General features: G+C 64.5%; 54 protein-coding genes (2 of these 54 only partly in view). 31 read left to right on the top strand and 23 right to left on the bottom strand.

Going from position 1 to position 56,381, the window contains the following annotated elements:
- The 3 genes from lon to C7449_RS02635 all read right to left on the bottom strand — a co-directional run.
- Positions 1–314: the beginning of an endopeptidase La gene (lon, locus tag C7449_RS02645; protein ID WP_108001198.1), read on the bottom strand. It extends 2,113 nt beyond the left edge of the window; the window shows 314 of its 2,427 coding nt (coding positions 1–314); the start codon lies at positions 312–314; its stop codon lies off the left edge, out of view.
- A gap of 230 nt (positions 315–544) precedes the next feature.
- The gene (gene clpX, locus C7449_RS02640; protein WP_108001197.1) at positions 545–1,822 is read right to left on the bottom strand and encodes an ATP-dependent Clp protease ATP-binding subunit ClpX; all 1,278 of its coding nucleotides are present in this window, start codon (positions 1,820–1,822) and stop codon (positions 545–547) included.
- A 283-nt stretch (positions 1,823–2,105) separates the two neighbouring features.
- Entirely contained in the window at positions 2,106–2,738 is a 633-nt protein-coding gene (locus C7449_RS02635) for an ATP-dependent Clp protease proteolytic subunit (RefSeq protein ID WP_108001196.1), read from the bottom strand.
- Between the two features lie 313 nt (positions 2,739–3,051).
- Between C7449_RS02635 and ggt the strand changes: the two genes are divergently transcribed.
- From ggt to C7449_RS02620, 3 genes are all read left to right on the top strand, one after another.
- Entirely contained in the window at positions 3,052–4,803 is a 1,752-nt protein-coding gene (ggt, locus tag C7449_RS02630) for a gamma-glutamyltransferase (protein WP_245414280.1), read from the top strand.
- Between the two features lie 468 nt (positions 4,804–5,271).
- Entirely contained in the window at positions 5,272–5,697 is a 426-nt protein-coding gene (locus C7449_RS02625; protein ID WP_108001194.1) for a TIGR02594 family protein, read from the top strand.
- 91 nt (positions 5,698–5,788) lie between these two features.
- Complete coding sequence (locus C7449_RS02620; protein WP_108001193.1) at positions 5,789–7,036, top strand: cytochrome P450; 1,248 nt, start codon at positions 5,789–5,791, stop codon at positions 7,034–7,036.
- Between the two features lie 78 nt (positions 7,037–7,114).
- Here C7449_RS02620 and C7449_RS02615 read toward each other — a convergent pair whose 3' ends face one another.
- From C7449_RS02615 to C7449_RS02595, 5 genes are all read right to left on the bottom strand, one after another.
- On the bottom strand, positions 7,115–7,459 hold the full coding sequence (locus C7449_RS02615; protein WP_108001192.1) for a cupin domain-containing protein: 345 nt from the start codon (positions 7,457–7,459) through the stop codon (positions 7,115–7,117).
- 96 nt (positions 7,460–7,555) lie between these two features.
- Positions 7,556–8,263, bottom strand: coding sequence for an NYN domain-containing protein (locus tag C7449_RS02610; protein ID WP_108001191.1), 708 nt, complete (start codon positions 8,261–8,263; stop codon positions 7,556–7,558).
- A gap of 12 nt (positions 8,264–8,275) precedes the next feature.
- Positions 8,276–9,559, bottom strand: a complete 1,284-nt coding sequence (locus C7449_RS02605; protein WP_108001190.1) for an O-acetylhomoserine aminocarboxypropyltransferase — start codon at positions 9,557–9,559, stop codon at positions 8,276–8,278.
- Between the two features lie 207 nt (positions 9,560–9,766).
- A complete protein-coding gene (locus C7449_RS02600; RefSeq protein WP_108001189.1) occupies positions 9,767–10,195 on the bottom strand; it encodes a CoA-binding protein in 429 nt (142 codons plus the stop codon).
- Between the two features lie 94 nt (positions 10,196–10,289).
- On the bottom strand, positions 10,290–10,727 hold the full coding sequence (locus C7449_RS02595) for a CoA-binding protein (RefSeq protein ID WP_108001188.1): 438 nt from the start codon (positions 10,725–10,727) through the stop codon (positions 10,290–10,292).
- A 262-nt stretch (positions 10,728–10,989) separates the two neighbouring features.
- Between C7449_RS02595 and C7449_RS02590 the strand changes: the two genes are divergently transcribed.
- Positions 10,990–11,826, top strand: a complete 837-nt coding sequence (locus C7449_RS02590; protein WP_170115773.1) for an EamA family transporter — start codon at positions 10,990–10,992, stop codon at positions 11,824–11,826.
- Positions 11,827–11,987: 161 nt separating this feature from the next.
- Positions 11,988–12,566 (top strand): carboxymuconolactone decarboxylase family protein, encoded by a 579-nt coding sequence (locus C7449_RS02585; protein ID WP_108001186.1) that lies wholly within the window; start codon positions 11,988–11,990, stop codon positions 12,564–12,566.
- A 193-nt stretch (positions 12,567–12,759) separates the two neighbouring features.
- Here C7449_RS02585 and C7449_RS02580 read toward each other — a convergent pair whose 3' ends face one another.
- Positions 12,760–13,581, bottom strand: coding sequence for an enoyl-CoA hydratase (locus C7449_RS02580; protein ID WP_108001185.1), 822 nt, complete (start codon positions 13,579–13,581; stop codon positions 12,760–12,762).
- 164 nt (positions 13,582–13,745) lie between these two features.
- Between C7449_RS02580 and C7449_RS02575 the strand changes: the two genes are divergently transcribed.
- From C7449_RS02575 to rpsI, 3 genes are all read left to right on the top strand, one after another.
- Complete coding sequence (locus C7449_RS02575) at positions 13,746–14,183, top strand: PaaI family thioesterase (protein WP_108001430.1); 438 nt, start codon at positions 13,746–13,748, stop codon at positions 14,181–14,183.
- Between the two features lie 229 nt (positions 14,184–14,412).
- Positions 14,413–14,877: a 50S ribosomal protein L13 gene (gene rplM / locus C7449_RS02570; RefSeq protein WP_108001184.1), complete on the top strand. Its 465-nt coding sequence runs from the start codon at positions 14,413–14,415 to the stop codon at positions 14,875–14,877.
- A gap of 2 nt (positions 14,878–14,879) precedes the next feature.
- Positions 14,880–15,353, top strand: coding sequence for a 30S ribosomal protein S9 (gene rpsI / locus C7449_RS02565; RefSeq protein ID WP_108001183.1), 474 nt, complete (start codon positions 14,880–14,882; stop codon positions 15,351–15,353).
- 172 nt (positions 15,354–15,525) lie between these two features.
- On the opposite strand, the gene C7449_RS02560 is transcribed toward rpsI, so the two are convergent.
- Complete coding sequence (locus C7449_RS02560) at positions 15,526–17,508, bottom strand: acyltransferase family protein (protein WP_108001182.1); 1,983 nt, start codon at positions 17,506–17,508, stop codon at positions 15,526–15,528.
- A gap of 267 nt (positions 17,509–17,775) precedes the next feature.
- Between C7449_RS02560 and speB the strand changes: the two genes are divergently transcribed.
- Together speB and argC are read left to right on the top strand one after the other, a co-directional pair.
- Positions 17,776–18,729 (top strand): agmatinase, encoded by a 954-nt coding sequence (speB, locus tag C7449_RS02555; protein WP_108001429.1) that lies wholly within the window; start codon positions 17,776–17,778, stop codon positions 18,727–18,729.
- A 136-nt stretch (positions 18,730–18,865) separates the two neighbouring features.
- Positions 18,866–19,798: an N-acetyl-gamma-glutamyl-phosphate reductase gene (gene argC / locus C7449_RS02550; RefSeq protein ID WP_108001181.1), complete on the top strand. Its 933-nt coding sequence runs from the start codon at positions 18,866–18,868 to the stop codon at positions 19,796–19,798.
- A gap of 123 nt (positions 19,799–19,921) precedes the next feature.
- Here the strand turns inward: argC and C7449_RS02545 are convergent, their stop codons facing one another.
- Entirely contained in the window at positions 19,922–21,025 is a 1,104-nt protein-coding gene (locus tag C7449_RS02545) for a COX15/CtaA family protein (protein WP_108001180.1), read from the bottom strand.
- Positions 21,026–21,144: 119 nt separating this feature from the next.
- Here C7449_RS02545 and C7449_RS02540 point away from each other — a divergent pair, with 119 nt between their 5' ends.
- Together C7449_RS02540 and C7449_RS02535 are read left to right on the top strand one after the other, a co-directional pair.
- The gene (locus tag C7449_RS02540; RefSeq protein ID WP_108001179.1) at positions 21,145–21,360 is read left to right on the top strand and encodes a DUF2842 domain-containing protein; all 216 of its coding nucleotides are present in this window, start codon (positions 21,145–21,147) and stop codon (positions 21,358–21,360) included.
- Positions 21,361–21,514: 154 nt separating this feature from the next.
- Complete coding sequence (locus C7449_RS02535) at positions 21,515–22,774, top strand: GNAT family N-acetyltransferase (RefSeq protein ID WP_108001178.1); 1,260 nt, start codon at positions 21,515–21,517, stop codon at positions 22,772–22,774.
- 18 nt (positions 22,775–22,792) lie between these two features.
- Here the strand turns inward: C7449_RS02535 and C7449_RS02530 are convergent, their stop codons facing one another.
- Entirely contained in the window at positions 22,793–25,015 is a 2,223-nt protein-coding gene (locus tag C7449_RS02530) for a Wzz/FepE/Etk N-terminal domain-containing protein (protein WP_108001177.1), read from the bottom strand.
- A 212-nt stretch (positions 25,016–25,227) separates the two neighbouring features.
- Between C7449_RS02530 and C7449_RS02525 the strand changes: the two genes are divergently transcribed.
- The 7 genes from C7449_RS02525 (at position 25,228) to C7449_RS02495 (ending at position 33,024) form a co-directional block, all read left to right on the top strand.
- Positions 25,228–25,806 (top strand): polysaccharide biosynthesis/export family protein, encoded by a 579-nt coding sequence (locus C7449_RS02525; protein ID WP_108001176.1) that lies wholly within the window; start codon positions 25,228–25,230, stop codon positions 25,804–25,806.
- A gap of 4 nt (positions 25,807–25,810) precedes the next feature.
- The gene (locus C7449_RS02520) at positions 25,811–26,992 is read left to right on the top strand and encodes a glycosyltransferase family 4 protein (RefSeq protein WP_108001175.1); all 1,182 of its coding nucleotides are present in this window, start codon (positions 25,811–25,813) and stop codon (positions 26,990–26,992) included.
- Between the two features lie 51 nt (positions 26,993–27,043).
- The gene (locus tag C7449_RS02515) at positions 27,044–28,615 is read left to right on the top strand and encodes an undecaprenyl-phosphate glucose phosphotransferase (RefSeq protein WP_108001174.1); all 1,572 of its coding nucleotides are present in this window, start codon (positions 27,044–27,046) and stop codon (positions 28,613–28,615) included.
- 53 nt (positions 28,616–28,668) lie between these two features.
- On the top strand, positions 28,669–29,856 hold the full coding sequence (locus C7449_RS02510) for an O-antigen ligase family protein (protein WP_108001428.1): 1,188 nt from the start codon (positions 28,669–28,671) through the stop codon (positions 29,854–29,856).
- Entirely contained in the window at positions 29,853–31,007 is a 1,155-nt protein-coding gene (locus C7449_RS02505; protein WP_108001173.1) for a glycosyltransferase, read from the top strand. The genes C7449_RS02510 and C7449_RS02505 overlap by 4 nt, the downstream gene beginning before the upstream one ends.
- 16 nt (positions 31,008–31,023) lie before the next feature.
- On the top strand, positions 31,024–31,521 hold the full coding sequence (locus C7449_RS02500; RefSeq protein WP_108001172.1) for a phosphatase domain-containing protein: 498 nt from the start codon (positions 31,024–31,026) through the stop codon (positions 31,519–31,521).
- 144 nt (positions 31,522–31,665) lie between these two features.
- Positions 31,666–33,024, top strand: coding sequence for an esterase-like activity of phytase family protein (locus C7449_RS02495; protein WP_108001171.1), 1,359 nt, complete (start codon positions 31,666–31,668; stop codon positions 33,022–33,024).
- Positions 33,025–33,131: 107 nt separating this feature from the next.
- Here the strand turns inward: C7449_RS02495 and ppx are convergent, their stop codons facing one another.
- From ppx to C7449_RS02470, 5 genes are all read right to left on the bottom strand, one after another.
- Positions 33,132–34,652 (bottom strand): exopolyphosphatase, encoded by a 1,521-nt coding sequence (gene ppx, locus C7449_RS02490; protein WP_108001170.1) that lies wholly within the window; start codon positions 34,650–34,652, stop codon positions 33,132–33,134.
- A gap of 10 nt (positions 34,653–34,662) precedes the next feature.
- Positions 34,663–36,864: an RNA degradosome polyphosphate kinase gene (locus C7449_RS02485; RefSeq protein WP_170115772.1), complete on the bottom strand. Its 2,202-nt coding sequence runs from the start codon at positions 36,862–36,864 to the stop codon at positions 34,663–34,665.
- Positions 36,865–36,928: 64 nt separating this feature from the next.
- Complete coding sequence (gene hdaA / locus C7449_RS02480; RefSeq protein ID WP_108001426.1) at positions 36,929–37,630, bottom strand: DnaA regulatory inactivator HdaA; 702 nt, start codon at positions 37,628–37,630, stop codon at positions 36,929–36,931.
- Between the two features lie 11 nt (positions 37,631–37,641).
- On the bottom strand, positions 37,642–38,772 hold the full coding sequence (locus tag C7449_RS02475) for an AI-2E family transporter (protein WP_108001169.1): 1,131 nt from the start codon (positions 38,770–38,772) through the stop codon (positions 37,642–37,644).
- Between the two features lie 32 nt (positions 38,773–38,804).
- Positions 38,805–39,347, bottom strand: coding sequence for a CDP-alcohol phosphatidyltransferase family protein (locus C7449_RS02470; RefSeq protein ID WP_108001168.1), 543 nt, complete (start codon positions 39,345–39,347; stop codon positions 38,805–38,807).
- Between the two features lie 210 nt (positions 39,348–39,557).
- Here C7449_RS02470 and purM point away from each other — a divergent pair, with 210 nt between their 5' ends.
- Together purM and purN are read left to right on the top strand one after the other, a co-directional pair.
- A complete protein-coding gene (gene purM, locus C7449_RS02465; protein WP_108001167.1) occupies positions 39,558–40,631 on the top strand; it encodes a phosphoribosylformylglycinamidine cyclo-ligase in 1,074 nt (357 codons plus the stop codon).
- A complete protein-coding gene (gene purN / locus C7449_RS02460; protein WP_108001166.1) occupies positions 40,628–41,296 on the top strand; it encodes a phosphoribosylglycinamide formyltransferase in 669 nt (222 codons plus the stop codon). Before purM ends, purN begins: the two co-directional genes overlap by 4 nt.
- A gap of 168 nt (positions 41,297–41,464) precedes the next feature.
- On the opposite strand, the gene C7449_RS02455 is transcribed toward purN, so the two are convergent.
- Both C7449_RS02455 and C7449_RS02450 read right to left on the bottom strand, forming a co-directional pair.
- A complete protein-coding gene (locus C7449_RS02455) occupies positions 41,465–42,049 on the bottom strand; it encodes an NUDIX domain-containing protein (protein WP_108001165.1) in 585 nt (194 codons plus the stop codon).
- The gene (locus C7449_RS02450) at positions 42,046–44,166 is read right to left on the bottom strand and encodes a molybdopterin-containing oxidoreductase family protein (RefSeq protein ID WP_170115771.1); all 2,121 of its coding nucleotides are present in this window, start codon (positions 44,164–44,166) and stop codon (positions 42,046–42,048) included. The genes C7449_RS02455 and C7449_RS02450 overlap by 4 nt, the downstream gene beginning before the upstream one ends.
- An 87-nt stretch (positions 44,167–44,253) precedes the next feature.
- On the opposite strand from C7449_RS02450, the gene C7449_RS02445 reads away from it, so the two are divergent.
- The 4 genes from C7449_RS02445 to C7449_RS02430 all read left to right on the top strand — a co-directional run bounded on the left by C7449_RS02445 (position 44,254) and on the right by C7449_RS02430 (position 47,153).
- A complete protein-coding gene (locus tag C7449_RS02445; RefSeq protein WP_108001164.1) occupies positions 44,254–45,117 on the top strand; it encodes a 23S rRNA (adenine(2030)-N(6))-methyltransferase RlmJ in 864 nt (287 codons plus the stop codon).
- A gap of 116 nt (positions 45,118–45,233) precedes the next feature.
- Positions 45,234–45,692, top strand: coding sequence for a hypothetical protein (locus C7449_RS02440; RefSeq protein WP_108001163.1), 459 nt, complete (start codon positions 45,234–45,236; stop codon positions 45,690–45,692).
- Positions 45,693–45,695: 3 nt separating this feature from the next.
- Positions 45,696–46,442 (top strand): ribonuclease T2 family protein, encoded by a 747-nt coding sequence (locus C7449_RS02435; protein ID WP_374828246.1) that lies wholly within the window; start codon positions 45,696–45,698, stop codon positions 46,440–46,442.
- A 120-nt stretch (positions 46,443–46,562) separates the two neighbouring features.
- Complete coding sequence (locus C7449_RS02430) at positions 46,563–47,153, top strand: glutathione S-transferase (RefSeq protein ID WP_108001424.1); 591 nt, start codon at positions 46,563–46,565, stop codon at positions 47,151–47,153.
- A 103-nt stretch (positions 47,154–47,256) separates the two neighbouring features.
- Here C7449_RS02430 and C7449_RS02425 read toward each other — a convergent pair whose 3' ends face one another.
- Positions 47,257–48,153, bottom strand: coding sequence for a branched-chain amino acid ABC transporter permease (locus C7449_RS02425; RefSeq protein ID WP_108001161.1), 897 nt, complete (start codon positions 48,151–48,153; stop codon positions 47,257–47,259).
- Between the two features lie 68 nt (positions 48,154–48,221).
- Here C7449_RS02425 and C7449_RS02420 point away from each other — a divergent pair, with 68 nt between their 5' ends.
- Positions 48,222–48,776, top strand: a complete 555-nt coding sequence (locus C7449_RS02420; protein ID WP_108001160.1) for a CGNR zinc finger domain-containing protein — start codon at positions 48,222–48,224, stop codon at positions 48,774–48,776.
- Positions 48,773–49,282 (top strand): hypothetical protein, encoded by a 510-nt coding sequence (locus C7449_RS02415; RefSeq protein ID WP_170115770.1) that lies wholly within the window; start codon positions 48,773–48,775, stop codon positions 49,280–49,282. Before C7449_RS02420 ends, C7449_RS02415 begins: the two co-directional genes overlap by 4 nt.
- An 87-nt stretch (positions 49,283–49,369) precedes the next feature.
- Here the strand turns inward: C7449_RS02415 and ndk are convergent, their stop codons facing one another.
- On the bottom strand, positions 49,370–49,792 hold the full coding sequence (gene ndk, locus C7449_RS02410; protein WP_011974973.1) for a nucleoside-diphosphate kinase: 423 nt from the start codon (positions 49,790–49,792) through the stop codon (positions 49,370–49,372).
- A gap of 303 nt (positions 49,793–50,095) precedes the next feature.
- Here ndk and C7449_RS02405 point away from each other — a divergent pair, with 303 nt between their 5' ends.
- From C7449_RS02405 to C7449_RS02390, 4 genes are all read left to right on the top strand, one after another.
- Complete coding sequence (locus tag C7449_RS02405; protein WP_108001159.1) at positions 50,096–50,611, top strand: DinB family protein; 516 nt, start codon at positions 50,096–50,098, stop codon at positions 50,609–50,611.
- A gap of 261 nt (positions 50,612–50,872) precedes the next feature.
- Positions 50,873–51,889 carry a GGDEF domain-containing protein gene (locus C7449_RS02400; RefSeq protein WP_170115769.1) on the top strand — a complete coding sequence of 339 codons (1,017 nt, stop codon included), beginning with the start codon at positions 50,873–50,875 and terminating at the stop codon, positions 51,887–51,889.
- Positions 51,890–51,944: 55 nt separating this feature from the next.
- On the top strand, positions 51,945–53,834 hold the full coding sequence (locus C7449_RS02395; protein WP_108001157.1) for an ABC-F family ATP-binding cassette domain-containing protein: 1,890 nt from the start codon (positions 51,945–51,947) through the stop codon (positions 53,832–53,834).
- Between the two features lie 312 nt (positions 53,835–54,146).
- Positions 54,147–55,253: a TRAP transporter substrate-binding protein gene (locus C7449_RS02390; protein ID WP_108001156.1), complete on the top strand. Its 1,107-nt coding sequence runs from the start codon at positions 54,147–54,149 to the stop codon at positions 55,251–55,253.
- 96 nt (positions 55,254–55,349) lie between these two features.
- Here C7449_RS02390 and C7449_RS02385 read toward each other — a convergent pair whose 3' ends face one another.
- The gene (locus C7449_RS02385) at positions 55,350–56,006 is read right to left on the bottom strand and encodes an O-methyltransferase (RefSeq protein WP_108001155.1); all 657 of its coding nucleotides are present in this window, start codon (positions 56,004–56,006) and stop codon (positions 55,350–55,352) included.
- Positions 56,007–56,102: 96 nt separating this feature from the next.
- On the bottom strand, positions 56,103–56,381 hold the 3' end of the coding sequence (locus tag C7449_RS02380; protein WP_108001154.1) for an ArnT family glycosyltransferase. It continues 1,119 nt past the right edge of the window; only the last 279 of its 1,398 coding nucleotides appear in the window; the start codon falls outside the window, past its right edge; the stop codon is at positions 56,103–56,105.

Genomic DNA, 56,381 nt, shown 5'->3' with positions numbered 1-56,381 from the left:
TTCTCGATCTCGGCGCGTGCGCGGCCCTCCACCAGCACCTTCACAGTACCGTCGGGGAGCTTGAGAAGCTGCAATACGTTCGCAACCGTGCCGACCTTGTAGATTGCATCGGGCTCCGGATCATCGTCGGAGGCATTGATCTGGGTGGCAAGCATGATCTGCTTGTCCGTTCCCATCACTTCCTCCAGCGCGCGGATGGATTTCTCGCGGCCAACGAACAGCGGCACGATCATGTGCGGGAACACCACAATGTCGCGCAGCGGCAGAACCGGGAAGGCCATGTTTTCGTTCGCGCCGGACGTTTTATTCGTCATGTCTTGTCCTTTCCAACATCCCGTCGCCGGGAGCTGATAGCCGGGCGCATCTGCGCTTGTCCGGCCCTATCGTCCACCCACAAGTGGCGCTCTGTTAACCAGTTTTCAAGCCCGCAGAAAAGCTGCCCCCGAACACGCGGCATCAAGCGCTGCATGCCTCATGGCCGCGAAAGCCCACGTATGCCTGCGCACGTAGACCCGCCAGGGGCGGGTCTATCGAGCCGGTCGCATCAAGCGGATACGTTGGTCTTTTCCTCCGAGCGCTCCGAGTAGATGTAGAGCGGGCGCGCGGATCCCTTGACGACCTCGTCGGAGATGACGACCTCGCGGACACCCTCGAGCGTCGGCAGCTCGAACATCGTGTCGAGCAGGATCTTCTCCATGATCGAGCGCAGGCCGCGAGCGCCGGTCTTGCGGACGATCGCCTTGCGGGCGATCTCGCGCAGCGCATCTTCGTGGAAGGTCAGCTCGACGTCTTCCATCTCGAACAGGCGCTGGTACTGCTTGACGAGCGCATTCTTCGGCTCCGACAGGATCTGGATCAGCGCATCCTCGTCGAGGTCTTCCAGCGTCGCCAGCACCGGCAGACGGCCGATGAATTCCGGAATGAGGCCGAACTTCACCAGGTCTTCCGGCTCCAGCTCGCGCAGCACTTCGCCGACACGACGGTCTTCCGGTGCGCGCACCGTCGCCCCGAAGCCGATCGAGGTCTTTTCACCGCGGGCGGAGATGATCTTGTCGAGGCCGGCAAAGGCGCCGCCGCAGATGAACAGGATGTTGGTCGTGTCAACCTGCAGGAACTCCTGCTGCGGATGCTTGCGGCCGCCCTGCGGGGGAACAGACGCCACCGTGCCTTCCATGATCTTCAAGAGCGCCTGCTGCACGCCCTCGCCCGACACGTCGCGGGTTATCGAGGGATTGTCCGACTTGCGCGAGATCTTGTCGACCTCGTCGATGTAGACGATGCCGCGCTGGGCACGCTCGACATTGTAGTCGGCGGCCTGCAGCAGCTTCAGGATGATGTTCTCGACATCCTCCCCGACGTAGCCGGCTTCGGTGAGCGTCGTCGCGTCGGCCATCGTGAAGGGCACGTCGATGATGCGGGCCAGCGTCTGGGCGAGGTAGGTCTTGCCGCAGCCGGTCGGACCGACGAGCATGATGTTCGACTTCGCCAATTCCACATCGGAGCCCTTGGCGGCATGCGCCAGGCGCTTGTAGTGGTTGTGCACCGCCACCGACAGGATGCGCTTGGCCTGCTGCTGGCCGATGACATATTCGTCGAGGACCTTGATGATATCCTGGGGCGTGGGGACGCCGTCGCGGGACTTCACCATCGAGGTCTTGTTCTCCTCGCGGATGATGTCCATGCACAGCTCGACGCACTCGTCGCAGATGAACACCGTCGGTCCGGCAATGAGCTTGCGGACTTCGTGCTGGCTCTTGCCGCAGAACGAACAATAGAGAGTGTTCTTGGAGTCGCCGCCGTTGCCGCCGCTGACCTTACTCATATCACTTTCCTTCCGGCACGCCGCATAGCCGTTCGGCTAAGCGGTCAACTCAACCCACCCTGCGGTCCGGCGCCAGGCCGGCCCATCGAAGGCTCTTTGGGGTACTTGCCGGTCGAGCGGTACCCCGACCGGTGGCAACGAATCCCCCACTTTTACCGCATGCTAGCTCGGTCCACGCCAACATAGCATTAACGGCCATATTATCGTCTTTGCCGGCCGGATAAAGCCCTCGGACCATTACAAATGCGCGAGGACCGGTCCCAGCCGGCGCAACTCGTTGAAATCAATCGGCTTGCGAACCTTCGATCGCTTCCCGGGTGGTGATCACCTTGTCAACCAGACCCCAATCAAGCGCCTCGTCGGCGCTCATGAAGTGGTCGCGATCGAGCGTCTGCTCGACCTCCTCGTACGTCCGGCCGCAGTGCTTCACGTAGACCTCGTTCAGGCGCCGCTTCATCTTGAGGATGTCCTTGGCGTGGCGCTCGATGTCGGAGGCCTGCCCCTGGAAGCCGCCGGAGGGCTGATGGACCATGATGCGGGCGTTCGGCGTAGCAAACCGCATGTCCTTGTGGCCGGCGGCCAGCAGCAGCGACCCCATCGAGGCGGCCTGGCCGATGCAGAGCGTCGAGACGGCCGGCTTGATGAACTGCATGGTGTCGTAGATCGCCATGCCGGACGAAACGACGCCGCCGGGCGAATTGATGTAAAGCGCGATTTCCTTCTTCGGGTTCTCGGCCTCGAGGAAGAGAAGCTGCGCGCAGACGAGGGTCGCCATGGAATCCTCGACCGGTCCCGTCAGGAAGATGATGCGTTCCTTGAGCAGGCGGGAAAAGATATCGTAGGAGCGCTCGCCGCGGTTGGTCTGCTCGACGACCATGGGCACGAGGCCCAGTGCGGTATCTACGGGATTTCTCATATCAACCCTATCCAGTGTGGCCCGAAACCTTGCCAAGCGCCGGGAATCAACAGTTCGTCATCTTCCCTACATAGAGTGTCCGGGTGCCTCACTTCAAGACACGCCGGCACATTGCCCCCGCTCAATGCCAGATTGCGGTTAACCCGGCGAAGGCTGACGGCGGGTATCCACAACGCAATGGAACGCGAGCGTAAAGGAAGCCTGAAGCGCGCCAAAGGTTCCCTGTGCAAAGGGCCCTGCCGCGCTGCCGATTGCCACCTCGGCGCCTACAATCCATAGTATTGCGGCGATTTCGAGGGAGGATCAGATGCCTATGAGACGGTTCGCATGCACTCTGGCAGCCCTGCTCATCACAGTCCTGCCCGCCTTGCCGCAGCAGGCCTCCGACGCAGCGGCACCGGAACGGGCGACCAGCACGACGGAGGCCAGGCTGGTCACCGCGAAATCCTACATGGTGGCGGCAGCCAATCCGGTGGCGGCGGCCGCCGGCGCGCAGATCCTGAAGGAGGGCGGCAGCGCCATCGACGCGGCGGTCGCAGTCCAGACGATCCTCGGTCTTGTCGAACCGCAATCCTCCGGCCTCGGGGGCGGCGCCTTTCTCGTCTATTACGACGCGGCAAAGGGCCAGTTGACGACGCTCGACGGCCGCGAGACGGCGCCGTTGCGCGCCACGCCGGGATTGTTCCTCGACGACAAGGGGCAGCCGATGGGGTTCTTCGATGCGGTCGTCGGCGGCCGTTCGGTCGGCACGCCCGGCACGGTCATGCTGCTGCAGGAGGCACACAAGCGCTACGGCAGGCTAGACTGGAAGACGCTCTTCGAGCCGGCGGCGGCACTCGCAGATGCCGGACTCGCCGTATCGCCGCGCCTCGCCGCCCTGATTGCGGCCGAAGGCGACAAATTGAAGACATATGAAAAGACCAAGGCCTATTTCTTCGACGCCTCCGGCGCAGCGCTCAAGGCGGGCGCGATCCTGAAGAACCCGGACTACGCCAGGACGCTGCGGGCGATCGGCAACGGCGGCGCCCAGTCGTTCTACTCCGGCCCGATCGCCGAAGCGATCGTCGACACGGTGCGAATGGCGGCCGGCAATCCGGGCGTTCTGACACTCGACGATCTCGCCACCTACCGCGTCCGCGAGCGCCCGCCGGTGTGCATGCCCTACCGGGCGCTACAGGTGTGCGGCATGGGGCCACCTTCCTCCGGCGCGGTTTCGATCGGCCAGACGCTCGGAATGCTCGAGAACTTCGACATCAAGGGTCTCGGCTGGGACAACGCGCAAGCCTGGCGCATCATCGGCGACGCCCAGCGCCTCGCCTTCGCCGACCGCGGCCGCTATCTCGCCGACACCGACTACGTGCCCTCGCCGGTCAAGGGCTTGCTCGACAAGGACTATCTCGGCAAGCGCGCGGCCCTTCTCGACGGCGACAAGGCGCTCGCCAAGGACACGGTGAAGGCGGGCGAGCCGGAATGGGACCACGCCCTGCTCTTCGGCCGCGACCAATCGCTCGAATTGCCCTCGACCAGCCATTTCGTCATTGTCGACAAGGACGGCAACGTCGTCTCGATGACCACGACCATCGAGAACGGCTTCGGCTCACGGCTGATGACGAACGGTTTTCTCCTCAACAACGAACTGACCGACTTCTCCTTCGAGACACACGACAACGGCGTGCCGATCGCCAACCGCGTCGAACCGGGCAAGCGGCCGCGCTCCTCGATGGCGCCGACGATCGTGATGAAGAACGGCAAACCGCTCCTGGCGATCGGCTCGCCAGGCGGCAGCCAGATCATCGGCTATGTCACGCAGGCGCTGGTCGGCTATATCGACTGGGGCATGGACGTCGCCCAGATCGTTGCGATGCCGCACCTCCTGAACCGCTTCGGCACCTTCGAAATCGAGGCCGGCACGGATGCGGAAAAACTCACCGAACCGCTGAAGGCGCTGGGCTACGAGATCAAGGTCGGGGAAATGAATTCCGGCCTCCAGGCCATAGAGATCACTACCGACGGATTGAAAGGCAGTGCCGATCCCAGGCGGGAAGGCGTTGCAATCGGCGAGTGAGGGAGGACCGCCTGGCAGAACCAGGCCACGGATGGCCATTGTCTACCAGCTCTGCCCGCCGGCCATCGAAGAACAATATAAGTCGAGGCGCACCGTATTAATGATGATACTTCACAACAATATCCCAGTATGAGTTCGGCTGCGCCGTCGTCATTTTACCGACTTTCTCCTGCAAGGCAGATCAGCAGGCCTCTTTTGCTTCTCCGCCTGTAGAACGCGAAGTCATTGCCTCTGCGAAAGGCCGACTAGGTCCACCCTCGTCGCATACGTTGCATGGCCCAAGGCCCCCACCCCTCGCCTGACCAAGATGGCTCAGTTACTCGCAGCGGCGGCATGTTTTCATCTACTTGCGTAGCAAGCGCGCCACTGTATGCCACCTTCCTAAATTAGGCCTTTATTTACCGATATCTCTTCTTTGCCGTATTGTTCCTTGTCGGGGCCGCGTGTTCCAAAAAATGTGAGTATCGTATGAGGGTTGTTCTGGCCATCATCCTCACAATTGGCGCCGTTCAGGCCCATGCCGACATGCTCGCCACCGCGTCGAAATTCAACAACATGCACGAGCGCTCGATTTCCTTCCTCAGCATCAACCCCCGCAAGTTGTCGTGGTGCGGAGCGTTCATGGCCTACATCGCCCAGCTAGCGCGGCGACAGCCGCCGACCAACCCGAACATGGCGGTGTCCTGGAAGAAGTTCGGAAGGCCCGTCTTTGCCCGGTTTGCGCGGCCGGGAGACGTCGTAGTGATGCGGACCGGGAAGGGTCGCTTTCACGTAAGCCTTTTCCACCATTTCGACGAGCGACGCCAATACGTCTACCTGTTCGGCGGCAATCAGTCGGACCGGGTTCAGCTGTCTAGGTATAGAGCCAGTTCGATCGTCGCCGTGCGGCGATAATGAAGAAGTCCAACGCTCGGCGGGCGCGTTGGGGCGGCTCCTGCAATTTCCGGCACTTTTGCCGCGACGCGAAATCCGTTAGGTCAAAGGCATGACCAGGCCTTTTCCCTTTCTCTCCATCGATGCTGCCGCGCGCAGCGTCTCCCTCGATGCCCGCGATCCAGCGTTCTACCGCAACCCCAATCCCGTCTACGCGGAATTGCATGCACACGCCCCGACCTTCTGGTGGGAAGAACAAAAGCAGTGGTATTTTACCGGCTATGATCAGGTGAATGCGCTGCTGCGCGACCGGCGGTTCGGCCGGCAGATCCTGCATGTGGCAAGCCGCGAGGAACTGGGCATGCCGGCGCCACTGCCGCATCTGAAGCATTTCGACGCCGCCGAGGCGTGGTCACTGCTGGAATTGGAACCGCCCGAGCACACAAGGCTGCGCACGCTCGTCAACCGCGCCTTTGTCTCGCGGCAGATTGACCGGCTGCGGCCGGAAATCACGGCGCTGGCGAACCGACTGATCGACGGCTTCGAAAAGGATGGCAAGGTGGAACTGCTGTCCGCCTTCGCCGACATCGTGCCGGTGACGATGATCGCCCGCATGATCGGCATCCCCGACGAGATGGGGCCGCAGCTCCTGAAGTGGTCGCACGACTACGTGCGGATGTACATGTTCGGCCGCACCGAGGCCGACGAGCACGCCGCCGACAAGGCGGCGGCCGAATTTGCCGATTACGTCCGGTCGGTGATTGCCGAGCGCCGCGCCAATCCGCGAGACGATCTTCTCAGCCACATGATCCATACCGAGCACAAGGGCCAGCTGCTCACCGAGGACGAACTGATCTCGACGACGATCGTGCTGCTGAACGCCGGCCATGAGGCAACGGTGCACCAGATCGGCAACGCCGTGCGCAGCATCCTCGACAGCGGGCTTTCGCCGGAGGCCATGTTCGCCGACGACAAGACGACCGAGCGCACCGTGGAAGAAGCCCTGCGCATCTGCGCGCCGGTGCACATCTTCGAGCGCTACGCGCTCGAAGATGTCGAGGTGGACGGCATCCCCTTCAGGCGCGGCGACAAGATCGCACTGATCCTGGCCGCCGCCAACCTCGACCCTAAGAAGTTCAGCGATCCCCTCACCTTCCGGCCGGACCGTGACGAGGGCCCGAACCTCTCCTTCGGCGCCGGCATTCACTTCTGCATCGGCGCGCCGCTGGCCCGGCTGGAGCTCAATATCGTCCTGCCGCTCCTGTTCCAGCGGCTGCGCGGCATGCGCCTCGCCAAAACGCCGGTGGTCAAGGACGTCTACCACTTCCACGGACTGGAACGGCTCGATCTGGTGTGGTGACAGGCTCGAAGCCGCGCGCCTTGCCGGCGAGCGGCTCCTTCTTGTGAACACGCTTGGCCGACGAATTCGCGTCCTGCCCTAGAGGCGGATCACGTAGTCCTTGCGCGTTGTTTCAACGACTTCCCAGGTCCCCTTGAAGCCCGGCCTGAGGATCAGGCGATCGCCCGCCTTGAGATTGATGACCTCACCGGCGTCAGATGTGACGATCGAATGGCCGGAGAGGATGTTGAAATACTCCCACTCGTCGTACTGGATGCGCCACTTGCCGGGCGTCGATTCCCAGACCCCGCAATAGATCCCCCCGTCCGCCTGCTCCAGGTTCCAGGTGCGGAATTCCGGATCGCCGGCAATGAGCCGGTCCTCGGCAGGGCGGCCGATTTCCGGCTGGATGGACGAGATGTCGAGCGAAATTGCCTTGACCATGATGTTTCCAATTGCAGAGGCTGGCGGCCTGCGTGGCGACCAAGCAGTTGATCGTTTGACGTCACCGGCGACGCCCCGACCGGGCGTCCGCAACGCTCACTCCTTATAGCGGATCTTCATGGCGCCGCTCGACTGATCGATCTCGAATCGCCCGGTCTTGCGAACAAGATCGCTCAACTTGCGATAGCCGTACGTCCGGGGATCGAAGTCTGGCGACAGATTGGAAAGCTGGCTGCCCAAGGCCGACAGCGTCAGCCACCCGTCCTCGCCCGCAGCCTGCGCGATGACCTTCCTGATCAGCGGAACCGCCGCACTTGGCGGGCGCAACGCCGGTTGCGTGGTCTGATCCTCGTTCGCTTCGGGCAGCAGGTTCTCAGTATAGATGAAGCGCCGGCAGGCCTGTCGGAAGCTCTCCGGTGTCTTCTGCTCGCCGAAACCGAAAACGTCCGTACCCTGCTCCCGTATGCGGGCGGCAAGGCGGGTGAAGTCGCTGTCGGAGGATACGAGGCAGAAACCGTCGAAGCGACCGCTGTGCAAGAGATCCATCGCGTCGATGACGAGCGTAATATCCGACGCGTTCTTGCCCGTGGTGTAGGCGAATTGCTGCTGCGGAATGATGGCGTGCCTGGCAAGGATGTCGGCCCAGCCCTTCAGCCTTGAACTCGAGAAGTCTCCGTAGATCCGGCGGACGCTCGCCTCGCCGATCTTCGCGATCTCCTCGAAAAGGCCGTCGGCAATCCTCGACGATGTGTTGTCCGCATCGATGAGAACTGCCAGACGAGGTGATTTGGTCTCCGCAGCCATGGCCGCTCCCGACTACGCCTTGGCGAGCGCCTGCTCCAGGTCGGCGATGATGTCGGCGACGTCCTCGATGCCGATCGACAGGCGCACCACGTCGGGACCGGCGCCCGCGGCCGTCTGCTGCTCGGGCGACAGTTGCCGGTGCGTTGTCGAGGCCGGATGGATCACCAGCGAGCGTGTGTCGCCGATGTTGGCCAGATGCGATAGCATCTCCAGCCCCTCGACGAAGCGCTTGCCCGCCTCGTAGCCATCCTTCAGGCCGAAGGTGAAGACGGCGCCGGCGCCCTTGGGCGAATAGCGCGTCTGCAGCGCGTGGTTGGGATCGCTTTCAAGGCCGGAATAGTTGACCCAGGAAACCTTGTCGTGCGTCTTCAGCCACTTGGCAACAGCGAGCGCGTTGTCGCAGTGGCGCTGCATGCGCAGCGGCAGTGTCTCGATGCCGGTCAGGATTTGGAAGGCATTGAAGGGCGAGATCGCCGGCCCCAGATCGCGCAGGCCAAGCACCCGGCAGGCGATCGCGAAGGCGAAGTTGCCGAAGGTCTGGTGCAGGACGACACCGGCATATTCCGGCCGCGGTTCGGAGAGCGTCGGGTATTTCCCGGACACCGACCAGTCGAAGGTGCCGCCATCGACGATGATGCCGCCCATCGAATTGCCGTGTCCGCCGAGAAACTTCGTCAGCGAATGGACGACGATGTCCGCGCCGTGCTCGAACGGCCGCACGAGATAGGGCGTCGCCATGGTGTTGTCGACCACCAGCGGCAGGCCGTGCTTATGCGCGACGGCGGCGATCGCGGCTATGTCGACGAAGGTACCGCCGGGATTGGCGAGGCTTTCGATGAAGATCGCCTTCGTCCTGTCATCGATCTGGCTCTCGAAGCTCTCCAGATTGTCGGTGTCGGCCCAGCGGACCTGCCAGCCGAAGTTCGCAAAGGAATGGCCGAACTGGTTGATCGAGCCGCCATAGAGCCGGCGTGCGGCGACGAAGTTGTCGCCGGGGCGCATGAGCGTATGGAAAACGAGGAGCTGCGCGGCATGGCCGGAGGCGACCGCCAGCGCGGCCGTCCCGCCTTCGAGCGCGGCCACCCGCTCCTCCAGCACCGCCTGGGTGGGGTTCATGATGCGGGTATAGATGTTGCCGAAGGCCTGCAGGCCGAACAGCGAGGCGGCATGGTCGGTGTCGTTGAAGACGAAGCTGGTGGTCTGGTAGATCGGGGTCGCGCGTGCCCCGGTCGCCGGATCGGGCGCTGCCCCTGCGTGGATGGCGAGCGTTGCAAATCCCGGCTTGTTCTTCGTCATGGCAAAACCTCCCATTGCGCATGGTTCCGATGGCAACGGGCTACCATGCCTGCATTCGATTTTTCAGTGCTGTGGCCTGCGCGCGAACGCACGCGTCTGCTACCTGGCCGGCACTATTTCAGAGGCATGCCGGCCGGTCAAAGCAAGAATTTTGCGAAATCAGCCGACGGAGGGAAAACTCCGTCTGGCGTCGCTCACCTCGGCGCGTCAGCCGACCAGCCGCGGATACTCGATTGCCGGGCAGCGATCCATGACGACCTTGATACCTGCGGCTTCGGCGCGGCGGGCGGCAGCGTCGTCGCGGACGGAAAGCTGCCCCCAGATCGCCTTGGGCAGCGGATCGAGCGCGAGCACCTCGTCCACCAATCCGGGCAAGGCGACGGCCGCGCGGAAGACGTCGACCATGTCGATCGGCTCCGGAATGTCGGCAAGGCGGGCATAGACCGTCTGCCCGTGGATTTGCTTTCCGGCCTGGCCCGGATTGACCGGAATCACCCGGTAGCCCTTACGCAGCAGGAAAGCCATGACGCGGTTGCTGGGGCGCTCCGGATTGGGCGATGCCCCCACGAGTGCGATGACCTTGGTCTCCCGCAGGATGTCCGCGAGGTAATAGTCCGTGTAGCTGTCGTGATTCATGCCGCCTCCTCGCCCCGACAGACTACACTTGGAGATGGTGATTCTTGTCAATACGCAATTCTGCGAGCCAGCTGCACCCTGATGGGGTTCGCCTCTAGGAGGCGCGGCGCACGAGCCTCGGATACTCGGTCACCGGCGAGCGGTCCATCACGACGCGGACGCCGGCAGCCTCGGCCTTTTCAGCGGCAGCGTCGTCGCGGACGCCGAACTCTCCCCAGATGACCCGCGGCCGCGGCTGCAGCGCCAGCGCCTCGTCGACCACCGCCGAAAATCGAGACGAAGCGCGGAACACCTCGACCATGTCGACCGGCTCGGCAATGTCAGCCAGGTGGGCGACGACCCTCTGGCCGAGAATCCGCTTGCCGGCGTGCCCCGGATTGACCGGGATGACGCGATACCCCTTTCCGAGCAGGAAGCTCATCACGCCATGGCTGGGGCGCGACTGGTTCGGCGAGGCACCGACCACGGCGATCGTGTGGACCGAGCGCAGTATGCTGCAGATGTAGGCACTGGCATAGCGATCGTGATCCATCGAAGCCTCCCGACGACGGTCGTCAGAGCGACAGGGCCGGTTGCCCCCGCTCCCGATCTGTTTCCCGTTTTCATGATACGTCATCCCGACCGCAATTGCGAATTTGCCACATACGGGCCGGAAAGCTCTTTGCGACCGCTGCTGCCTGCCAAATTGTCCGGCGACAGAGCCGCCGCGCATTGCAATGTTCGCGGTTTCGGCGGATGTAAGGCGTGGCGATCGCCAACCCTCCGCCCCTTTCCGACAAAGCCCGAGGTTCTTTGTGCCGATTGACGTAATTGCGCTTGTACTGCTCGGCGCGGCGCTGCATGCCGTCTGGAACGCGATGGTGAAGGCCGGAAGTGACAAGTCGCTGGATGCGGCGATGATCGCCCTCGGCGCAGGCTTCTTCGGCCTCGCCTTCCTCCCCTTCGTCCCGCTGCCGAAGCCGGCCGCCTGGCCTTTCATCGCCGTGTCGGCGCTCTTCCAATTCGCCTATTTCCAGCTCGTCGCCGCAGCCTATCGCGCCGGCGACATCGGTCTTGTCTATCCGCTGATGCGCGGCGCAGCGCCGCTCATCGTGGCCTCGACCAGCGGACTGGTGCTCGGCGAGCATCTTTCACCCGGCGCGCTCGCCGGCATCCTGATCATTTCCGCTGGCGTCCTGACGCTCGCCTTCGAATCGCGGCACGGCAGCCGGCACGCCTTCCTGCTGGCGCTCGCAAACGCCTGCGTGATTGCCTCCTATACCTTCGTAGACGGTGCCGGCGCTCGGGCCTCCGGCAACGCCATCTCCTACACGCTTTGGATGGCACTGCTGCCGCCGGTGCTGCTGTTCAGCTGGGCGGTTTACCAGCGCGGCTCCGACGTCGTCGCCAGTCACGTGCGCCGCAACTGGAAGCGTGGGCTGATCGGCGGCGGCGGCTCGATCGCCTCCTACGGGCTGGCGCTCTGGGCGATGACGAAGGCGCCGGTGGCGTCCGTCGCCGCGCTCCGCGAGACCGCCATCCTGTTTGCCCTGCTGATCTCGGTGGTGATCCTCAAGGAGAAGGCCAGCGTCTGGCGCTACATCGCTGGCGCCACCATCGCCGCGGGCGTGCTGGTGCTGCGCCTGGGGTAGAGAGTTGGACGACCGGATCTCGCCTCTGGAATCCACAGACGACGACCGGGCGGCAACGCCCTCCGCTCCACCCCTGACCGCCGGACCGTGTCACAGCGGCCGCTCTTGAGGCTTCATCCTGATCTCTACTATGGTGGAGCCTCGCCGGAGGGGAGACCGCTATGTTCATCAAGTCCATCGAGCCCGAAGAGGCAACTGGAGAAATAGCAGCGCTTTACGATGCCGAGAAGAAGGCGACGGGACGCGTGATGGAGGCTACGCAATGCTGGTCCGCGCGCCCCGACATCATCGTTCCGGTCGAGAAACTGCTTCATCAGATCCGCGACGGTTTTTCGCTCGGCTTGCTGAACTTTCGACTCATTACTTTTGTCGCGGCCCAGCATGTTCCTTCCAGCTATTGCTGCCATGTTTACTTCCGCAGCCTTTCCGAGATGCTTGGCCGCGACCAGGCACTTGCAGTTAGAAGGGATTACCGGAACGCGGGGCTGGATGATCAGCAGGTTGAGATGCTTGCCTACGCGGAGAAGATCAGCCGCAACGCATCGCAGATAACTGTGGCAGACATAGAGCGGCTGCGACACGCAGGCTTAACCGACGTCAACATTGCCGATATCGCGTTAGCTGCATCTTTCCGCAGCTTCATGAGCCGCTACTTCGATGCCGTGGGTGCAACGGTCGAACCGGAGTTTCTCGACAGTGATCCAGCCGTGAGGCAAGAGATGGCAGTCGGCCGCAAGTAGGCCCATTTCTGACTGACGGCGCAAGTGTCGTTGCCCGAGCCTGGCCCGTTGCGAATGCAGGTCTGCACTGGTCATGCGCAAGAAGATCTGGCGGCAATCAGAGCATCATGCCTCCCGCCAATCCGCGCGCGGACGGACCGTGGCGTCGGTCGACGATGCGGTCACCCCGTACGGCCCGGCTATTACGGGTGACCTAATCGGCCTTCCACTCCGGCATCCGCTTGCCGAGGAAGGCGCCGATCCCCTCCTTCGCGTCATCGCGCAGCATGTTTTCCACCATCGTCGCGACCGCCTTGTCGTAGGCTTCCGGGAGCGGCAGGCCGGCCTGGGCGCGATAGGCGGCCTTGCCGATCCGGATTGCCTCCGGCGACTTGGATGCGATCACCGAGGCATACTTGTCGACGACCTGGCGCAGGTACTGTTTCGGGACGATCCGATTGACGAGGCCAAAATCCTTCGCGGTCGAGGCGTCGATCGTCTCTCCGGTGAGGAGCATCTCCATCGCCTGCTTCGGATGCGCCGCGCGCGTCACCGCCACCATCGGCGTCGAGCAGAATAGGCCGATGTTGACGCCCGGCGTGCAAAAGGTCGAGGTGTCGGTGCAGATGGCGAGATCGGCAGTGGCAACCAACTGGCAGCCGGCGGCAGTCGCAAGACCGTCGATCTCGGCGATCACCGGTTTCGGCAGGCTGGCGATCTTCAGCATCAGGTCGGCGCACAGGCGCATGGTCTTTTCGAAGAAGGCGCGCCCGCCGTCGGCGTCGCTGCGATGCGCCGTCATTTCCTTCAGGTCGTGGCCGGCGGAGAAAAGGTTGCCGGTCGACGCCAGGACGACGACGTGGACGGAGTTGTCTGCCGCTGCCTCGTCCAGCGCGCTGGCAAGCGCCTCCATCAGCGCGATCGACAGCACGTTGGCCGGCGGATTTCTGAGGGTCAGCCGAAGAACCGCATCGGCTCTTTCCTTCAGCACCAGTCCGGCCGCATCCTCCTTGCGCAAGTGAACCACGTCAGCCATGGCGGCAATCTCCTCTTGTCGTCCCTCTCTCGGTCTCGTGGTACGCGCGCAATGGCCGTCTTTCAAGTGCACGCAGTTGCGGCCGGGGCGCAAAGACTTCCGGCAATTGAGCCCGGCGACATTCCCCCATAAGAATGTGCGACTTGAAAGGAATGGACGTTACCATGGAAAGCAAACTCAGCCCGGTCATGACGGTTGCCGAACTCAACCGTTTTCTCGAAACCGACTTTCCCGAGATCCATACGGACGGCAAGCTCTTCGAGGTGACGGCGGTCGAACCGGGGACCGTCACGATGCGGCTGGCCCCGTCGGCCAGGCATCTGCGCCCGGGCGGCACCGTTTCCGGACCGACGATGTTCGCGCTCGCCGATGTCACGGCCTATTGCGCGGTGCTGGCCCACATCGGCCCGGTCGCACTCGCTGTCACCACCAATCTGAACATCAATTTCCTGCGGAAACCCGAGCCCGGCGCCCTCTCCTGCACCTGCCGCCTCCTGAAACTCGGCAAACGACTCGCTGTGATCGAGGCCGCAATCTGGGCAGGACCGGAGGACGAAATGGTCGCCCATGCCACCGCAACCTACTCGATTCCGCCGTGCTGATTTGTGGTATTATGACACCGCTTCTCTAACGGTTTGATTTTACACGCTTTTTTAAAAGAAGCTCGGCGCAATCTTGCTTGACGGCCAACCATGCCCCGCTTATAAGCCGTCACAGATCGCGGTCCCCTCGGGCCGCTTTCGTTTTTGGCGTGTTTCAGGCCCGCCAAACCAAGCAACAAGAAACGCCCGGGCGCCTGCCGCCTCGGGTCAAGATGAAAAGAGCTTTACCATGGCAACCTTCGTACAGAAGCCCGCCGAGGTGGAAAAGAAGTGGATCCTCATCGATGCCGAAGGCCTCGTTGTCGGTCGTCTCGCTTCCATCATCGCAAACCACCTGCGCGGCAAGCATAAGGCCACCTACACGCCCCACGTCGACGACGGCGACAACGTCATCGTGATCAACGCCGACAAGGTCGCCCTGACCGGCAAGAAGTACTCCGACAAGAAGTACTACTGGCACACCGGCTATCCGGGTGGCATCAAGGAGCGCACCGCTCGCCAGATCATCGAAGGCCGCTTCCCGGAGCGCGTTCTCGAGAAGGCCGTCGAGCGCATGGTTCCGCGTGGCCCGCTCGGCCGTCGCCAGATGAAGAACCTGCGCGTCTACGCCGGCCCGAACCATCCGCATGAAGCACAGCAGCCGACCGTCCTCGACGTCGCCAAGCTGAACAGCAAGAACGTAAGGAGCGCCTGATAATGGCTGACCTGTCTTCCCTGAAGGATCTCGGCACGGTCGCGGCCGCTCCGGCCGCAGCCCCGGTTCACGTCAAGAAGGTTGACGCCCAGGGCCGCTCCTACGCGACCGGCAAGCGCAAGGACGCCGTTGCCCGCGTATGGGTCAAGCCGGGCTCCGGCAAGATCACCATCAACGGCAAGGACTTCTCGAACTACTTCGCCCGTCCGGTTCTGCAGATGATCCTGCAGCAGCCGATCGTCGCGGCGGCCCGCGACGGCCAGTTCGACATCGACGCCACGGTTGCCGGCGGCGGCCTTTCCGGCCAGGCCGGTGCCGTTCGTCACGGCATCTCCAAGGCGCTGACCTACTTCGAGCCGGGCCTGCGCTCGGTTCTGAAGAAGGGCGGCTTCCTGACCCGCGACAGCCGCGTCGTCGAGCGCAAGAAGTACGGCCGGGCCAAGGCTCGCCGTTCGTTCCAGTTCTCGAAGCGCTAAGCGCTTCTTCGGATCATGCGTCTGGAAGGCGGGGCTTCGGCCCCGCCTTTTCTTTTGGCGTTACGTCGGGCTCGCCGGCCGGATCGCACGCCGACCTGACCACACGGTGGCCAGAAGCGCGAGCGGCAGGCTCACTGGGTCAGACGAACTAACGCAGATCGCCCGTCGAGTATTACGATTCTTGGTCCGTCCGCCCCGTGGCGTGGTCGGCACGCATCGCCTCCACGGCACGCATGATTTCGTCGACGACAAGGCGGGCGCCATGATTGGTGAAGTGGAGGCGATCTGCGATGAACGGCGTACCATCATCCATCATCAAGCACTTGCCGGGCTCAAAGCTGTTGCAGAATGCGCGTTCAGGATAGATGCGCGCCAGAGTGCCATGCCCCGGGCCCGCCGCTGCCCTGTCCAGCAACGCATAGGAATTCGCGGTGCGATCCCTGAATTCCTCGTAGGCCTGTTCGACGTCGGGCTTCTCGTCGCCGCGCAACATCATCGCGATTGCCGTGGACTTGACACTGACGGGCAGTGAAGGATGCGGGTAGACGAGGATGACCTTGAGCCCGGCCCGACGCAGGTCGCGAAGCGTGGCGTGGAATTTTTCCTCGACTGAGGCGGTACCGATAGCACCGGTGCCTTCTACAAGAAAGCGGTCCTGGCCAAAGAATGCCGCCCAAGAGGCGAACAGCACGACGGTGTCGATACGCTGGTCGATGATGTAACGATAGGCATCCCTGTTGAACTTTCCACATTCCCGCGCGCCCTCTGTTCCGTCGGAGCTGACGCCTGGTATCGGCGCACAAAAGCCGTGGGTCAGTTGGTGCAGCTCGATCCCGTTTCCAGCCAGACGCTGCGCCAGTACCGGCGTGATGGACGAGGACACGGAGTCGCCCCAGATCGCGAATTTCTGCGGCTTGCCGGCATTGTAGATGCAGTCGCGTTCGGGGAATTGCCAATCGGTGCCGAGCTGGTGCAGGCACTTCCTGCTCCAGGTGGTATCAGCCGCGAACTCCTGGATGTACCGCGGCAGGCGCCACGGCAGGCCGTCCGTATAGACCCCGGCCATGGCGAACGCACTGAATGCCAGAATGCCTGCCGCGACGGCGCCGGACAGGCGCCGGGGGGACACGACAAGCCGAACCCGGTTCTTGCGGAAGGGCTGTTCAACCAGGCGCCAGGATAGATAGGCCAACACCAGCGTCAGGCCGCAAGCGCCGAAAATTGCACCACTCGACGGTAAGGCCGGACTGGAAAGACGCAAGAAGGCAAACACCGGCTGGTGCCAGAGATAGGCGCTGTAGCTGATCTGGCCGAGACCAACCAGGAGCGGCAAGGATAGCAGCCGCGCGGTCCAGCCACCGCTCCGTGCATAGTGCAGGACGAGCACCGTGCCGATGATCGGAACCAGAGCGTAGACGGAGGGGAACGGCGTGCCCTCGTCGAAATAGAAGATCGAAAAGACGATCAGCGACAATCCCGCCGCAGCGAGCACGTCGTCCGCGGCCCGCGGCGCCGCCCGCCCGTGGAACTGCCTGAACGCCACGAGCGCACCGGCCAGCAGTTCCCAGGTACGCGTCGGCAACAGGTAGAAATTCATCGCCGGCGCATGGGAAGAAGCCCACTGCGACAGTGCCAGACTGGCCACGGCCAAAACCGCCACGGCAACGGCCATCCACGAACGCCGCCTCCGCCACAGGAAAAGGAGGAGCAAGGGAAAGAGCAGGTAGAACTGCTCCTCGACCCCAAGGCTCCAGGTGTGCAGCAGCGGCGACGTTTCGGCGTCCGGAGCGAAATAGTCGGCCTTGCGCCAGAAATAGAAGTTCGAGCCGGAGAACGCCGCCGTGATCAGGCTCTTCGAAAAAATCTCGAAGTCTTCCGGGTTCATCCGGAGCCAGGCGAATGGCAGACAGCAGAACATCACCAGGAACAGAGCCGGCAGGATTCGCCGCGCTCTGCGCTCATAGAACCTCGCAAGGGAGAAGGCGTCCTCCTGCAAATCCTTCAGGATAAGCGAGGTTATCAGGTAGCCGCTCAGGACGAAGAAGATGTCGACGCCGACGAAACCGCCGCTCCATGAGCTGATGCCGGCATGAAACAGAATGACGGATGCGACCGCGACCGCCCGCAGCCCGTCGATTTCCCTGCGATAATGCATTTGTATTCCAGTGATGATGCAATGCGAAGCGCGGGGAACCTATCACGGTCCCCACGGCCACGAAGTGCAGATAAGAACGAAAGCAGACAACCTTGGGGCCGGCCCACAGAAATGTTCGAAATCTGATGTGGCTGGCTCTAGTGGGATCGCCTGCAGGTGTCTTGAGCAGTCCGATGGCCGTTCCGCTTCTCGCTTGAAATCCGCCACTCCCCCTTGCCTTCCATCCGCCGATTGTCCACCGTCACCGGCGATTTTCAGGAGGACAAATTGGCCAACAAGACCATCGACCATGCAATCACTGCAAAGGCGCTGAAGAGCGCCGCTTCGGACCCGACACATGCCGGCGTGCTCTCGTTCATGCGACGCCGCTTCAGCAAGAACCTGAAGGACCTCGACGCCGTCGTCTGGGGCATTCCCTTCGACGCCGCCACCTCCAACCGGCCCGGCGCACGCTTCGGACCGCAGGCGATCCGCCGGGCGTCGGCGATCATGGACAACGATCCGCAGTATCCGTTTCAGCAGGACCTGTTCGAGAACATGGCGGTGATCGACTATGGCGACTGCCTGCTCGACTACGGCAACCACCAGAAGACGCCGGCCACGATCGAGCGCGAGGCAACGAAGATCCTCAAATCGGGCGCCTACATGCTCACGCTCGGCGGCGACCACTTCGTCACCTGGCCGATCCTCAAGGCGCATGCGGCAGTTCACGGGCCGCTGTCGCTGGTGCAGTTCGACGCGCACCAGGACACCTGGACCGACGAAAAGGGACGGATTGACCACGGCTCCTTCGTCGCCCGCGCCGTCAAGGACGGCATCATCGATCCGGAGAGCTCGATACAGATCGGCATCCGCACCCATGCGCCGGAGGATTGCGGCATCCGCATCGTCTACGGCTACGAGGTCGAGGAGATGACGGCTTCCGAGATCGCCGACACGATCGTGCGCCATGTCGGCGAGCGGCCGTGCTACCTCACCTTCGACATCGACTGCCTCGACCCGGCATTCGCCCCGGGAACCGGAACGCCGGTCTCCGGCGGCCCGTCGAGCGCAAAAATCCTGTCGGTCCTGAGCAAGCTCGGTCCGCTGCACATCAAGGGCTCCGATGTCGTCGAGGTCGCGCCCGCCTATGACCATGCCGACATCACGGCGATCGCGGGTTCGACCATCGCCATGTACATGCTCGCACTGCGTGCGGGGTGGCTGGCGGAGCGGCGATAGGCGCGCCGGTCCCTGCATTGAAAGCCACAGGCGGAGGCGCTATAGCCTCCGCTGAAGACGGACTGCGGCCCTGCACCTGCGCGGCGTCCCCGCCGTTCCGGACCAAACATGCGCAGCCCGGCGGAAAGGCACTCCCATGAAAGCGAAGATCTTCATCGACGGCGAACACGGCACGACGGGCCTGCAGATCCGCACGCGCATGGCCGACCGCACCGATGTCGAACTCCTGTCGATCCCGGAAGCCGAACGCCGCAACAATGCGATGCGCGAGGACCTGCTCAACAGCGCCGACATCGCTATCCTCTGCCTGCCCGACGACGCCGCCAGGGAAGCCGTCGCCATGGTGGCGGGCAACAACAAGGTGCGCATCATCGACACCTCGACGGCCCACCGCGTCAACCCGGACTGGGCCTATGGCTTTGCCGAGATGGATGCACGCCAGTCCGACCGGATCGCCGGATCCCTTTATGTCGCCAATCCGGGCTGCTACCCGACCGGCGCGATCGGGCTGATCAGGCCGTTGCGTGCCGCCGGCATCCTGCCGGAGGACTACCCGGTCACCGTTAACGCGGTCTCGGGCTATACCGGCGGCGGCAAGCAGCTGATTGCGCAGATGGAGGATGCCAGCCATCCCGACCACATCGATGCGCCGCACTTCCTCTACGGCCTGCCGCTGAAGCACAAGCACGTGCCGGAGATGCAGGTCCATGGCCTGCTTTCGCGCGCACCCCTCTTCTCGCCCTCGGTCGGGAATTTTGCGCAGGGCATGATCGTCCAGGTGCCGCTCTACCTGGCGGACCTCAACGACAACGCCTCGCTCGGCTCGATCCATGCCGCCCTCGCCGACCATTATGCCGGCCAGGACATCGTCGAGGTGGTCCGCCTGAAGGAAAGCGCCGACCTCGCCCGCGTCAATGCGGTTGAACTGGCAAATACCGACCGGATGAAGTTGTATGTGTTCGGAACCGCCGGTGCTCCGCACGTCAATCTCGTGGCGCTGCTCGATAATCTCGGCAAGGGCGCATCGGGCGCGGCGGTGCAGAACATGGACCTGATGCTTCGGGGCTAAGCAGCGGCGGCTGCCCGGGAGACCTTGCTGCGCAGCCCCGTAACGTTGAAAAAAACAGGCGCGGTCCGGATACGGTCCGAGCCTTGTTCGTTTCGCCCGGTCAGTTGCCTGCCGGCTCGCCTCTCAGCCCGCCACCTGGATACGAGCCTCTTTCGGGTATTCGCCGAAGAAGCCGCGCCAATGGGCGACCGCGAAGCCGAAGACGACGAGGGCGCCGCCCTGGTGCGCCACCCCCCAACTGAGCGGCACCTGCCACACCAGCGTCACGATGCCGATCAACGCCTGCAGGCAGACGAGCCCGAACAGCAGCACGGAGCGGCGGGCATGGGTGGTCTCGGGCGCCGCCCGCAAAGACACGATCATGTGCACCATTACCAGCGCCAGCAGCACGTAGGCGCCGAGGCGGTGGACGAACTGGACCGTCTTCGGATTGTCGAACAGGTTGAGCCACCAGGGCTGGTGGACCCACAGCCCGCCGGGCACGATCGCGCCGTCTATCAGCGGCCAGGTATTGTAGCTCCACCCCGCATGCAGTCCCGCGACGAGCGCGCCGAGATAGATCTGGAACAGCGCCACGCCGGCAATGACGGCCGCCATCGCCTTTGAATTCCGCGTCGGAGCCGGGTCGTCGCCGTGCGGCGACAGTCCGCGCATGATCCAGACGCAGGATGCGAAAATCAGAAAGGCGATGACGAGATGGGTGGCGAGACGGTACTGGCTCACCGAAACCCTTTCAGCAAGGCCGGACGAGACCATCCACCAGCCGATAAAGCCCTGCAGTCCGCCGAGCGCGAGCACGCCGACGAGCGGCCAGCGAAGCCGCCGTTCGATCCGTCCGGTCGCCCACAGGAAGACAAGCGGCAGCGCGAAGACGAGACCGACCGAGCGGGCGAGCAGCCGGTGTGCCCACTCCCACCAGAAGATCGACTTGAAGCTCTCGACCGTCATGTCGCTGTTCAATTGCGAGAACTGCGGTATGCGCTTGTAGAGCTCGAATTCCTCCTGCCACTCGACGTCGTTGAGCGGCGGAATGACGCCATGGATCGGCTTCCATTCCGTGATCGACAGCCCGGAGCCGGTCAGCCGCGTCGCGCCGCCGACCAGTACGAGCACGAACAGCGTCAGCAGCACAAATCCGAGCCAGCGCCGCACCGCCCGCCGGTTGCGGTCGATGCGGTCCATGTCGTCCAAGAGCTGTCGTTCCGTCGCAGCAGCGGTGATCGTCATGTCGGCTCCTCATTCTTCGGCGTTGATTTGCATCACCCCGCCATGCAAAACAAGCCTAAAGCCTTTGCGGCATGGGGTCGCGGCGTTCGCGCCGGGCCGTACAACAAAGTGAGACACCGATGCCCCCTCGCCTGCGAAAACTGATCGGCACCGTCCTGATCATCATTCTGGTCGTGGTTTACGCGCTCGTCGCCACGACGGTCGCTTCGCTGACGCTTGCGACCTCGCCCTGGTGGGTGCACATGCTGTATTTCTTCTTCACAGGTCTGCTCTGGATCCTGCCGGCCATGCTGATCATCAAATGGATGGAGAAGGCGCCCAGGCGGCGGGATTGAGCCTTCCATCCAGGCGTTAGCCGTCCGCTAACCCTAGCGGCAGAAACCCACGGAAAACCGGCGCCGCCCTCGCCAGCTTAAACCAGTTTCCGACCGTACCGCCGTATGGTCGGCGCACTGTCACAACAGCGCAACAGGACCGGACAAAGGCGCGATGCAGCTTGACTTCCAGCTCATGCTTGGGGACGGACAGGCGTCAAGCAGGCTGGCGCACTACGCGCTCGGCCGGCGACGCGGCGAAGCCGTGGTCCCCATTGCGGTCCGGCTGCACGATCGCATGGAGCCGCTCGAGGCGACATGGCGGGCGCTCGAGGCGGCCAACGAGCTCTCGCTTCACCAGAGCTACGACTGGTGCCGCGCCTGGGCGGCGGCGCATGACAACCGGCTGCTCATCGTCGAAGGTGTCCATGCCGGGCGGACGGAACTGCTCCTGCCGCTGGAAGTGGTGCGCCACGGGCCCGTGCGCGTAGCCCGCTTTCTTGGGTCCCCCTTCAGCAACATCAACACGGGTCTCCACACGGAAAGCTTTCGCTCGCTTGCGACGCCCCCGGCGCTGCGCCGCGCGTTCGACGCCGCGCGCGCTGAGTTCGCGCGTCACGTCGACCTCTTCATGCTGGAAAACATGCCGTTGTCGTGGCGCGGACGCGAGCATCCCTTCTCGCAACTGCCGGCCGTGCGGAACCAGAACGCCGCCTACCAGCTCTGCCTGCTCGGCGATCTCGACCGGACCTTGGCGCAAATCAACGCCAAGCGGCGGCGCAAGAAGTTCCGGCAAAGCGAACGCCGGCTGGAAGCGCTCGGCGGTTATGAGCATGACGTGGCCCAATCACCCGAAGCGGCCAGCGCAACGCTCTCACTGTTCTTCCGCCAGAAGGCCATGCGTTTCGAGGCCATGGGCCTGCCGAACGTATTCCGGAGCGAGGAGGTGCAGGCGTTCTTCCGGGCGCTTGCCCGGATGCCGGCGAGCCCCCATGCCTACCCGCTGCAACTTCACTCCCTGAAGATCGCGACCGGCCCCGAGGCGGGGCGGGTCGTCGCGATCGCCGGACTGTCGCGCAAGGGCGATCACGTCATCTGTCAGTTCGGCTCGATCGACGAAGGATTCGCACCCGAAACGAGCCCGGGCGAGTTCCTGTTTTACCTCATGATCCGCAGGTTCTGCGGTGAGGGCGTCGCCCTGTTCGATTTCGGAATCGGCGACCAGGCCTACAAGCGCTCCTGGTGCAACATCGAGACGGTGCAGCACGACCTGCTCTGGCCGACCACGCTTGCCGGCAGCGCGTTTGCCCGGCTCCATCGCACCAAGGCCGGCGCCAAGCGCCTCATCAAGCAGAACCCGCAGCTCTATGCCTTCCTGCAGCGCCTGCGCTCGGGCCGGGCGGCGCACGCTGATCCAGCCGTCGGCCACCGATAGGTTTTCTGCCTGCGGATCCTAGGCCGCCCGGCGACCCGCGCTCATTTCAGCGCCGCCGGTCATCAGCATGATCTCGTCGTAGCCGGCGGCTCCGAACGCCCCGATCAACTCGACGATCTGATCCTCGCTGGCGCCGGGTATCGACAGGATGATCTCGGCATCGCCGGCCGGCGCCAGGCGGCGGATGCCCTCGACCTCGGCGGCGCCGCACTCGACAAGCACCGTCTCGTAGGCATCCGAGAGCGCCGCAACGATCATCGCCAGCCGGTCGAAGCCGCGCATCGCAGGTGCGATGTTGGCGTTGCCGCGGGCGACGACATGGGCAGCGGAGGCCTCGTCGCCATGAATGATGTCGGACAGCCCGGCATCGCCGGCGAGAAGGTCGGTGATGCCGGCAAGCCGCTTCGTGGCCGTCATCAATCGCGTCGGGCAAGCCGAGCCGGTGAGGTCGACCAGAACAGTGCGGCGGCCCGTGTCGGCGATCGCGCGGGCCAGCGCAACCGTGGCCGACGATCCCGGGTCACCGGACGGCGACAGGACAATCGCAAGCGAAACGTCGTCTTCGATGAGGTGCCGCGCCACCGCGCTGACGGTGAAGTTTTCCTCCACCTCCTCCATGTCTTGGGGTTCATCGATCGGCGGCTCGTCGTTCAGAAGCGGTGCTGCGAAGGCGTCAACGAGAGGCTCGACAAACAGGGGTTCCCGCTCTTCCATCTCCGCCTGTGCCGCGATCGCGGCGGTGGCGAGGGTTCGTCGCGCCATGACCACGTCGGGACGGGCCTGTACTGCCGGCTCGAGCCGCTCTTCCGGCGCAGCGTCGCCATTGGGGTCCGGAAATACCGGCGCAACCGGCCGCAGCGCCCGACCGCTGAACAGCTCGGCGAGCAGGACGGCGGCCGCCGACAAAAGGAAGCCCGACAGGCCGCCGACGATCGTGATCGGGACGACCTTCGGGAATTGCCGCTCGGTCGGCGGCACCGCCGCGGAGATGACCCGCGCGTCGGCCGGCGTCGAGTTGGCGCCGGTGCGCGAGGTCGCCTCGCGGTATCGCGCCAGATAGGTCTCCAGCAATTGGCGCTGGGCTGTCGCCTCGCGTTCCAGCGCCCTGAGATCCACCTCGTCCTCGCCGGCCCGGGCGGAACTGGCCTTGAGGATCTGAAGCTGCTGCACCAATTGCTGCTCGCGCAGGCGTGCGACCTCGGCCTCGTTCTCCAGGCTTGCAAGGATCTTTGCGGTTTCCGACTTGATCTGGGCGCGAAGGCTGGCGAGTTGCGAGCGCAATGCCTTCAGGCGCGGGTGTTGGTCGAGCAGCGACGTCGACAGATCGGAGATCTGGCCCTGGATCTGGACCTCGCTCTCCTTCAGCCGCTGGATCATCTGGGAGCCGACAACCTCACTCAGCGTGTCCGTTGCGCCCCCGGACTTCAACACCGCGCGTACGCTCTCCGCCCGGGCCTCGGCCGAGGCCTTCTCGGTGCGAACGCGGGTAAGCTCGGCGGATATGTCGTTCAGCTGTCTTACGGCGAACGTGGCGTTCTCGCCGGTCGGCAGCAGATCGTTGCTGGAGCGATACTCGGCGACCTTGCGCTCGGCCTCCCTCACCTTCTCGCGAAGGTTGGCGATTTCCGGCTCCAGCCAGCGCGTCGCTTCGGAATTGGTGTCGAGCTTGGCGCCGCTCTGCAAGGAAAGGTAGACTTTCGCCATCTCGTTGGGAATGGCGGCGGCGAGCAGCGGATCCTTCGAGGTGAACGCGATCGCGATGACGCGCGACTTCTCGACCTGATAGACGATGAGCTTTTCCTGGAACTCCTTCAGGACCCGCTCTTCCGGCGGCAGGTCGAGCGGGTTCTTCTTCAGGCCGAACGCCACGAGGATGTCCGACATCGCCGAGGGTTTTGCGGTCGGATCGAACTCCGGCAGTTCGTGGAGCTTCATGTCGCGCGCGACCTGCTTGATGAGATCGACCGATTTCAGAAGCTGCACCTGGCTGACGACGCCGAGCTCGTCGATTGCCGGCTCGCGCGACGCGCCGGCGCTCGCCGTGAAGGCGGGTTCGCGTTCCTCGATCAGCAGGCGCGTCTCACTACGGTAGGTCGGAGCGATCAGGCTTGCGATGCCGAAGGCAAGCCCGGCGGACGCGACGGTCGCAAGCAGCACCTGCCTCCGACGGCGCCAAATAGCGCGCACCAGCGCGCCGAGGTCGATATCGACATCGTCTCGAACCCCGTACCCGCCCGGCATATTGCTCACTCCGTACACACTGCAATGTCCGCCGCACGGTAAACGCACATGGTAACCCAAGCGTTAATGGCGGAGCGACCACAACCCGGCATCGACGACACAAGGGGTGGCGGAGAAAATGACAGCCGCGCGTTGCAGTGTTTACCGGCCATTAACCCTAAGGGACCGATAACCGTCGCTGAAAACGACCCATTCCCTACAGGCACGGCCAGATGGCTTTCGCAGAACGATCCAGAAGCGCGTTCATCGCAGTGGCGGTCCTTGTGACCGCTGTGGCCGCCGGCTGCAGCGGGTATCACCCGGCGCCCAAGGCGTTCCAGGAAGCGACCATTCAGCCGTATCGGCTCGACAGCGGCGACCGGCTGCGCATCACCGTGTTCGAGCAGGCCAGCCTCTCCAACACCTATTCGGTCGACCAGGCCGGCTACATCGCCTTCCCCCTGATCGGCTCCGTGCCGGCGCGCGGCAAGACGATCCAGGAGATGGAGAGCATCATTGCCGGGAAGCTGCGGCAGGGCTATCTGCGCGATCCGGACGTCTCGATCGAGGTGGCCAATTACCGGTCGATCTACATCATGGGCGAAGTCGGCCAGGCCGGGCAGTACAGCTATGTGGCCGGCATGACCGTGCAGAATGCCATCGCGGTTGCCGGCGGGTTCTCCCCCCGGGCGAACCAGGCCAATGTCGACGTGACCCGCAAGATCAACGGCGAGATCATAACCGGCCGGGTCCCGATCTCCGATCCGGTCATGGCCGGCGACACCATCTACGTGCGCGAGCGGCTGTTCTGAGGCCATGGCGACCGACCGTCCGCTGCGCATCATCCATTGCTTCCGCTCCCCGATCGGCGGGATTTTTCGCCACGTGCGCGATCTTGCGGAGTACCACGCGCGGCAGGGCCACGATGTCGGCATCGTCTGCGACAGCAGCACCGGCGGCGTCTATGAGGATGCGCTGTTCGACGAGATCCGACCGTTCCTGACGCTCGGGATCTTCCGGCTGCCGATCCGCCGCTCGATCAGCCCGGGCGATCTCAAGGCGCTATGGAAGAGTTATCGTGAAATAAGAAGCTTGCAGCCGGATGTTCTTCATGGGCATGGCGCCAAGGGTGGCGCGATCGCCCGGTTGATCGGCTCAGCGCTGCGGGTGAACAGGTATCGCGTGGCCCGCCTCTATTCGCCGCATGGCGGCAGCCTGCACTACGCCCGCTCGACGCTGGCCGGCCGGGCCATTCTGGGTATCGAGCACCTGCTCGAATTCTTCACGGATGCGCTGGTCTTCGTCTGCGACTTCGAGCGGGACACCTATGTCGAGAAGGTCGGCAAACCGCGCTGCCGCAGCGAACGCATCTACAACGGCATCAGCGACCGGGATTTCGACACCGTCTATCCCAAGGAGGATGCCGTCGACTTCCTCTACATCGGCATGCTGCGCGACCTGAAGGGTCCGGACGTCTTCATCGACGCCTTCGCCAAGACCGAGCGGCGCGTCGGCCGGCCGCTTTCGGCCCTGATGATCGGCGACGGCCCGGATGAGGCAAAATACGAGCGCACGATGCTGCGACTCGGCCTTGGCCGCCGGATCGGAATGATGCCGGCGATGAAGGCACGGGAGGCCTTTGCCCTGACCCGTGCCGTGGTCGTCCCGTCGCGGGCGGAATCGATGCCTTACATCGTGCTTGAGGCCCTGGCGGCCAACGTCCCGGTAATCGCAAGCAGCGTCGGCGGCATTCCGGAGGCGCTGGGCCGCGGCAACATCGCCCTTGCCGAGCCCGCCGACGCGGATTCGCTTTCGCAAACCATGGCGCGTTCCATCACCGACCCTACCTGGCGCCGACACGCAATGCCCGATCCTGCCGCCTTCAAGGACGCATTCTCTGCCTCCACAATGGCGAGCTCGATGATGAAGCTCTACCGGGAATTGGTTCCCCGCGAAGGTCTTACGGCCGGTTGCAGCGTCACTGCACATCTCGCGTAAGCGTTTATTAGGGGCTTCCTGCTAAGCGCTGTCGGGAGAAGGACGCCCGCCATGAACCACATCGACAAGCCAGAGGCCTTCGATCCGAACAACATGCGGCGCAAGGTTTCCGAACTGCGCGCCATCGCACCCGCCAAGCGTGCCGATGAGGCAGATGACAACGCCGAGGTTGAGCTTAATCCGCTGGCCCGACAGATCGCTTTGCAGTTCCGGGCGGAAAACTACTCCCCGACGATGATCACCGGGCTGCTGCGGCTGCTGGAATTCGCGGCGCTGTTCGCAATCGGTTGCGCCATCACGGTATTCTACGTCGCACCCGGCTTCGATATGATGCTGCTCTACATCGGCGAGGCCGCGGCCGGCGCTGCACTCGGCGTGCTGGTCCTTCACCTTGCCGATACCTACCAGATTCCGTCTCTTCGCGCTGCTTGGCGCATGATACCCCGGCTTCTCGGCGCCTGGGGCGTCTCCTTTGCCACGATGGCGCTCGCTCTCTTCTTCTTCAAGACGGCGCACGAGACGTCCCGGGTCTGGTTCGTCCTGTGGTTCGTGCTTGGCGCAGCCTATCTGATCGTCGAGCGGCAACTGATCGCCTACGCGATCCGCCGCTGGGCGCGCAACGGAACGATGGAGCGTCGCGCCGTCATTGCCGGCGGCGGCGAGCCGGCAAAGGAACTGATCCGCGCGCTCGAACGCCAGCCGGAGAACGACATCCGCATCTGCGGCATCTTCGACGACCGCGGCGAGCACCGCTCGCCCTCGGTCATCGCCGGTTACCCCAAGCTCGGGACCATCGCCGAACTGGTCGAGTTCGCCCGGCTCGCGCGCATCGACATGCTGATCATCTCGCTGCCGCTTTCGGCCGAAGCGCGCATCCTGTCGCTGCTGAAGACGCTCTGGGTGCTGCCGGTCGACATCCGGCTCGCCGCGCACGCCAACAAGCTGCGCTTCCGCCCCCGCAGCTATTCCAAGGTCGGCGCCGTCCCGCTCCTCGACATCTTCGACAAGCCGATCGCCGACTGGGATTCAGTTGCAAAGCGCGCCTTCGACATCGTCTTCAGCCTGCTGGCGCTGTTGCTGCTATGGCCGGTTTTCATCGGCGCGGCGCTGGCGGTGAAGTTTACCTCCCCCGGTCCGATCATCTTCCGGCAGAAGCGCCACGGCTTCAACAACGAGATCATCGAGGTCTACAAGTTCCGCTCGATGTATGCGGACAAGGGCGATCCTACCGCCAGGGCCGCCGTCACCAAGGGCGATCCGCGCGTCACCGCCGTCGGGCGCTTCCTGCGCAAATCCTCGATCGACGAGTTGCCGCAGATCTTCAACGTGCTGAAGGGCGAACTGTCGCTGGTCGGCCCGCGGCCGCATGCCATCCAGGCCCAGTCCCACGATCGCAGATACGTCGACGTTGTCGACGGCTACTTCGCCCGCCACCGGGTCAAGCCCGGTGTGACCGGCTGGGCGCAGATCAACGGTTGGCGCGGCGAGATCGATCATGACGACAAGATCCGCTACCGTACCGAGTTCGACCTCTACTACATCGAAAACTGGTCGCTGCTGTTCGACCTGCAGATCCTGTTCCTCACGCCGTTCCGGCTGCTCAATACGGAAAACGCCTATTGAGCGCCACCCTCGCGACACCTCAGGTCTTGCGGCCGCAGCTTGCGACCATCGGCATGATCGCCTCGGCGCTGATCTCGTTCGGGGTCTTCCTGTCCGGTTTCGTTATCGCCGAGCCGGCGCCTTACGAGCTGTTCATGGCCGGGCTGATCGGAGTCTGGGCAATACTCGGGCTTAGCATCTCCCGCAGTGTTGCGCCGCTCTTGGTGCTCTCCCTCACCTTCAACGTCGGCGGGATGCTGTCACTCACCGTCATGCAGGAAATGGCCGGCGGGCCGATGTACGTCGCCGTCTCCCTGTTCCTGGCGCTCTCGTCGGTCTTCTTCGCCGCCGTCGTCGAAGCGAAGCCGCAAAGGCTGCTGCTGATCTTCCGGGCTTGGGTGGCCAGTGCGCTGATCACTGCCACCCTCGGCGTTCTCGGCTATTTCCACGCCTTTCCCGGCAGCGAGGCCTTCACCCTCTACGATCGGGCAAAAGGCGCTTTCCAGGATCCGAACGTCTTCGGCCCGTTCCTCGTCGTCCCTGCCCTGTACCTTCTGCATGGAATCCTGGCGGATCGGCTCGCGCAGGCACCTTTGCGGGTCGCCGGGCTGCTCGTGATCGCGCTCGGTCTCTTTCTGTCCTTTTCACGCGCGGCCTGGGCGCTCTTCCTCTTTTCTGCCGTCGCGATGGTCTTCTTCATGCTGCTGAAGGAACGCACTAGCGCCTTCCGGCTGAAAATCCTGATCCTCAGCCTCTCGGCCGTTTGCGTGATGGTCGTCGCCCTGGTCATCGCATTGCAGGTGCCGCAGGTCGCCGATCTCTTCTCCAGCCGCACCCAGCTCGTACAGGACTATGACGGCGGTCATCTCGGCCGTTTCGCCCGCCATCGCCTGGGCTTCCTGATGGCGATGGAGCATCCGCTCGGCATCGGACCAATGGTCTTCAGCACGATCTTTCCCGAGGACGAGCACAACATCTGGCTGAAATCGCTGACCAGCTATGGCTGGCTCGGCTTCCTCTGCTACCTGACGCTGGTCTGCTGGACGCTCTGGGTCGGCTTGCGCTACCTCCTGCGGGACCGCCCGTGGCAGCCGTTCCTGATGATCGCCTACATCGCATTCGTCGGTCATACGGCGATCGGCTTCGTCATCGACACCGACCACTGGCGTCACTTCTATCTGATCGTGGGCATCCTGTGGGGCTGTTTCGCGCTCGAGCAGCGGCACGGGCAATACGCTGGTTGCGATCGGCGGTCTTCATGAGCCCGAACCGGAAAAAGGGGATCCGGCCTTTGCGCCTGCTGCAGGTGCTCGAGCCCAGCGGCGGCGGCTCCGGCCGCCATTTCATCGACCTCTGCCGGGGGCTCAAGGAGCGCGGCCACGCAGTCCACGCCGTCTACTCGCCGCGGCGCGCCGAGGAGCGCTTCGTCAGCGAACTGGCGTCGCTCGGGCTGGACGGCGTTTACGCGGTCGACATGGCGCGCTCGGTCGGCGCGTCCGACATCGCCTCTTATGCAAAGCTGCGCCGTCTGATCCGTGTGCACGGGCCGTTTGATATCATCCATGGGCACAGTTCCAAGGCCGGTGCACTGGCGCGGCTGCGCCTGCCCGGCCGCCGCGCCGCGCGAGTCTACACGCCACACGCCTTCCGGACGATGGATCCGACGCTCGGCAAAGCCGGCCGCATTGCCTACGGCATGATCGAGCGGTTTCTTGCGCTGCTTTTCACCGAACGCCTCATCTGCGTCTCGGCCGACGAATATGCCCACGCCCGGGCAATCGGCGTGCCGCGCCGCAAGCTGTCGATCGTCGTCAACGGCGTGGAAGCGCCGCCTGAAGGGCTGCGCAGCTCGCTCCGGGAACAGCTTGCCATTCCCGCCGATGCGCTGGTCTTCGGCTTCATCGGCCGCCTTACCCGGCAAAAGGCGCCCGAACGCCTGGTCGACGCCTTTACGATCGCCGCAGCGAACCTTCCGCACGCCCGGCTTCTGATGGTCGGCGCCGGCGAACTGGAGGAGGACGTGCGCCGGCGGATCGAAGCGAGCCCGGCGGGCGGGCGGATCTATCTCAACAACCGGTTCACCGGCCCGCAGGCCATGGACGCGATCGACGCTCTGGTGATGCCGAGCCGCTACGAGGCGATGTCATATGTGATGCTCGAGGCCGCCGCCGCCGGCAAACCGCTGATCCTTTCCGAGGTCGGCGGCGCCTCGACGGTACTCGACGACGATCGCAACGGCATCCTCGTACCCAACGACGACGATCCGTCTCAACTCGCCGCCGCGATGGTGCGGCTTGCCGATCCGCTGAGGCTGGAGGGCTACGTCGAAGCCGCCGCGCAGCGCAAGGGCGACTACGGACTGCCACGAATGATCGCCGAGACCGAGGCGATCTATCGCAGCCTCGCCAGGTAGCGTGTAGAATACCGGCATGATCACGCCGGAACCCTTCACCATCGCCACGGTTCCGCTCGCCGGCGGCGGGCGGCTCGGCATCAGCCAGATACCCGGACGCAGCGGCGAATACGTCTCGGACCTCAAGGCGATCGCCGCCTGGGGCGCGGATGCCGTCGTCTCGACGACCGACCAGGTCGAGATGGAGGCCCGCGGCTGCAGTGATCTCGGTCTTCGGCTCAGGTCGATGAAGATCGACTGGTTCCACCTGCCCGTCCGCGACTTCGGCGGCCCGGCCGAGCAATGCAAGGATGGCTGGAGAGAACTCTCGCCCAGGCTGCACGAAATCCTCGGCAGGGGCGGCGGGGTGCTCGTCCATTGTCATGGCGGGCACGGGCGTTCCGGCATGGTGGCGCTGCGGCTGCTCGTCGAACGCGGCGAGGACCCGGAGACCGCCCTCCGCCGCATCCGCGCCGTCCGGCCCGGCGCGGTGCAGACCGAGGCGCAGTACCGCTGGGCAGCGGCGCCGCGTTAGATCGGCCGTCGCCCGGCGTGCCGCGCGGCCGTGCCGGCCAGCACCGGCTTCAGTCACGAAAGCTTCAGCCAACTGTCAAGGCGGGGTCATCCGTTGCCTCTACTCGGGAGGACGTCTTCATCCTTCCAACACGAGGTGAATTTCATGACGAAAGCGATACTGGCCGGCACGACGCTCGCCCTTCTCCTCTCCGGCGCCGCTGTCGCCGCCGACAAGGAATTTCCGGCCACCCTCAAGGCGCACGCCATCCTGCCCGCCAACACCATTCTCCCCGCCCCTGCCGATGCCGCCGACTACCTGAAGACCTCGGGCAAGTTCACCACCGCCGACCGCAAACGCACCGAAGCCCTTGGAACTATTGCCGGCAAGGACGGCGTGCGCCCGACCGGCCTGTCGCTGCCGTTCGACGGCCAGCCGATGCAGGGCTTTTCCGGCATCAAGGCGATGGACGACGGCAGCTTCTGGACGCTGTCGGACAACGGTTTCGGCAACAAGTTGAACTCGACCGACGCGATGCTGATGATCCACAACATCAAGTTCGACTGGGACAACGGCAAGGTCGAGCCGGTCAAGACCGTGTTCCTCTCCGATCCGGACAAGAAGGCGCCCTTCCCGATCGTCATGGAAGGGTCTGCGGCCCGCTACCTGACCGGCGGCGACTTCGACGTGGAATCGATCCAGCCGGTGGCTGACGGTTTCTGGATCGGCGAGGAATTCGGCCCGTACATCCTGAAGTTCGACCGCGACGGCAAGCTGACCGACGTGATCGCCACGGAAGTCGACGGCAAGCCGGTCATCTCACCGGACAATGCCACGCTCGCCGTGCCGGCCGATCCATCCAAGAAGATGCCCGCCTTCAACCTGAAGCGCTCCGGCGGCTACGAGGGTCTGGCGCTGTCGAAGGACGGCACGAAGCTCTACGGCCTGCTGGAAGGCCCGCTCTGGGTCGACAGCGAATCCGTCGAACAGGCAGAAGGCCGCCCGGCGCTGCGCATCATCGAACTCGACGTCGCCGGCAAGGCCTGGACCGGCCGCAGCTGGCTCTATCCGCTGGCCGAAGGCGGCGAGGCGATCGGCGACTTCAACATGCTGGACGAGACGACGGCGCTCGTGATCGAGCGCGACAACGGCGTCGGCACGCTGGACAAGGCCTGCGGCGATCCGAAGGACCCGAAGCCGGACTGCTTCGCCGTCGCCTCGAAGGTCAAGCGAATCTACAAGATCGAGATGAACGACAACAACGTCGGCAAGGCCGTGCGCAAGATCGGCTATATCGACCTGCTGAAGATCGCCGATCCGGACAACAAGAAGCGCCAGGGCGGCGGCGACGGCTTCTACGACATGCCGTTCCTGACGATCGAGAACGTCGACCGGGTTGACGAGACCCATATCGTCGTCGGCAACGACAACAATCTGCCGTTCTCCGCCGGGCGCTTCATCGACAGGGTCGACGACAATGAGTTCGTGCTGATCGAAGCGGGCGAACTGCTGAAGGCGGAGTGAGCGCGTCTAAAGACAACGGGGCGGCGTCATCGCCGCCCTGAACCTGCCGGGTTGCCGCCCGGTGTTCGCTAGCCGACGGTAATGGGCAGCCGAAATACTCCGCTCGCCTATTCAAAGACGAAGGCGATCCGCTTGCCGGTCAGCTTCGAGAGTTGCTGCAGCCGCCCCTCCAGGCGCTCACCGGCGAACTCCGAACATCCGGTCGGCGCGACGAACTCGAGGTCCAGGTCGGACGCCTTGGCCGGGCGGATAGCGAGGCAGGGCACGATTCCCGGCATCGAGGCCGAGAAGAGATAGACGATGCGAAGCAGGCCACCCAGCAGCTTTGCCATCCTCAGCAGGCGAGGCGTCGCAATGGTGGCGAGCGAACTTGAGACGCCGTCGTCGCAGAGCCCCTCGAAGCGGTAGTAGTTGGCGAGCGCGATATAGGCACGCCCGGGATGGCTGATGCCGGTAAACGTGCCGTGCGAGATGATGTTCAGTGCCTGCAGGCCGCGATAATCCGGGTGAGCCCGCCAGCTGATGTCGGCGAGCAGACAGGCGGCCCGGCGATAGCGCCCCTCCTCGACGCTTTCCTCAATATCGAACAGGGGCATCATGCGGCCGGTCCAGTCGGCGAGCTCGCGCGCGTGTTCCGGCGAGCGGGCGCGCAGGATGGCCAGTTCACCGGCCGCCGAAAGCAGCGGATCGCGCACCTTCTCGGCCTCGGGCAGCAGCGAGAACAGGTAGCCCTCGCGAACGCCTTGCGCGGAGAAGCAGATCCGGGCCGGGCGCATCAGAGCGATCGCCTCCTGCATGGCGACGGCGCCGTAGGGAAGGAGCGTGCGGCGGAGCTTGGAGATCGCCGCATAGGCGGGGTCCTTGGTATCCTTCGTCGTCACGACATAGGTGAGGAAGTCCATCGCCTCGTCATAGGAGATCTCGTAGCCCTGCATCATGTGCAGTGGGTAGCTGTTCACCTCCATGTGCAGCTTGGCGATCGAACGCCAGGTGCCGCCGACGGCGTAGAAGGTTCGCCCCGCACCGTGCTTCAACAGGCCGGCGGTCTTGAGGTACTTGCGGGCGATGACGCGCGCCTGCGCCACCGAGCCGGCCGACGTCTCCGACAGGCGGATGCCGCCGAGCGGCAGCGTCATCCTGTCGCCGATCACGTCAGCGGCGACATCGACCAGTTCCAGAGAGCCACCGCCGAGGTCGCCGACGATCCCGTCCGGGTCGTGAAAGCCGCTGATGATGCCAAGGGCGGAGAAATAGGCTTCCTCGTCGCCTGAAAGGACCCGGACCGGGTGCTCGAGAATTGCCTCGGCCCGCTCGATGAAGGCCGGGCCGTTCTCGGCCTCGCGCGAAGCCGCTGTTGCCAGCGCGAACATCTGCGTCGCACGGGCCTGGTCCGACAGGGCCTTGAAGCGGCGCAGGGCGGCCAGCGCGCGCTCGACGCTGGCCTCGTCCATGCGGCCGGTCTTGGCCAGTCCCTTGCCGAGGCCGCACATGACCTTTTCGTTGAAAAGGATGGCCGGGGCGCGGATCATCCCCTCGTAGATGACGAGGCGTATCGAGTTCGACCCGATGTCGACGACCGATACCGGGGCAATCCCCGGCAGGCGCCCCTGCGCTTCCGATTCAACCATAAAAGTCCAGTTACCGTTTGCGCTGGCTCTTCCAGCCGGCGATCGCCTTCGGCGCGCTCGACTTCAAGGCTTCACCCCGGCCCGACAGGCTCGGGTTGGTCATGAAATAGTGCTGTGCATTGAACGGCTCGGTACCGGGCGGCACCTGCATTCGCTGCGACGTCCCGTCGGGCAGGATCTCGTAACTCTGCTGGTTGTCGATCAGATTGCCCAGCATGATTTGCGACAGGACCTGCTCGTGCACGGTGTGGTTGGTCAGGGGAACCAGCGTTTCGACGCGCCGGTCCAGGTTGCGCGGCATCATATCCGCCGAGCCTATATAGACGAGCGCTTTCTCGGAGGGAAGCCCGTGGCCGTTGCCGAAACAGAAGATGCGGGAATGCTCCAGGAAGCGGCCGACGATCGACTTGACGCGGATGTTGTCCGACAGTCCCGGAACCTGCGGCCGCAGGCAGCAGATGCCGCGCACGACGAGATCGATCTCCGCGCCGGCCTGGCTGGCACGGTAGAGCGCGTCGATGATCTCGGGATCCACCAGCGAATTCATCTTCATCCAGATCGCGGCCGGGCGTCCGGCCTTGGCATGCTCGATCTCCTGCTCGATGTGCTGAAGCATGCGTGGCCGCAGCGTATGCGGCGAGACGGCGATCTTCATATCCGCCTCGGGCTCGCCGTAGCCGGTGATGAAATTGAAGATATCGGCCATGTCGTGGGCGATGTCGGGATCGCAGGTGAAGAACGACAGGTCCGTATAGATCTTCGCCGTCACCGGGTGGTAGTTGCCGGTACCGAGATGGCAATAGCTGCGCAGCTTGCCCTCCTCGCGGCGGACGACCAGCGACATCTTGGCGTGGGTCTTCAACTCGATGAAGCCGAAGACGACCTGCACGCCGGCGCGCTCCAGGTCACGGGCCCAGCGGATGTTCGCCTCCTCGTCGAAGCGGGCCTTCAACTCCACCAGCGCCGTTACCGACTTGCCGGCCTCGGCCGCATCGATCAGGGCGCGTACGATCGGGCTGTCGTTGGAGGTGCGGTAGAGCGTCTGCTTGATCGCCACCACATCCGGGTCGCGGGCGGCCTGGAGCAGGAACTGCACCACGACGTCGAACGATTCGTAGGGATGGTGGACGACCATGTCCTTTTCGCGGATGGCAGCGAAACAGTCGCCGGCGTGTTCGCGGACCCGCTCGGGAAAGCGTGCATTGTAGGGCTCGAAGCGCAGGTCGTTGCGCGGCGCCCTGGTGATCTCCGACAGCGTGTTGAGCGCCAGCAGGCCCGGCAGGACGGCGACCCGGTTTTCGGGCACGCCGAGCTCGTTGACGACGAAGTGGCGGAGCGATGCCGGCATCTCGGAATCGGTCTCGATGCGGATAACCGAGCCGCGGCGGCGGCGCTTCAGCGCCGTCTCGAAGAATCGAACGAGATCCTCCGCCTCCTCCTCGACCTCGATGTCGCTGTCGCGGATGATGCGGAAGGTGCCGGACCCCTGCACCTCGTAGCCCGGGAACAGCCTGTCGATGAACAGGCCGACGACGTCCTCAAGCGTGATGTAGCGGATCACCGCGCCGTCGTCCGGCAGGCGGGTGAAGCGATCGAGCGCGGTCGGCAGGCGCAGCAGCGCGGTCATCGGCTCGCGCCCCAACTTGCTGATGAGCTGCAGGCCGATCGAAAAGCCGAGATTGGGGATGAAGGGAAACGGATGAGCCGGGTCGATCGAGAGTGGGGTCAGGACGGGGAAGATCGCCTGCTCGAATTCCTGGGCGAGCCAGATCCGGTCGTCGGGCTTCAGGGCCGCGGGGCGGACGATGACGATGTCTTCCCCGGCAAGATACTGCTGCAGGACGGCAAGCGAGGCCTGCTGCTCCATCTGCAGGTTGTCGATCTCCTTGAGGATGTCGTCGAGCTGCTCGGCCGACGTCTTGCCGTCGGGGCTGCGAATCGCAAGCCCCTGCCGCACCTGGCCCTCGAGGCCGGCGACGCGCACCATGAAGAACTCGTCGAGGTTGGCGGCCGAGATTGACAGGAAGCGAACGCGCTCCAGCAGCGGATGGGCCGCGTTCAGCGTTTCCTCGAGAACGCGCCGGTTGAACTGCAGCCAGGAAAACTCGCGGTTCACGAAGCGTTCGGGGCTGCTCATCAGATCCTGGACGGAAGGAGGATTGTCCTTCGCCGGCTTTTCGGCGCCGGGCGCCGTTGTCGTCGTTGCATCCATTCCGATCACCGCCCTGTTGTTCTTTTCCGGCTGCTAACGCAGTTTGACGTCGGTTCCGTGACAGTCAATCCTCGAGTTCCACAGCCTCTCCCGCCGCCATCCGTCCCAGCACCTCCTGCGCCAGGGCGCGCGTGATGCGGCTGCCGCGCGCCAGCGCCAGGTGATCGATGCGCTCGACGAGCCTCTGCGCGGCATCGAGCGAACGCTCCATGCGGGCAACGATGTAGGCGACAAGGCGGTCATCGACGAAAAGCTGCCGGTCGGCGAAGAGCTTGACGATGACCTGCGTCAGAAGCTCGTCGTCAGGCTCGCCGATCTCGACGACCGTCGCCGCCTTCAGCCGCGAACGCAGGTCCGGCAGTTCGACCGGCCACGACATCGGCCACAGCCGGCTCGTCATCAGAAGCGTGTGGCCGTGCTGGCGGACGTTGTTGATGACGTGGAAGAGCGAGCGGTCTTCGAAGCCCTGGCGGTCGACGTCCTCGAACAGGACAGGCCCGGCGGCCGCGGCCTCTTCGGCGCCGGTGCCCTCGATCGGGTGGATGTCCACAGCGCCGGACTTTTCACGCCATATGGAGGCCAGGTGCGACTTGCCGGAGCCGACCGGGCCGGCCAGGATAACCACCGGCGACGGCCAGTGCGGCCAGGCGTCGACCACGGTGACGGCGGCGCTCAACGGGTCGGAGATCAGCAGATCATCCCGCCCTGATGCCGGGACGTGCTGGAATTCCAGCGGCAATTGTTCGGAGACCTTCGGCGTTTTCATGTCAGTTCGGGTCATGGCTTCGGCGACGAAGCCGTTTCTTTTTCCTTGGCGACAGGAAGAGTGCTCTGGCCGTGGTAGAGGTCGCTGTCAAGGTAGCGCTGCAGCCCGAAGCGGACAAGCACGCCGACCGCGGCGGCGGCCGGCACGGCGACCAGCAGTCCGACGAAGCCGAACAGGGCGCCGAAGGCAAACAGCGCGAACATCAGCCAGACCGGATGCAGCCCGACCTGCGAGCCGACGAGCTTCGGCTGCAGGATGTTGCCCTCGACGAACTGGCCAGAGAAGAACACCGCCATCACGGCGCCGATCCACAGGTAATCCGGCCAGAACTGGACAATGGCGACGCCCACCGAAAGCACCAGCCCCACCATCGAGCCGACATAGGGCACGAAGCTGATGGCGCCGGCGAATAGCCCTATCAGCAACCCGAAATTGAGACCGACCACGGAGAGCCCGATGCCGTAGTAAAGGCCGAGGATGATGCAGATCGAGCCCTGCCCGCGCACGAAACCGGCGATCGCCGTGTTCATCTCGGTGGCGATCTGGCGCACGGTCTCCACATGCTGGCGCGGCACCCAGCTGTCCACCTTGGCGATCATGCGGTCCCAGTCGAGCAGCAGGTAGAAGGCGACGACCGGGGTAACGATCAGGAGCGAGGCGATGTCGACGATCGCAAGGCCCGAGTTCCAGATCTGCTTGAAGATCGTGCCGAGCAGCCCCGCGCCTTCGGCGAGAACCCCGGCAAAGCCTTGCTTGATCGCGCCCATCTGGCTCGAGATCCAGGGCGGCAGGATGTCGGGATTGAAGCTCGTCACCAGCGATTGCAGTTGCGCCAGATAGCCCGGCAGCTTCGACAGCAGGTCGGAGGCCTGGGTGGCAAGCAGCGGGATGACGATCATCAGCGACAGGGCGAAGACGACGATGAAGGCGACCAGGATGACGAAAGTCGCCATGGTGCGGCTGAGGCCGATCCGCTCGAGCCGGTCGGCGACGGGATCGAGGAAGTAGGCGAGCGCCATGCCGGCCACGAAGGGTAGCAGGATCGAACTGAACACCAGCAGGAATAGAACGAGGAAGGCGAGCGCCAGCAGCCAGAAGGTGACCTGGCGCTTCAGTCCCGCTCCGCTGATGGGCGTCGGCATGTTGCCTCTTTGCTCGCTGCTGTTTCCATTGGTCACGGCGCCATCACTCCCCGCATCAGGCGCATCCATATGCTGAGATAGGCCGCACCGGAGACGATGGTCAAGGTGGCGGTCAAGAGGACCATGGCCGAGATGACCGGGCCCGCCGCGATACCGAAGGCGCGATCGGCGAGAACGAGCACGATGAGAAGAACCTGGGCGACCGTGTTGGCCTTGGAGACGAGGATCGGCCGTGCTTCGAGAGGCTTTCCGACGCTGCGCGACAACAGCACCGCGCTGACGATCAGAACGTCGCGTCCGACCACGAGCAGGACAATCCAGGCCGGCAGGAAGCCAAGGTAGCCGGACAGGCCATAGGCGCTCGCCATCAGCAGCTTGTCGGCAATCGGATCGAGCCAGGCGCCGAACGCTGTTTCCTGCTTCCAGCGTCGCGCCAAAAAGCCGTCGATGCCGTCCGAGACGCCGGCGGCGAGAAAGAGGAGGAAGGCAACCTGCATTGCGCCGTCCAGCAAAGCCCATCCGAAGATCGGAACCGCCGCCAGCCGCGCCACAGTGATCACATTCGGTAACGTCATGACCTCCCGATTCCTCGAGCCCCCAGGTTTGCCCGCCCAGGTCCGCCCGCAATGTGGCGTTCACCGGAGGCGAATTAAAGTCCCCGGGCCGGACAGCCGGCCTGATGGGCAGATTCCTTCGAAAGGTCCCGGCAAATGCGGGCATAATGCTTGCACTTGCGGCCCCGGCATGCCAATCGGGCGCGATCACCGACCAGCGGAGAGCCGAGCATGAGCCAGTCTGAGAAAAACGGCCTGACCTACAGCGATGCGGGCGTCGACATCGACGCTGGCAACCTGCTGGTCGAGAAGATCAAGCCGGCCGTGCGCTCGACGCGTCGCCCCGGCGCCGACGGCGAGATCGGCGGCTTCGGCGGCTTGTTCGACCTGAAGGCCGCAGGCTTCACCGATCCGGTGCTGGTTGCCGCCAATGACGGCGTCGGCACCAAGCTGAAGATCGCGATCGACGCCGACAAGCACGACACCGTCGGCATCGACCTTGTCGCCATGTGCGTCAACGACCTCGTCGTGCAGGGCGCGGAGCCGCTGTTCTTCCTCGACTACTTCGCCACCGGCAAGCTCGACCCCGACCAGGGTGCGGCGATCGTCGGCGGCATCGCCGAGGGCTGCCGGCAAGCCGGCTGCGCGCTGATCGGCGGCGAGACGGCAGAGATGCCCGGCATGTATGCCGGCGGCGACTATGACCTTGCCGGGTTTGCCGTCGGCGCCGCCGAGCGCGGCAAGCTGCTGCCGGCCGGCGACATCGTCGAGGGCGACGTGATCCTTGGGCTTGCTTCCTCCGGCGTCCACTCGAACGGTTATTCGCTGGTGCGCAAGATCGTGGCGCTGTCCGGGCTTGCCTGGGATGCCCCTGCCCCGTTCTCGGCCGGCCAGACGCTGGCCGAGGCGCTGATGACGCCGACGAAGATCTACGTGAAGCCGCTTCTGAAGGCGATCCGCGAGACCGGTGCGATCAAGGCGCTGGCCCACATCACCGGCGGCGGCTTTCCGGAAAACATTCCGCGCGTGCTGCCGAAGCAACTTGCCGCCGAGATCGACCTCGACGCGGTCAAGGCGCCGGCCGTCTTCGCCTGGCTCTCCAAGATCGGCGGCGTGGCCGCGAACGAGATGCTGCGCACCTTCAACTGCGGCGTCGGCATGATCGCCGTCGTGGCGGCCGGCGACGTCGAGCGGGTCAGCGCCGTGCTCGAAGCCGAGGGCGAGACCGTGTTCACCCTCGGGCGGATGGTTGCCCGCACGGAAGGCGCGCCCGGCACCAGCTACAAGGGCACACTCGCCCTATGATTTCGGGCACCTCCCGCAAGCGCGTCGTCGCCTTCATCTCCGGCAGCGGCTCGAACATGCTGACGCTGGCAAAGGCCTGCGCGGCGGCGGACTTTCCGGCCGAAATCGTCGCGGTGTTCTCCGACAAGCCGGACGCGGGCGGGCTGGAAAAGGCGCAGGCCCTCGGCATCCCGACCTTCGTCTTCCCGCGCAAGGATTTCGCCTCCAAGGAAGCGCATGAGGAGGCGATCCTTGCCGAGCTGGACCGCCAGCGGCCGGACATCATCTGCCTCGCCGGCTACATGCGGCTGCTCTCCGGGCGCTTCATCGCCCGCTACGAGGGCCGGATCCTCAACATACACCCCTCGCTCCTCCCCCTCTTCCCCGGCCTCGACACCCACCGGCGCGCCATCGACGCGGGCATGAAGATCGCCGGCTGCACCGTACACTTCGTGACCGAGGGGATGGACGAAGGCCCGGCGATCGTGCAGGCGGCGGTGCCGGTGCTTGCCGGCGACACGCCGGCCGACCTCGCCGCCCGCGTGCTCACCGTCGAACACCAGGCCTATCCGCTGGCGCTGCGGCTGATGGCCGAGGGCAGCGTTCGGATGGAAAACGGCAGGGCCGTCGCGACGGAAACAGGCGGGGCCACGGAATCTGTCCCCCTCATCTCCTCCGGTCTCTGACAGCTACTCTCGAAAGACCGCTTCCCGTCATCCCGGCCTTGAGCCGGGATCCAGCAGCGCGCGTCTGCGGCGCGAAAGACTCCCTTCGCTCAAGGACTGAGCGCGCTGGATGCCGGACCAAGCCCGGCATGACGAGAAATCCGGGTGCGCAAGCTCACCGCACCATCGCTACTTCCGCTGCAGCAGCGCCCACTGGATCAGCATGATCGTCTTGGCGTCGCAGATCTCGCCGGTCTCGATCATCCGCGCGGCGTCGTCCAGCTTCACCTCGACCACCTCGATATCCTCGTGCTCGTGGTCGAGGCCGCCGCCCTCGCCTTCGCGGATCGAAGCGTCGACCTCGGCGGCGAAGAAATCGATGGTTTCGGTCACCGCGCCGGGGCTCATGAACACGCGGAACAGGAACTTCACCTCATCGATCCGGTATCCCGTCTCCTCCATCACCTCGCGGCGGATGACGTCGGCGGGATGGTCGCCGTCGAGCAGCCCGGCGGGCGTTTCCAGGAGCCAGCCGGAATGGCCGTTCCGGTTGGCCGGCATGCGGAACTGGCGGACGAGGATGATGGTATCTCGCTTGCGGTCCTGCAGCAGGATGGTGGAACCGTTGCCGCGGTCGTAGACCTCGCGCTTCAGCCGGACGGTGTGCCCGTCCGAGCCGGTATAGTCGTACGTGACGTTGCGAAGGTGATACCAGTTGTCCGAGAGCGTCTCGTCCGAGACGATCTCGATCTTCGCGTCGCGGAACTTCGTCATGCCGTCGCTTTCGAAAGCCAGACGCGGTTGTCGTGCAGGGCGGCACCGCCATAGGGCGCCACCGGATCGGCGCCGGTCAACACGTTGATGCCCTCGCCGTCAAGGTGGGCGTCGTTCGGCCAGATGCCCTCGGCGATCAGCACGCCGGACCTGGCCGCGTCGGTGATCTTCGCATGCAGGCGGATCTCGCCGCGCCCGTTGCCGAGCCTGACGACGTCGCCGTCAACCACCCCGTTGGCTTCGGCGTCGTCGGGATGGATCATCACCTCCGGCCGGCCCTCGCGCTCGCGCGACCATTTCATCTCGGTGAAGCTGGAATTGAGGTAGGTGCGCGCCGGCGGCGTGGCGAGGCGGAACGGATGGGCCTCGTCGACCGTCTCGATCACCTCGACGTAGTCGGGGAATTCCGGCAACTCCGCATGCGGGCCGAGCGGTCCGATCGAGGCTGGCGGGCGGTTCGGCGCGGGCGTCTTCGTCCAGTCCGGGCGGAAGCGGAACTTTTTGTCCGGATGGCCGAAGCCGTTCGCGTAGTGGGCGGTTTCGAACTCCGGCTGGCAGTCGATCCATTTTTCTTCCGCAAGCCCGTCATAGTCGATTTCGTAATGCGGCAGCATGCGGGTGATGTGGTCGCGCTCCGAGAGGCCGAACCCCGGCAGATGGGCGACGCCGAGGCGCTTGGCGAGCTCGTCGATGACGAAGAGGTTGGTGCGCACCGTCGACGGCGGCTCGACCAGCTTCGGACCGAGCAGGATGTGCTGGTGGCCGCCGGCGCGATAAAGATCGTCGTGCTCGACGAACATGGTGGCGGGCAGGACGATATCGGCGAGCTTCGCGGTATCCGTCATGAAATGCTCGTGCACGGCGACGAACAAATCATCGCGCAGGAAGCCGCGCTTCACCAGCCGCTGCTCCGGGGCGATGTTGGCCGGATTGGTGTTCTGGATCAGCATGGCCGTGACCGGACCGCGGTGGCGTAGCGCCACCGGATCGCCGGTGAGCACGCGGCCGATCTGCGACTGGTCGAGCTCGCGGATATCCGGATCGACCATGTCGAGGCCCATCAGTTCGCGCTTGTCGAGCCGGAAGATGGCGCCGTTGTTGTGGAAGGCACCGCCGCCCTCGTGCTGCCAGGAGCCGAGCACGGTCGCGACCGAGGCGGCCGCGTGCATCGAGACGGAGCCGTTGCGGCTGCGGGTGAACCCGTAGCCGAGGCGGAAGAAAGTGCGCTTCGTCTCGCCGACGAGGCGGGCGAACGCCTCGATCTCGTCCACCGAAAGCCCGGTGATCGCCGCCGCCCATTCCGGCCCACGCGTGGACAGGTGCGCTTCCAGCCCGGCCGGATCGTCAGCGAATTTTTCCATGTAGGCGCGGTCGGCGTAGCCGTCGCGGAAGGCGATCTGCATGACGGCGCAGGCAAGGGCGGCATCGGTGCCGGGGCGCAGCTTCAGCGCCAGGTCGGCCTGCTTCATCGTCGGGTTGTCGTAGATGTCGATCACGACGATCCTGGCGCCGCGCTCCTTGCGGGCCTTCGTAGCGTGCGTCATCACGTTGACCTGGGTGGAGACGGCGTTCGTGCCCCAGATGACGACGCAATCGGCTTTCGCCATCTCGCGCGGATCGGGACCGCGCAGGCTGCCGGTGCCCATCACGTAACCGGTCCAGGCGGTGTTGGTGCAGATCGAATCGAAGAAACCCGAATAGCGCTTGGCGTGGCGCAGACGATCAATGGAATCGCGCTGCACCTGACCCATCGTGCCGGCATAGTAATAGGGCCAGACGGCCTCGCTGCCCTGTGCCTGCTCGGCCTTGACGAAGGCGTTGGCGATCTCGTCGAGCGCCGCCTCCCAGGAGATGTCCTGCCAGTCGCCGCCGCCCTTCTCGCCCCTGCGGCGCAGCGGCTTCATCAGCCGGTCGGGGTGGTAGAGCCGGTCGGCATAGCGGGCGACCTTGGCGCAGATGACGCCGGCCGTGTAGCTGTTGTCGGCGCTGCCGCGCACCTTGCCGATCCGCCCGTCGGCGCCGATCTCGATGTCGAGCGCGCAGGCGGACGGACAGTCGTGCGGACAGACCGAGTGGCGGACAGTGGTTTTGCCGAGATTGGGGGTCGCAAGGGTCATGGCTTTTCTATATTCCAGAACGAATGCGCCAAGAAGGCAGAATCTTCCTTCCATCGCAACAATTCATCGGCGCATCACGGGAATGCAATGAACTATCGCCACATCTACCACGCGGGCAACTTCGCTGACGTGCTCAAGCACGCCGTTCTGGCGCGGCTCGTCACCTACATGCAGGGCAAGGACAAGGCCTTCCGGGTGCTCGACACCCATGCCGGGATCGGCCTGTACGACCTCTCCAGCGACGAGGCGCAGAAGACCGGCGAATGGCGCGAGGGCATCGGCCGGCTGATCGAGACCGAGCTGCCGGCGGACATCGCCCCGCTGCTTGCGCCCTACATCGACGCGGTCAAGGCGCTCAATCCCGGTGGCGGGGTGCGGTTCTATCCCGGCTCGCCGAAGCTCGCGCGCATGCTGTTTCGGCCGCAGGACCGGCTGTCGGCGATGGAACTGCACCCGGACGACTACGAGAGCCTGCACCGCCTGTTCGACGGCGACTTCCAGAGCCGGATCACCCGTCTGGACGGCTGGCTGGCTCTCGGTGCGCATGTGCCGCCGAAGGAGAAGCGCGGCATCGTGCTGGTCGATCCGCCTTTCGAGGCGGAGGGCGAATACGAACGGCTCGCCGAGGGGCTGGCGAAGGCCTTCCGCCGCTTTGCCGGGGGAACCTACTGCCTGTGGTATCCGCTGAAGAAGGGCGCGCCGATCGCCGACTTCCACAAGGCACTGAAGGAACTCGACATACCGAAGATGCTGTGCGCGGAGCTTTCGGTCCGCAGCGACCGAGAGACGACGGGGCTGACCGGCTCCGGCCTGATCGTCGTCAACCCGCCTTACACGCTCAAGGCAGAGCTGGAAAAGCTGCTGCCGTTTTTGAAGGAGCGGCTGCGGCAGGACCGCTTTGCGTCGGCGCGCAGCTTCTGGCTCACCGGAGAGACGCAACTCGCCTCTTGACCTCACCCCGGTGCGGGCCGCAATCTGCAGCTTAGGTGCGAGGATCGCCGGTGGCGGCCGGCACGCCAAGTCGAACGGCGCCGATCGCGATTGGAGCGAGACGGCCGGAGGGGAACATGTTCGCACGCGCGGCAACTGTAGCAGTATGCCTGTCGACCGGCCTTTCCTTTGCGGCGAACGCCGCCGACTACGGCACCTATGTCGAGCCCCGACCGGCATATGCTTCCGCCCGCTCTGCTGGTGCCTGCGCCGATCCGAGCGTGCTTCGCTTCATCACCCACCGCTTCGAATACAAGGCGGCGCACTACATCCGGCAAAATCTGTCCATCTATGAAATTCGCGGCATGCAGCTAACCGGTTTCGAACCGTTCAATCAGTACATTTCGTCGGTCCAGCGCGAATATTGTTTCGCCAATGCGACGCTTACCGACGGCAGCCATCGGCCGCTGTTCTACCTGATCGAGCGGCCCTGGGGCTTCGCCGGCGTCGGGCGCTCGATCGAGTTCTGCATTCCCGACCTCGATCCGTGGCATGTCTACGGCGCCCATTGCGCATCGCTTCAGCCGACCTACTAAGCCGTGCCTGCCCCCCACAAACCTGACCGGCCTGCGTCCACCCGCCTCGCCGCATTGCTGCTTGCCGCCAGCCTGCCATTTTCGCTTGCCGGATGCGGCGAAGAGGCGCCAAGGTCGGAGGCCGGACAGGTGGCTGGCTCGTCCGGCGAACCAGCGACCCAAACGACACCGGTGCCGCAGGGACACGGCTTCGATTTCTACGTGCTGTCGCTCTCCTGGTCGCCGACCTGGTGCATGGACAACGACCCGGCGGGCCGTAGCGAACAATGCCAAGCTGGCCGCAAGGCGGGCTTCGTGGTGCACGGGCTGTGGCCGCAGTTCGAGCGCGGCTATCCGGAATTCTGCCGCTCGGCCGAGCCCGGCCGCGTGCCGGCGGCTCTCGGCCGGCAATACCTGGACATCATGCCGTCGATGGGCGTCATCGGACATCAGTGGCGCAAGCACGGCAGTTGCTCGGGGCTGGACCAGCGCGATTATCTTGCCGCAACCCGCGCGGCCTACGAGCGCATCCACCTGCCGGACACGCTTGCAAACGCATCCGGGAAACGCCTGGGCGCGGCCGAGATCGAGGCCGCGCTGGTTACCGCCAACCCGGGCCTGATGGAAGCCGGCATCGCGGTGACCTGCGATCGCGGCCGGCTCGAGGAAATCCGCATCTGCATGACGCCCGGCCTCGATTTCCGCGCCTGCCCGGAGGTCGACCGCGCCGGCTGCAAGGCGAAAAACATCGTCCGGCCTGCGGTTCGCTAGCGCACCACCCTTTCAATCGGAGCCGATTTGAAGAAAGGTTTGCGCGCCGATTCCACCTGCCGAGCCGCCGGCGAAAGCATGAGCGACGCTGCAAGGACCTCCAACAGGGAGCAACACTTCGTGAAGATCTTCTATTCCTCGGCCTCGCCCTACTCCACCAAGGTGCGCATGGCCGCCGACTATTGCGGGCTGCAGGCCGAGCACGTCGCGACCGACACCAACGCCGAGCCGGCCGAACTTCTCGCCGTCAACCCGCTCGGCAAAATCCCGGCGCTCGTCACCGACACCGGTCAGGCGATTTTCGACAGCCGCGTCATCATGCAGTTCATCGACCGCGAGACCGGCCGCAAGCTCTACCCGCGGGCAGCGGCGAAGCGGACCGAGGCCGAGGTGCTGGAGGCAACCGCCGACGGCGTCTGCGACTGCCTGCTGGCGATCGTCTACGAAAAGCGTTTCCGTCCCGAGGAGAAGCTCCACCAGCCGTGGATCGACCGGCAGTGGAGCAAGGTCGAGCGCGCGCTCGACCACCTCGAGAAGAACATGCCGCGGCTCGGCAAGAAGCCGCATGGCGGCCACTTCGCGCTTGCGGCGATGCTGCGCTACATCGAACTGCGCTTTGCCGGTCAGTGGCAGAAGGGCCGGCCGAAGCTGAAGCGTTACCTGGCAAAATTCGAAGCGGTGTTTCCGGACTACGCCAAGTTCAAGGATTGAGTGGCGGCGCAGATTGCCTTTGCCGTCCCGGCTGGATTTCAGGCCGGCCCCGCCGCAGTGAAGGCGGCGCCGGCCCACCAGCCAACTGCCGGTGCCCTCCAGGCTACGGTACCGCCTTGTCCCGACGGAATACGACCAGAAGCAGCACCAGCGCCGAATAGATGGCGAAGTCGCGCCAGAGGAACTCGCCGTAGGCGTTCCAGACCGTCTCGACCACCCCAAGCGCGGCCCCACCGAGTGCGGAAAGGATCGGCGTCGAGTAGCCGCCGATCGCGGCTATGAAGAGCACCTTGACCCCGAAGTTCAGCCCGGCGCCGAAATCCATGTTGCCGTAGTAGCCGGCCGCAAGGATGCCCGCGATGCAGGCGACGAAGGCGGCGGCGCCATAGGCCGTAAGGAATATCCGGGCGGCGTCGACACCGCACAGCGCGGCCGCCTGCCGGTCGTCGCAGACCGCCCGCCAGCGCCGGCCCCAATCGGAACGGGCGAGGACGAAATGTCCGGCGAGAACGACGGCGACCATCACGACCGAATTTATGACCTGCAGGACTGTCAGCGTCACCGGGAAGGCCGGATCGCCCCATAGTTCCAGCGGCCGGCTGAGCAGCGGCGGCAGCCAGATGCTACGCGTGTCCGACGCAAGGCGGGCTGTCTCCATCAGCACGAGGACCACGCCGAGGGCGGCCACCACGACCGTGTTGTCCGAGTTGAACGCCAGCGGGCGCATCACGTGGCGGCCTATCATGAGGCCCGCGCCGATGCCGTAGAGAAGCGCCATCGCGGCACCGAAGGCGAGCGCTGCCGGCAGGACGAGCCACAACCGGTTCCAGCCGTAATCGGCAAAGAGGATGAACATCTGGCCGGCGAAGGCGAAAACTGCCCCGAAGCTGACATCGGCGCGGCGCGTCACCGAGAATGCGATCGCATAGCCGAAAGCGAGCACGGCATAGAGGGCGGCGATGGGCACGGCATTTGCCACTTGCTGCAGAAGATAGGCCATCGGCACTCTCGCGGTCGATCAAGCATATTGTAACTGGTCAAACTGAAATTGCCAGTTAGAATGATGGGATGAGCTTCACCTGGACCCCGCATCGTTTCGCCGGCGGCGCGCTGGCTCTCGACGTCGCCAATTCGGTGGTACTGCGCTGTGATCCGACGCGGCGCATCGACCGTTACGGCGACGTGGCGGCAATGGACGCGTTCGCGGCTGCCGCGAACACCCATTGCGCCGAGCGCGAGCGGACCGGCCCCCTCATTCCGGTCGCGGCCGATCGTCGGGACGCCTTCATCGACCTGCGGGAGGCGATCGACGGCCATTTTCGGGCCGAAGCGACGAACGCGGGGACACCGGCAGGGCTTGCGGTACTGCTGGAGGCGATCGCCGATACGCTGCGCCATTCCGGCGGCCGACCGGGCGCGCTCGACGCCGAAACCGCCCGCTCGGCGCTGCGGCTGGCAGTAGAGGCCGAGCCGGAGCGGCTGAAGATCTGCCCGAATTGCGGCTGGCTGTTTCTCGACAGGAGCCGCAATCGCTCGCGTGCATGGTGCGACATGGCGGTATGCGGCAATCGCGCCAAGGCAAGCCGCCACTATCGCCGCCGCAGGGAGGAGGCCCGGTCATGAGCTGCTTTCGCAACATGATCTTGCTGGCATTGTCGCTGACGCTTGCAGGCTGCCAGCGCGACAGCGGTCCGGACCCGCTGCAACTGACCGGAAAGATGTTCGTCTTCAACTACCGCCTGGCTTACGCCACCTATATGGTCACGCTCAACCGGACCCAGCCGGTGCCGGAAGGGTCGACCGTGACCGCCGAGTTCCAGAACCCGGCCGGCGGCGACGCTCTGACCCTGACGCGGCCACTTTTCCCGAGGCAGGAAAAGGTGGTGCTCGAGAGCCCCGATGTCACCTGCATAAAGAAGCAAACGCCCTATCGCGTGGCGATCCGCGTCAACGCTCCGGATGGCACGGAGTTGCAGCGGCTGGAGACGACCGTCGTCTCCGATCTGGACCAGAGCGTGCTTCCGGCCGAGGCGCTGGTCATCGGCCCGGGCTACGAGAAGAACCCGCGGATGTTCCGCAACGGTGGACTTTTGCCGAGGCATTTCGATGCCACGAAGTGTCCGCAGTGACGGGCTGCGGGCAACGCACGAAAAACGGGGCCACAAGGCCCCGTTTAACGTATTCAAGCTGTTGCAGGCTGAACTTCAGGCTATGCTTCAGCCGACGATCTCGGTTCCGGAGAACCAGTAGGCGATTTCCTCGGCGGCGGTTTCCGGAGCGTCGGAGCCGTGCACCGAGTTCTCGCCGATCGAAAGGGCGTGAACCTTGCGGATGGTGCCTTCCGCGGCGTTGGCCGGGTTGGTGGCGCCCATCACTTCGCGGTTCTTGGCAATGGCGTTCTCGCCTTCGAGGACCTGAACGACGGTCGGGCCGGAGGACATGAACTCGACGAGTTCGCCGAAGAACGGACGGTCCTTGTGGACGGCGTAGAAGCCTTCGGCTTCGCGGCGGCTCATCCAGACGCGCTTCGATGCAACGACGCGCAGGCCGGCATCCTCGAGCATCTTGGTGATGGCGCCGGTCAGGTTGCGCTTCGTCGCGTCCGGCTTGATCATCGAAAAGGTGCGTTCAATCGCCATTGTCCCGTTTCCTTGGGTTCAGTGAAAAGTGGCGGTTCAATACCCGCCAATTCGGCGCAAAACAAGGGGCACGGTACTGCGTCGACCGGGGATGGATCAAAGAGCTCTGACGGGCGATCGCCGCCGACTGCACTAAACCCATCCGATTTTCCATTCCGCACCTGCACCAAGCAGTCGAGCGCATCGCCTCGAACCTGCATGTGCCTTGTGGCGACAGATCAGAAAATTTCATGCGTGCCATCACAGTCGCAGCGGCAATCGGGTGCTAGACTTTGTGCATTCCCATCACGGTTTCGGAAGATCATGCTCGATCACTACAAGATGTTCGCCGCCTACAACGCCTGGGCAAACCGGATCCTTTATGCCGAGGCGGCGGCCCTGTCGCCCGCCGCCCTCCACGAGAACAAGGGAGCCTTCTTCGGCTCGCTGCACGCAACCCTCAACCACATTCTCGCGGCCGACCGGATCTGGATGAAGCGCTTTACCGGCAGCGGCGATGCGCCGGTCCGCCTCGACGCAATCCTTTTCGAGGATGTCGAGGAACTGCGCCAGGCGCGTATCGCCGAAGACCAGAAGATCATCGACTGGATCGGCTCGCTGCAAGAGCAGGACCTGGCGAAAACAATCAGCTATGTGACGCTGTCAAATCCGGTGCCGATCAGCCAACCGCTCGGGCCAGGACTTGCGCATTTTTTCAACCATCAGACCCATCACCGTGGCCAGTGCCACACGATCCTGACCTCGCTCGGCCGGCCGAGCCTCGTGCTGGATCTGCTTTATTTCCTCCGTGGCGACGGGGACCAGTGGTTGAAGTGCTGAGCGATCGCCACATGATGCCCGCTGCCGCGTCTCGTCAAAGAAAACTCTGAGCAACCGCCGCGATAGCGAGCGGATCGGAGCAACGGGCTGACACGTACAACGCGCAATTGCGTTCGCACAGCCGGCGCCATTCAACAGGTTCTTAAGTCTTATCAGCTAAAGGTTGCATCAAGCGGCGTTCTCGCCGATGCCTCCAACAGCTGGTGAACAATGAACGCTAAGGCGAATGCACCGGAAACGCTGGCCCGATCCGCAGCGGTCATGGCGATGATAACCCAGGTCATCACGCGGCTGGAGATTGCACCGATCCCGCGCAACTACGCGCTGCTGCATGAGGCTTTGACCGGCGGCAATACGGCGCTGGGGCGCGAGATCACCGCGCTCGGCAAGGCGCCCGCGCAGGAGGCGCTCGACGCCATCGGCGTGCGCAACGGGGTTCCCGACCATAACGCGCTCGTCCTCGGCCACAGCGCCAGCGACCTGATGCGGACGATCGAGGCGCTTGCGACCGAGGCGGAGGCCGAGCGGCAGAAGAAGACCAATGCCGTCGCGCAGATCGGCCACCTGCTCGGCCGGCTCAAGGCCGACCCGGTGATGGCCATGTCGGACTTCGCCGCCCAGGCGGACCTGCTGGTTGCCGCCGTCGAGGCGATGATCGGCAGCGAACGCGCCCATTGCCGCCGCATGGACACGCTGGTGGCCCGGCTCGAAAACATCGCTTCCGGCGTCGGCGCGAGCGAGACGGCGCTGCTCCACGATCCGGTGACGGGGCTCGCCAACCGCGCCGCGCTGACGAACCGGCTGATGGCCGCCTACGATGCCGAGGACAATGCCGGCAGCGCGCTGCTGCTGATGCGCGTCGAACGGTTGAAGAGCATCTCCGACAGCCATGCGCCCGGCGCCAGCGAGGATGCGCTCCGCCAGATCGCCACCCTGTTCCGCAAGTCGATCAAGAAGCTCGACTATGTGGCGCGCGTCGGCGGCGACGGCTTCGCCTTCCTGTTCGACAAGGTGGACCGCGACAGCGTCGTCTCGATCGCCGAGCGCATCCGCGATCGGATCGAGGCAGAAGTGTTCCGGATCTCCGGCCGCGAATATCTGCCGGGAACGCTGACGCTCACGGTGGGCTGCGCCTTCACCGAGGACGCACCGAACGGCGGCGAGCTCTACCGCCAGGCGCTGCTGGCCCTGGAGGCGGCCAGCGAAGGCGGTACATGTGTCTATTCGCTCGAATTGACCGAGCGCGCCGGACGCCAGTACCGGCGCGATGCTGGCTGAGGCGCGCACCGCACCTCTTGCGCGCCACCGTTCCGGCACCTTATAGAGCGCGTCCATGATCACGATTTCCGGCCTTTCCGCCCGTGTCGCCGGGCGCCTGCTCCTCGACAATGCTTCCGTATCGCTGCCGTCAGGCACGAAGGCGGGTCTCGTCGGGCGCAACGGCGCCGGCAAGTCCACGCTGTTCCGGGTCATCACCGGCGACCTCGCCTCCGAGGCCGGCACGGTCTCGCTGCCGAAGAACGCCCGCATCGGCCAGGTCGCACAGGAGGCGCCGGGCACCGACGAGCCGCTGATCGAGATCGTTCTGGCCGCCGACAAGGAACGCGCCAGCCTGCTCAAGGAAGCCGAAACCGCGACCGACCCGCACCGGATCGCCGAGATCCAGACCCGGCTTGCCGACATCGGCGCGCATGCGGCCGAGGCGCGCGCAGCCAGCATCCTCGCCGGCCTCGGCTTCGACCATGAGGCGCAGAAGCGGCCGGCGAGAAGTTTTTCCGGCGGCTGGCGGATGCGGGTGGCGCTGGCGGCGGTTCTCTTTGCCGAGCCGGACCTGCTGCTGCTCGACGAGCCGACCAACTATCTCGACCTTGAAGGCACGCTGTGGCTCGAGGATTACGTGCGGCGCTACCCACACACGGTCATCATCATCAGCCATGACCGTGATCTCCTGAACACCGCTGTCAACGCGATCGTCCACCTGGACCAGAAGAAGCTGACCTTTTATCGCGGCGGTTACGACCAATTCGAACGCCAGAAGGCGGAGGCCGACGAACTGCAGATGAAGGCGAAGGCCAAGAACGAGGCCGCCCGAAAACACCTGCAGAGCTTCATTGACCGCTTCAAGGCCAAGGCGACCAAGGCCCGGCAGGCCCAGAGCCGCGTCAAGGCGCTGGAACGGATGGGAACCGTCGCCGCCGTGATCGAGGATCACGTCCAGGGCTTTACCTTCCCCGAGCCTGAGAAGCAGCCCGCCTCGCCGATCATCGCCGTTTCCGGCGGTGCCGTCGGCTACGAGCCCGGCAAGCCGATCCTGAAGCGGATGAACCTGCGCATCGACAACGACGATCGCATCGCGCTGCTCGGCTCGAACGGCAACGGCAAATCCACCTTCGCCAAGTTCATCTCGGGCAAGCTCGCCGCCGGGAGCGGTGAAGTCAGAACGGCACCGGGCCTGAAGATCGGCTTCTTCGCCCAGCACCAGCTGGACGATCTCGTTCCGACCCAGAGCGCCGTCGAGCACGTGCGCCGGCTGATGCCCGACGCACCGGAAGCAAAGGTGCGCTCGCGGGTTGCCCAGATGGGACTTGCGACCGAGAAAATGGACACGGCAGCCAAGGACCTCTCCGGCGGCGAGAAGGCGCGGCTCCTGATGGGGATTGCCGCGTTCGACGCGCCGAACCTGCTGATTCTCGACGAGCCGACCAACCACCTCGACATCGACAGCCGACGGGCGCTGATCGAGGCGCTGAACGACTATCCCGGCGCCGTCATCCTGATCTCGCACGACCGTCACCTGATCGAGGCGACCGTCGACCGGCTCTGGCTCGTCAAGGACGGGACCGTGACGAGCTTCGACGGCGATCTCGAGGAATACCGGACGCTGGTGGTCGGTGGTCCGAAGCCGAAGGAGGAGAAGGCCCGGCCGGTGGCCACCGACGAGGGGCTCTCCAAGGCCGACCAGCGCAAGGCGAATGCCGACCGGCGGGCCTCGCTGGCGCCGCTGCGGAAAAGGATCAACGACATCGAGGCGCTTACGGCGAAACTGGAGCAACAGATCCAGCTGCTGGACGCGGAGCTTGCCGATCCCTCGCTCTATGAGAAGAACCCCGCCAAGGCCGCCCAGAAGGCGAAGGAGCGCTCCGATGCAGCTGCGAAACTGGCTGCGGCGGAGGAACAATGGCTGGAGCTCTCGTCCGAATACGAGGGTGCCATGGCCGGCTGACCGGCCGGTCATGAACCGTCTTCCGCCGCTCGCGAGCGGTGCGGTTCGACCGGCGGCGCCGCCGCATGCCTTCGCGCAGCCAGCCGATTGCGCATGCCAGCGCCCGCTGCCCTCCACGTCTCGCGCGTCTCCCCGACGCCGGAATCGCGTAAAAACATGGAGATACCGCCCCGCTGCGATTAGACGAAAGTCGCATTGCCCTGCGCTTGGCCAAATGCCGCGTGTGCTTGAATCCCCTATCCCGGCATGGTTAGGTTCGCCGTGATCACGACGAGCGGACCCAACGTCCGCTCCCATTTGGGAGGAGAGAGAATGGATCGTCGTTCATTTATTAAGAATGCCGGGGTGGCCGGCGCCGGCGCTGCGGCATCTGCAGTACTTGCCGCACCTGCGCTGGCGCAGAGCAATCCGAAGGTCAACTGGCGCCTGGCCTCTTCGTTCCCGAAGTCGCTCGACACGATCTACGGCGGCGCCGAAACGCTGTCCAAATACCTTTCCGAAGCAACCGACGGCAATTTCCAGATCCAGGTCTTCGCAGCCGGTGAAATCGTTCCCGGACTGCAGGCGGCGGACGCCGCCGCTGCCGGCACTGTCGAAGCCTGCCATACCGTCGGCTATTACTACTGGGGCAAGGACCCGGTCTGGGCGCTCGGCTCGGCGGTTCCCTTCGCGCTGAACGCGCGCGGCATGAACGCCTGGCAGTACCACGGCGGCGGCATCGAGCTCTACAACGAGTTCCTGGACACGCAGGGCCTGGTCGGCCTGCCGGCCGGCAACACCGGCGTGCAGATGGGCGGCTGGTTCCGCAAGGAGATCAAGACCGTTGCCGACCTGCAGGGCCTGAAGATGCGCATCGGCGGCTTCGCCGGAAAGGTCGTCGAGCGTCTCGGCGTCGTGCCCCAGCAGATCGCCGGCGGCGACATCTATCCGGCGCTGGAAAAGGGCACGATCGACGCGGCGGAATGGACGACGCCCTATGACGACGAGAAGCTCGGCTTCTATAAGGTCGCGCCCTACTACTACTATCCCGGTTTCTGGGAAGGCGGCCCGACTGTGCACGCCATGTTCAACAAGGCCGCTTTCGAAAGCCTGCCGAAGAACTACCAGTCGCTGCTGCGCATCGCCTGCCAGGCCACCGACGCCAACATGCTGCAGAAGTACGACTGGCTGAACCCGCCGGCGATCAAGCGCCTCGTCGCCGCCGGCGCGAAGCTCGCACCGTTCAGCCCGGAAATCCTCTCGGCCTGCTACGACAAGGCCGACGAGGTCTACGCCGAGATGGAAGACGACAACCCGACCTTCAAGAAGATCTGGGATTCGATCAAGGCGTTCCGCGGCGAGTACTACCTGAACGCACAGATCGCAGAATACAACTATGACACCTTCATGATGATCCAGCAGCGCAACGGCAAGCTGTAAGAAGGATACCACGAGGAATGCGGATCCCGGGGCAATGCTCCGGGATTTCTGTTTCCGGCGCACCCCGATAACCTTCCCGCTTGCGGGCCGCAGCGTTCACATGTCGGGCAATTCGTAGTCGGGCCAATCGTCGCTGACCTTCCGCGCGATCAGTTGACCAGACCACCGCGGATTGCTGACCGGGTGATGCAGGACCTTCATGGAGCGCCAGAAGGTCTTGATGAACAGCTTCGAGCCAGGTTCGGCGCGCCTAGCGGGATTTCTCGTCTTCTGCCAGTTCAGATCGTCCCAGATGATGATCCCGCCGACCTTCAACATGTGCCAGCCCAGCGCGGAGACGATGAACGCGCCTGTGCGCTCCTTGGCGCAGTCGAGATAAATGAGGTCATAGGATGCATGCTTGCGGCGTAGTTGCTCCATTATGACCACTGCGGAGCCCTTCCTCTTCGTCACCCGGTCGCCGTACGCTGCCATATTGCGGTCGAAACGCCCCTCCACATCGGCATCCTTGAAGTGATCGATGCAGGTGATCCTGGACTTCGGCATGTAGTCCAGCAGGGCGATTGCGGAGCGCCCTTCGAACGTTCCCGCCTCGAGAATATCGGTGGGTTCATCCCGCATCTCCGCAAGAACAGGCAGCCATAGATCCAGCTTGTTCGTGGTCCAATCCTCGGTGAACTCCACGCCTGCTGGTCCCTTGTTCCCGCTCTCGCCGGTCGGCGCTCCTGCTGTTCCGATGTCATCTGGTGACATGGCGATTAGTCTGTATCTGTCCTGCAACGGCAAAGCTTGAGCGCCCCTCAACCAGAACGGTAAGCAAGCGGATGCAGGCAAGCCTCGTCCTTCGGCCTATTGAGCCTCGCTTCTGCCGTACACACCCATCCTCCGCCCCCGGTAGGGACCATCCATGATCTGCCGGTAGCCGGCGACCTCGGCGGGATTCCGGTAGATGACGGCGGCGAAACCATCCGGGTGCTTCGAGAACCAAGCATCGAGGTCTTTCAGGCGCACATCGTCGACGGGCTTTTCAAGTCGCGACAGGAAGCCGAACTCACCGTGGTAATTCTGGGCGAACGCCCAGTCCTTGTCCCGATTGGCGCTGACGAAGGCGGCAACCGGGGCCAGGTC

The organism is Mycoplana dimorpha (assembly GCF_003046475.1).
In the GTDB taxonomy this organism is placed as follows: Bacteria; Pseudomonadota; Alphaproteobacteria; order Rhizobiales; family Rhizobiaceae; genus Mycoplana; species Mycoplana dimorpha.
The sequence above is the reverse complement of the archived record's forward strand: the minus strand, read 5'-3'. Positions and strand labels throughout refer to the sequence as shown.

Bases quoted from the DNA above. Each gene is read 5' to 3' on its own strand.
- clpX (WP_108001197.1), bottom strand. From the start codon at position 1,822: ATGAGTAAGGTCAGCGGCGGCAACGGCGGCGACTCCAAGAACACTCTC.
- C7449_RS02635 (WP_108001196.1), bottom strand. From the start codon at position 2,738: ATGAGAAATCCCGTAGATACCGCACTGGGCCTCGTGCCCATGGTCGTC.
- ggt (WP_245414280.1), top strand. From the start codon at position 3,052: ATGAGACGGTTCGCATGCACTCTGGCAGCCCTGCTCATCACAGTCCTG.
- C7449_RS02625 (WP_108001194.1), top strand. From the start codon at position 5,272: ATGAGGGTTGTTCTGGCCATCATCCTCACAATTGGCGCCGTTCAGGCC.
- C7449_RS02620 (WP_108001193.1), top strand. From the start codon at position 5,789: ATGACCAGGCCTTTTCCCTTTCTCTCCATCGATGCTGCCGCGCGCAGC.
- C7449_RS02615 (WP_108001192.1), bottom strand. From the start codon at position 7,459: ATGGTCAAGGCAATTTCGCTCGACATCTCGTCCATCCAGCCGGAAATC.
- C7449_RS02610 (WP_108001191.1), bottom strand. From the start codon at position 8,263: ATGGCTGCGGAGACCAAATCACCTCGTCTGGCAGTTCTCATCGATGCG.
- C7449_RS02605 (WP_108001190.1), bottom strand. From the start codon at position 9,559: ATGACGAAGAACAAGCCGGGATTTGCAACGCTCGCCATCCACGCAGGG.
- C7449_RS02600 (WP_108001189.1), bottom strand. From the start codon at position 10,195: ATGAATCACGACAGCTACACGGACTATTACCTCGCGGACATCCTGCGG.
- C7449_RS02595 (WP_108001188.1), bottom strand. From the start codon at position 10,727: ATGGATCACGATCGCTATGCCAGTGCCTACATCTGCAGCATACTGCGC.
- C7449_RS02585 (WP_108001186.1), top strand. From the start codon at position 11,988: ATGTTCATCAAGTCCATCGAGCCCGAAGAGGCAACTGGAGAAATAGCA.
- C7449_RS02580 (WP_108001185.1), bottom strand. From the start codon at position 13,581: ATGGCTGACGTGGTTCACTTGCGCAAGGAGGATGCGGCCGGACTGGTG.
- C7449_RS02575 (WP_108001430.1), top strand. From the start codon at position 13,746: ATGGAAAGCAAACTCAGCCCGGTCATGACGGTTGCCGAACTCAACCGT.
- rplM (WP_108001184.1), top strand. From the start codon at position 14,413: ATGGCAACCTTCGTACAGAAGCCCGCCGAGGTGGAAAAGAAGTGGATC.
- rpsI (WP_108001183.1), top strand. From the start codon at position 14,880: ATGGCTGACCTGTCTTCCCTGAAGGATCTCGGCACGGTCGCGGCCGCT.
- C7449_RS02560 (WP_108001182.1), bottom strand. From the start codon at position 17,508: ATGCATTATCGCAGGGAAATCGACGGGCTGCGGGCGGTCGCGGTCGCA.
- argC (WP_108001181.1), top strand. From the start codon at position 18,866: ATGAAAGCGAAGATCTTCATCGACGGCGAACACGGCACGACGGGCCTG.
- C7449_RS02545 (WP_108001180.1), bottom strand. From the start codon at position 21,025: ATGACGATCACCGCTGCTGCGACGGAACGACAGCTCTTGGACGACATG.
- C7449_RS02540 (WP_108001179.1), top strand. From the start codon at position 21,145: ATGCCCCCTCGCCTGCGAAAACTGATCGGCACCGTCCTGATCATCATT.
- C7449_RS02535 (WP_108001178.1), top strand. From the start codon at position 21,515: ATGCAGCTTGACTTCCAGCTCATGCTTGGGGACGGACAGGCGTCAAGC.
- C7449_RS02530 (WP_108001177.1), bottom strand. From the start codon at position 25,015: ATGCCGGGCGGGTACGGGGTTCGAGACGATGTCGATATCGACCTCGGC.
- C7449_RS02525 (WP_108001176.1), top strand. From the start codon at position 25,228: ATGGCTTTCGCAGAACGATCCAGAAGCGCGTTCATCGCAGTGGCGGTC.
- C7449_RS02520 (WP_108001175.1), top strand. From the start codon at position 25,811: ATGGCGACCGACCGTCCGCTGCGCATCATCCATTGCTTCCGCTCCCCG.
- C7449_RS02515 (WP_108001174.1), top strand. From the start codon at position 27,044: ATGAACCACATCGACAAGCCAGAGGCCTTCGATCCGAACAACATGCGG.
- C7449_RS02510 (WP_108001428.1), top strand. From the start codon at position 28,669: ATGATCGCCTCGGCGCTGATCTCGTTCGGGGTCTTCCTGTCCGGTTTC.
- C7449_RS02505 (WP_108001173.1), top strand. From the start codon at position 29,853: ATGAGCCCGAACCGGAAAAAGGGGATCCGGCCTTTGCGCCTGCTGCAG.
- C7449_RS02500 (WP_108001172.1), top strand. From the start codon at position 31,024: ATGATCACGCCGGAACCCTTCACCATCGCCACGGTTCCGCTCGCCGGC.
- C7449_RS02495 (WP_108001171.1), top strand. From the start codon at position 31,666: ATGACGAAAGCGATACTGGCCGGCACGACGCTCGCCCTTCTCCTCTCC.
- ppx (WP_108001170.1), bottom strand. From the start codon at position 34,652: ATGGTTGAATCGGAAGCGCAGGGGCGCCTGCCGGGGATTGCCCCGGTA.
- C7449_RS02485 (WP_170115772.1), bottom strand. From the start codon at position 36,864: ATGGATGCAACGACGACAACGGCGCCCGGCGCCGAAAAGCCGGCGAAG.
- hdaA (WP_108001426.1), bottom strand. From the start codon at position 37,630: ATGAAAACGCCGAAGGTCTCCGAACAATTGCCGCTGGAATTCCAGCAC.
- C7449_RS02475 (WP_108001169.1), bottom strand. From the start codon at position 38,772: ATGCCGACGCCCATCAGCGGAGCGGGACTGAAGCGCCAGGTCACCTTC.
- C7449_RS02470 (WP_108001168.1), bottom strand. From the start codon at position 39,347: ATGACGTTACCGAATGTGATCACTGTGGCGCGGCTGGCGGCGGTTCCG.
- purM (WP_108001167.1), top strand. From the start codon at position 39,558: ATGAGCCAGTCTGAGAAAAACGGCCTGACCTACAGCGATGCGGGCGTC.
- purN (WP_108001166.1), top strand. From the start codon at position 40,628: ATGATTTCGGGCACCTCCCGCAAGCGCGTCGTCGCCTTCATCTCCGGC.
- C7449_RS02455 (WP_108001165.1), bottom strand. From the start codon at position 42,049: ATGACGAAGTTCCGCGACGCGAAGATCGAGATCGTCTCGGACGAGACG.
- C7449_RS02450 (WP_170115771.1), bottom strand. From the start codon at position 44,166: ATGACCCTTGCGACCCCCAATCTCGGCAAAACCACTGTCCGCCACTCG.
- C7449_RS02445 (WP_108001164.1), top strand. From the start codon at position 44,254: ATGAACTATCGCCACATCTACCACGCGGGCAACTTCGCTGACGTGCTC.
- C7449_RS02440 (WP_108001163.1), top strand. From the start codon at position 45,234: ATGTTCGCACGCGCGGCAACTGTAGCAGTATGCCTGTCGACCGGCCTT.
- C7449_RS02425 (WP_108001161.1), bottom strand. From the start codon at position 48,153: ATGGCCTATCTTCTGCAGCAAGTGGCAAATGCCGTGCCCATCGCCGCC.
- C7449_RS02420 (WP_108001160.1), top strand. From the start codon at position 48,222: ATGAGCTTCACCTGGACCCCGCATCGTTTCGCCGGCGGCGCGCTGGCT.
- C7449_RS02415 (WP_170115770.1), top strand. From the start codon at position 48,773: ATGAGCTGCTTTCGCAACATGATCTTGCTGGCATTGTCGCTGACGCTT.
- ndk (WP_011974973.1), bottom strand. From the start codon at position 49,792: ATGGCGATTGAACGCACCTTTTCGATGATCAAGCCGGACGCGACGAAG.
- C7449_RS02405 (WP_108001159.1), top strand. From the start codon at position 50,096: ATGCTCGATCACTACAAGATGTTCGCCGCCTACAACGCCTGGGCAAAC.
- C7449_RS02400 (WP_170115769.1), top strand. From the start codon at position 50,873: ATGGCGATGATAACCCAGGTCATCACGCGGCTGGAGATTGCACCGATC.
- C7449_RS02395 (WP_108001157.1), top strand. From the start codon at position 51,945: ATGATCACGATTTCCGGCCTTTCCGCCCGTGTCGCCGGGCGCCTGCTC.
- C7449_RS02390 (WP_108001156.1), top strand. From the start codon at position 54,147: ATGGATCGTCGTTCATTTATTAAGAATGCCGGGGTGGCCGGCGCCGGC.
- C7449_RS02385 (WP_108001155.1), bottom strand. From the start codon at position 56,006: ATGTCACCAGATGACATCGGAACAGCAGGAGCGCCGACCGGCGAGAGC.